General features: G+C 71.3%; 52 protein-coding genes and 2 pseudogenes (2 of these 54 running past the window's edge). 23 read left to right on the forward strand and 31 right to left on the reverse strand.

The window, feature by feature from the left end; all coding sequences use genetic code 11:
- The 4 genes in view from AB0M76_RS16265 to AB0M76_RS16280 are tightly spaced (each overlapping or abutting the next) and all read right to left on the reverse strand, a layout consistent with a single transcriptional unit that may run on beyond the window.
- A protein-coding gene (locus AB0M76_RS16265; protein WP_365953436.1) for a complex I subunit 1 family protein crosses the window boundary here: on the reverse strand, positions 1-521 show its 5' portion. It extends 439 nt beyond the left edge of the window; only the first 521 of its 960 coding nucleotides appear in the window; its start codon is at positions 519-521; the stop codon falls past the left edge of the window.
- The gene (locus AB0M76_RS16270; RefSeq protein ID WP_365953437.1) at positions 518-1822 is read right to left on the reverse strand and encodes an NADH-quinone oxidoreductase subunit C; all 1305 of its coding nucleotides are present in this window, start codon (positions 1820-1822) and stop codon (positions 518-520) included. The genes AB0M76_RS16265 and AB0M76_RS16270 overlap by 4 nt, the downstream gene beginning before the upstream one ends.
- Positions 1819-2421: an NADH-quinone oxidoreductase subunit B family protein gene (locus AB0M76_RS16275; protein ID WP_266664831.1), complete on the reverse strand. Its 603-nt coding sequence runs from the start codon at positions 2419-2421 to the stop codon at positions 1819-1821. Before AB0M76_RS16275 ends, AB0M76_RS16270 begins: the two co-directional genes overlap by 4 nt.
- Positions 2412-2819 (reverse strand): NADH-quinone oxidoreductase subunit A, encoded by a 408-nt coding sequence (locus tag AB0M76_RS16280; RefSeq protein ID WP_030163040.1) that lies wholly within the window; start codon positions 2817-2819, stop codon positions 2412-2414. The genes AB0M76_RS16275 and AB0M76_RS16280 overlap by 10 nt, the downstream gene beginning before the upstream one ends.
- A 147-nt stretch (positions 2820-2966) precedes the next feature.
- Here AB0M76_RS16280 and AB0M76_RS16285 point away from each other — a divergent pair, with 147 nt between their 5' ends.
- The 5 genes from AB0M76_RS16285 to AB0M76_RS16305 all read left to right on the forward strand — a co-directional run bounded on the left by AB0M76_RS16285 (position 2967) and on the right by AB0M76_RS16305 (position 10011).
- Positions 2967-4205: a sensor domain-containing protein gene (locus tag AB0M76_RS16285; protein ID WP_365953438.1), complete on the forward strand. Its 1239-nt coding sequence runs from the start codon at positions 2967-2969 to the stop codon at positions 4203-4205.
- 405 nt (positions 4206-4610) lie between these two features.
- Positions 4611-5894 (forward strand): sensor domain-containing protein, encoded by a 1284-nt coding sequence (locus AB0M76_RS16290; protein ID WP_365953439.1) that lies wholly within the window; start codon positions 4611-4613, stop codon positions 5892-5894.
- Positions 5895-6051: 157 nt separating this feature from the next.
- On the forward strand, positions 6052-6711 hold the full coding sequence (locus AB0M76_RS16295; protein WP_030161942.1) for a response regulator transcription factor: 660 nt from the start codon (positions 6052-6054) through the stop codon (positions 6709-6711).
- A gap of 296 nt (positions 6712-7007) precedes the next feature.
- Entirely contained in the window at positions 7008-8951 is a 1944-nt protein-coding gene (locus tag AB0M76_RS16300) for a 2-oxoacid:acceptor oxidoreductase subunit alpha (RefSeq protein WP_365953440.1), read from the forward strand.
- 1 nt (position 8952) lies between these two features.
- On the forward strand, positions 8953-10011 hold the full coding sequence (locus AB0M76_RS16305) for a 2-oxoacid:ferredoxin oxidoreductase subunit beta (protein ID WP_365953558.1): 1059 nt from the start codon (positions 8953-8955) through the stop codon (positions 10009-10011).
- An 87-nt stretch (positions 10012-10098) separates the two neighbouring features.
- Here the strand turns inward: AB0M76_RS16305 and AB0M76_RS16310 are convergent, their stop codons facing one another.
- On the reverse strand, positions 10099-10461 hold the full coding sequence (locus AB0M76_RS16310) for a helix-turn-helix domain-containing protein (RefSeq protein ID WP_030298092.1): 363 nt from the start codon (positions 10459-10461) through the stop codon (positions 10099-10101).
- A 108-nt stretch (positions 10462-10569) separates the two neighbouring features.
- Here AB0M76_RS16310 and AB0M76_RS16315 point away from each other — a divergent pair, with 108 nt between their 5' ends.
- From AB0M76_RS16315 to AB0M76_RS16325, 3 genes are all read left to right on the forward strand, one after another.
- Entirely contained in the window at positions 10570-11424 is an 855-nt protein-coding gene (locus AB0M76_RS16315) for an SDR family oxidoreductase (RefSeq protein ID WP_365953441.1), read from the forward strand.
- A 166-nt stretch (positions 11425-11590) separates the two neighbouring features.
- A complete protein-coding gene (gene rarD, locus AB0M76_RS16320) occupies positions 11591-12541 on the forward strand; it encodes an EamA family transporter RarD (protein ID WP_365953442.1) in 951 nt (316 codons plus the stop codon).
- Between the two features lie 222 nt (positions 12542-12763).
- Complete coding sequence (locus tag AB0M76_RS16325; protein ID WP_365953443.1) at positions 12764-14080, forward strand: M28 family metallopeptidase; 1317 nt, start codon at positions 12764-12766, stop codon at positions 14078-14080.
- Positions 14081-14115: 35 nt separating this feature from the next.
- Here AB0M76_RS16325 and AB0M76_RS16330 read toward each other — a convergent pair whose 3' ends face one another.
- The 4 genes from AB0M76_RS16330 to AB0M76_RS16345 form a co-directional block, all read right to left on the reverse strand.
- The gene (locus tag AB0M76_RS16330) at positions 14116-14535 is read right to left on the reverse strand and encodes a hypothetical protein (RefSeq protein WP_365953444.1); all 420 of its coding nucleotides are present in this window, start codon (positions 14533-14535) and stop codon (positions 14116-14118) included.
- Positions 14532-14735, reverse strand: coding sequence for a hypothetical protein (locus AB0M76_RS16335; RefSeq protein WP_365953445.1), 204 nt, complete (start codon positions 14733-14735; stop codon positions 14532-14534). Before AB0M76_RS16335 ends, AB0M76_RS16330 begins: the two co-directional genes overlap by 4 nt.
- 118 nt (positions 14736-14853) lie before the next feature.
- Entirely contained in the window at positions 14854-16098 is a 1245-nt protein-coding gene (locus AB0M76_RS16340; RefSeq protein WP_365953446.1) for a DUF2092 domain-containing protein, read from the reverse strand.
- Positions 16099-16279: 181 nt separating this feature from the next.
- Positions 16280-17290, reverse strand: coding sequence for a polyprenyl synthetase family protein (locus tag AB0M76_RS16345; RefSeq protein WP_365953447.1), 1011 nt, complete (start codon positions 17288-17290; stop codon positions 16280-16282).
- A gap of 190 nt (positions 17291-17480) precedes the next feature.
- On the opposite strand from AB0M76_RS16345, the pseudogene AB0M76_RS16350 reads away from it, so the two are divergent.
- Positions 17481-18044 (forward strand): annotated as a pseudogene (locus AB0M76_RS16350) (hypothetical protein); the annotation flags it as partial.
- 14 nt (positions 18045-18058) lie between these two features.
- Positions 18059-20059, forward strand: coding sequence for a CocE/NonD family hydrolase (locus AB0M76_RS16355; RefSeq protein WP_365953448.1), 2001 nt, complete (start codon positions 18059-18061; stop codon positions 20057-20059).
- 17 nt (positions 20060-20076) lie between these two features.
- Here AB0M76_RS16355 and AB0M76_RS16360 read toward each other — a convergent pair whose 3' ends face one another.
- Positions 20077-20898, reverse strand: coding sequence for an HAD family hydrolase (locus AB0M76_RS16360; protein ID WP_365953449.1), 822 nt, complete (start codon positions 20896-20898; stop codon positions 20077-20079).
- A 141-nt stretch (positions 20899-21039) separates the two neighbouring features.
- Between AB0M76_RS16360 and fahA the strand changes: the two genes are divergently transcribed.
- From fahA to AB0M76_RS16400, 8 genes are all read left to right on the forward strand, one after another.
- Complete coding sequence (gene fahA / locus AB0M76_RS16365; RefSeq protein ID WP_328620584.1) at positions 21040-22266, forward strand: fumarylacetoacetase; 1227 nt, start codon at positions 21040-21042, stop codon at positions 22264-22266.
- 151 nt (positions 22267-22417) lie between these two features.
- Complete coding sequence (locus AB0M76_RS16370; protein WP_266626555.1) at positions 22418-23188, forward strand: GntR family transcriptional regulator; 771 nt, start codon at positions 22418-22420, stop codon at positions 23186-23188.
- 37 nt (positions 23189-23225) lie between these two features.
- Positions 23226-23453, forward strand: coding sequence for a ferredoxin family protein (locus AB0M76_RS16375; RefSeq protein WP_030298062.1), 228 nt, complete (start codon positions 23226-23228; stop codon positions 23451-23453).
- Positions 23454-23467: 14 nt separating this feature from the next.
- Positions 23468-24805 (forward strand): ABC transporter substrate-binding protein, encoded by a 1338-nt coding sequence (locus AB0M76_RS16380; RefSeq protein WP_365953450.1) that lies wholly within the window; start codon positions 23468-23470, stop codon positions 24803-24805.
- Complete coding sequence (locus AB0M76_RS16385; protein WP_365953451.1) at positions 24802-25632, forward strand: ABC transporter permease; 831 nt, start codon at positions 24802-24804, stop codon at positions 25630-25632. The genes AB0M76_RS16380 and AB0M76_RS16385 overlap by 4 nt, the downstream gene beginning before the upstream one ends.
- Positions 25633-25812: 180 nt before the next feature.
- Positions 25813-26502: an ABC transporter ATP-binding protein gene (locus AB0M76_RS16390; RefSeq protein ID WP_365953559.1), complete on the forward strand. Its 690-nt coding sequence runs from the start codon at positions 25813-25815 to the stop codon at positions 26500-26502.
- Positions 26503-26564: 62 nt separating this feature from the next.
- Positions 26565-29390, forward strand: coding sequence for a fumarate reductase/succinate dehydrogenase flavoprotein subunit (locus AB0M76_RS16395; RefSeq protein ID WP_365953452.1), 2826 nt, complete (start codon positions 26565-26567; stop codon positions 29388-29390).
- 90 nt (positions 29391-29480) lie between these two features.
- Positions 29481-30062: a Uma2 family endonuclease gene (locus tag AB0M76_RS16400; RefSeq protein WP_365953453.1), complete on the forward strand. Its 582-nt coding sequence runs from the start codon at positions 29481-29483 to the stop codon at positions 30060-30062.
- 66 nt (positions 30063-30128) lie between these two features.
- Here AB0M76_RS16400 and nuoN read toward each other — a convergent pair whose 3' ends face one another.
- The 14 genes and pseudogenes from nuoN to AB0M76_RS16470 all read right to left on the reverse strand — a co-directional run bounded on the left by nuoN (position 30129) and on the right by AB0M76_RS16470 (position 46012).
- Complete coding sequence (gene nuoN / locus AB0M76_RS16405; protein ID WP_365953454.1) at positions 30129-31775, reverse strand: NADH-quinone oxidoreductase subunit NuoN; 1647 nt, start codon at positions 31773-31775, stop codon at positions 30129-30131.
- 5 nt (positions 31776-31780) lie between these two features.
- Complete coding sequence (locus tag AB0M76_RS16410) at positions 31781-33373, reverse strand: NADH-quinone oxidoreductase subunit M (RefSeq protein WP_365953455.1); 1593 nt, start codon at positions 33371-33373, stop codon at positions 31781-31783.
- 1 nt (position 33374) lies between these two features.
- Entirely contained in the window at positions 33375-35270 is a 1896-nt protein-coding gene (gene nuoL / locus AB0M76_RS16415) for an NADH-quinone oxidoreductase subunit L (RefSeq protein WP_365953456.1), read from the reverse strand.
- Positions 35271-35282: 12 nt separating this feature from the next.
- Complete coding sequence (gene nuoK / locus AB0M76_RS16420) at positions 35283-35582, reverse strand: NADH-quinone oxidoreductase subunit NuoK (protein WP_365953457.1); 300 nt, start codon at positions 35580-35582, stop codon at positions 35283-35285.
- Positions 35579-36388 (reverse strand): NADH-quinone oxidoreductase subunit J, encoded by an 810-nt coding sequence (locus AB0M76_RS16425; protein WP_266664878.1) that lies wholly within the window; start codon positions 36386-36388, stop codon positions 35579-35581. Before AB0M76_RS16425 ends, nuoK begins: the two co-directional genes overlap by 4 nt.
- Positions 36388-36993: pseudogene (gene nuoI / locus AB0M76_RS16430) on the reverse strand (NADH-quinone oxidoreductase subunit NuoI); the annotation flags it as partial. The gene AB0M76_RS16425 and the pseudogene nuoI, both read right to left, overlap by 1 nt.
- A complete protein-coding gene (nuoH, locus tag AB0M76_RS16435) occupies positions 36986-38356 on the reverse strand; it encodes an NADH-quinone oxidoreductase subunit NuoH (protein ID WP_365953458.1) in 1371 nt (456 codons plus the stop codon). The gene nuoH and the pseudogene nuoI, both read right to left, overlap by 8 nt.
- Complete coding sequence (locus AB0M76_RS16440; protein ID WP_365953459.1) at positions 38353-40860, reverse strand: NADH-quinone oxidoreductase subunit G; 2508 nt, start codon at positions 40858-40860, stop codon at positions 38353-38355. The genes nuoH and AB0M76_RS16440 overlap by 4 nt, the downstream gene beginning before the upstream one ends.
- Positions 40857-42221: an NADH-quinone oxidoreductase subunit NuoF gene (gene nuoF, locus AB0M76_RS16445; RefSeq protein WP_365953460.1), complete on the reverse strand. Its 1365-nt coding sequence runs from the start codon at positions 42219-42221 to the stop codon at positions 40857-40859. The genes AB0M76_RS16440 and nuoF overlap by 4 nt, the downstream gene beginning before the upstream one ends.
- On the reverse strand, positions 42221-43000 hold the full coding sequence (nuoE, locus tag AB0M76_RS16450) for an NADH-quinone oxidoreductase subunit NuoE (RefSeq protein WP_365953461.1): 780 nt from the start codon (positions 42998-43000) through the stop codon (positions 42221-42223). The genes nuoF and nuoE overlap by 1 nt, the downstream gene beginning before the upstream one ends.
- Positions 42997-44340, reverse strand: coding sequence for an NADH-quinone oxidoreductase subunit D (locus AB0M76_RS16455; RefSeq protein WP_365953462.1), 1344 nt, complete (start codon positions 44338-44340; stop codon positions 42997-42999). The genes nuoE and AB0M76_RS16455 overlap by 4 nt, the downstream gene beginning before the upstream one ends.
- On the reverse strand, positions 44340-45086 hold the full coding sequence (locus AB0M76_RS16460) for an NADH-quinone oxidoreductase subunit C (protein WP_365953463.1): 747 nt from the start codon (positions 45084-45086) through the stop codon (positions 44340-44342). Before AB0M76_RS16460 ends, AB0M76_RS16455 begins: the two co-directional genes overlap by 1 nt.
- Positions 45083-45637, reverse strand: a complete 555-nt coding sequence (locus tag AB0M76_RS16465) for an NADH-quinone oxidoreductase subunit B family protein (RefSeq protein WP_030298030.1) — start codon at positions 45635-45637, stop codon at positions 45083-45085. Before AB0M76_RS16465 ends, AB0M76_RS16460 begins: the two co-directional genes overlap by 4 nt.
- Positions 45638-45652: 15 nt before the next feature.
- A complete protein-coding gene (locus AB0M76_RS16470) occupies positions 45653-46012 on the reverse strand; it encodes an NADH-quinone oxidoreductase subunit A (protein WP_030028256.1) in 360 nt (119 codons plus the stop codon).
- 759 nt (positions 46013-46771) lie between these two features.
- Here AB0M76_RS16470 and AB0M76_RS16475 point away from each other — a divergent pair.
- On the forward strand, positions 46772-47605 hold the full coding sequence (locus AB0M76_RS16475) for a C40 family peptidase (RefSeq protein WP_365953464.1): 834 nt from the start codon (positions 46772-46774) through the stop codon (positions 47603-47605).
- A gap of 205 nt (positions 47606-47810) precedes the next feature.
- Positions 47811-48122, forward strand: coding sequence for a hypothetical protein (locus AB0M76_RS16480; RefSeq protein WP_365953465.1), 312 nt, complete (start codon positions 47811-47813; stop codon positions 48120-48122).
- Between the two features lie 15 nt (positions 48123-48137).
- Here AB0M76_RS16480 and AB0M76_RS16485 read toward each other — a convergent pair whose 3' ends face one another.
- Positions 48138-49421: a geranylgeranyl reductase family protein gene (locus AB0M76_RS16485; protein WP_365953466.1), complete on the reverse strand. Its 1284-nt coding sequence runs from the start codon at positions 49419-49421 to the stop codon at positions 48138-48140.
- A gap of 100 nt (positions 49422-49521) precedes the next feature.
- On the opposite strand from AB0M76_RS16485, the gene AB0M76_RS16490 reads away from it, so the two are divergent.
- Positions 49522-50052: a GNAT family N-acetyltransferase gene (locus AB0M76_RS16490; protein WP_365953467.1), complete on the forward strand. Its 531-nt coding sequence runs from the start codon at positions 49522-49524 to the stop codon at positions 50050-50052.
- A gap of 33 nt (positions 50053-50085) precedes the next feature.
- Here the strand turns inward: AB0M76_RS16490 and AB0M76_RS16495 are convergent, their stop codons facing one another.
- Both AB0M76_RS16495 and AB0M76_RS16500 read right to left on the reverse strand, forming a co-directional pair.
- Complete coding sequence (locus AB0M76_RS16495; protein ID WP_266996482.1) at positions 50086-50997, reverse strand: glutaminase; 912 nt, start codon at positions 50995-50997, stop codon at positions 50086-50088.
- 6 nt (positions 50998-51003) lie between these two features.
- The gene (locus AB0M76_RS16500) at positions 51004-51696 is read right to left on the reverse strand and encodes a demethylmenaquinone methyltransferase (protein WP_266664905.1); all 693 of its coding nucleotides are present in this window, start codon (positions 51694-51696) and stop codon (positions 51004-51006) included.
- A 242-nt stretch (positions 51697-51938) separates the two neighbouring features.
- On the opposite strand from AB0M76_RS16500, the gene AB0M76_RS16505 reads away from it, so the two are divergent.
- Both AB0M76_RS16505 and AB0M76_RS16510 read left to right on the forward strand, forming a co-directional pair.
- Positions 51939-52844, forward strand: a complete 906-nt coding sequence (locus AB0M76_RS16505; protein ID WP_365953468.1) for a DUF3152 domain-containing protein — start codon at positions 51939-51941, stop codon at positions 52842-52844.
- 62 nt (positions 52845-52906) lie between these two features.
- A complete protein-coding gene (locus AB0M76_RS16510; RefSeq protein ID WP_030298013.1) occupies positions 52907-53176 on the forward strand; it encodes a helix-turn-helix transcriptional regulator in 270 nt (89 codons plus the stop codon).
- 23 nt (positions 53177-53199) lie between these two features.
- Here AB0M76_RS16510 and AB0M76_RS16515 read toward each other — a convergent pair whose 3' ends face one another.
- The 4 genes from AB0M76_RS16515 to AB0M76_RS16530 form a co-directional block, all read right to left on the reverse strand.
- Positions 53200-53850: a hypothetical protein gene (locus AB0M76_RS16515; RefSeq protein ID WP_365953469.1), complete on the reverse strand. Its 651-nt coding sequence runs from the start codon at positions 53848-53850 to the stop codon at positions 53200-53202.
- A gap of 49 nt (positions 53851-53899) precedes the next feature.
- Positions 53900-55099 (reverse strand): cyclic dehypoxanthinyl futalosine synthase, encoded by a 1200-nt coding sequence (mqnC, locus tag AB0M76_RS16520; RefSeq protein WP_266664913.1) that lies wholly within the window; start codon positions 55097-55099, stop codon positions 53900-53902.
- Positions 55100-55186: 87 nt separating this feature from the next.
- Positions 55187-56998 carry a serine/threonine-protein kinase gene (locus tag AB0M76_RS16525; protein ID WP_365953470.1) on the reverse strand — a complete coding sequence of 604 codons (1812 nt, stop codon included), beginning with the start codon at positions 56996-56998 and terminating at the stop codon, positions 55187-55189.
- A gap of 49 nt (positions 56999-57047) precedes the next feature.
- Positions 57048-57099, reverse strand: the 3' end of a protein-coding gene (locus AB0M76_RS16530; protein ID WP_365953471.1) for an MBL fold metallo-hydrolase. 779 nt of this gene lie beyond the right edge of the window; 52 of the gene's 831 nt are visible here — the last part of the coding sequence; the start codon falls outside the window, past its right edge — the gene reads right to left on this strand; the stop codon is at positions 57048-57050.

Raw genomic sequence — 57099 nt, forward strand, 5'->3', positions numbered from 1 at the left:
CCGGGGAGGGACACGGTCCCGGCGGCCATCGCGACGGAGGCGGCGGCGAGCAGCATGGGGAGCTCGTACGCGAGGAGCTGCGCGGCGGTGCGCAGACCTCCGAGCAGGGAGAACTTGTTGGCGGAGGCCCAGCCGGCCATGAGGCTGCCGAGGACGCCGACGCCCATGACGGCGAGTACGAAGAACAGCCCGGCATCGATGGCCTGGCCGACCGCGCCTTCGCCCGGGCCGATGGGGATGGCGATGAGGACGAGGAGGTACGGGAGCAGGGCGACGGCGGGGGCGAGCTGGAAGATGCGGCGGTCGGCGTTGGCCGGGACGATGTCTTCCTTCTGCGCGAACTTCACACCGTCGGCGACGAGCTGGGCCCAGCCGTGGAAGCCGCCGGCGTACATGGGGCCGAGGCGGCCCTGCATGTGCGCCATCACCTTGTGCTCGGTCTGCCCGACGACGAGCGGGAGCACGAGGAAGACGGCGAAGACGACAATGAGTCGCAGGGCGACGTCGAGGACGTCGTTCACGCGTCGCCTCCGTTGTCGGATTCGGATTCAGGGGTGTGGCCGGTCCCGGCCTCGGGCTCCACGCCGGGGGCGGGTGCCTTCGGCTCGGCCTTCGGGCCCGGGTCGGCCGCGGGTGCGGAGCCGGGCTTCGGCTCCGGTTCCGGTGCCGGGTCCCGGTCCGCGAAGGCCGGCTGGGGGTTGTGCCAGGGGGCATCCGCGCTGCGGGGGGCCGGGCGCCTGCCCGGCGCCACCGTGCGCCCGGCGGCCGCCTGGCTCGCGGAGCCGTCGGCTGCCGAACGGGCACGTCGGGCCGGGCGCGGAGGGGCGTCGGCCTGCTGCGCGTTCTCGGATTCCGGCTGCCCCGGGGGGACGGCCTGGGACTCGGCCTCGGCCGGGGCGTCGGCTCCCGGCGCGTCGGCTCCCGGCGCGTCGGCTCCCGGCGCGTCGGCTCCCGGCGCGTCGGCTCCCGGGGCGGCCGGCGTCGCTCCGGCTTCCGCCGGCGGGACGGCCTGGCTCGCCGAGCCGTCCGATGCCGTGCGGGTACGGCGCGCCGGGCGCGGGGCCACGGGCTGCGACTCGGCCTCGGCCGGGGCGGCTGCTCCCGGCGCGGCCGGCGTCGCTCCGGCTTCCGCCGGCGCGGGCTCCTGGCCGGTCGGTGCGGCCGTTGCCGGGCGGGGGCGGCGGGTCGGGGCGCCCTCGCGGGGGGCGCGGGCGGTGCGGGCCGGGCGGGCGGGGGCCGGCGGGAGCTGGCCCTTGAGCGGGCCCCAGTCGTTGGGGTCCGGGACGCCCGGCGGGAGCATCTGGCGGCGCTTGGGGGCGTCGGGGTCGTGCGCCTCGCCCGGCTCCTTGGCGCCCGGCCAGGCCTTCGCGACGCGCGCGGCGAGGACGAAGTCCTTGCGCAGCGGGTGGCCCTCGAAGTTCTCCGGGAGGAGGAGGGGGACGAGGTGCGGGTGGTCGGTGAAGACGACCCCGAACATCTCGTACGTTTCGCGCTCGTGCCATTCCGCGCCCGCGTAGATCGCGACCGCGGAGGGGAGGGAGGGCGCCGAGTGCGGGACCGTCGTACGCAGGAGCAGGCGGCGTACGCGGTGGTTCTCGAGGGACACGACGTGGGCGCAGATCCGGAAGCCGGTGCCCGGCTCGTCCACCGCGCTCAGCCAGTCGAAGTACGTGCAGCCCAGCTTGTCCCGGGCGATCTCCAGCGACGGGATCCAGCTGCCGACCGGCACGTCGACGGTGAGGACGTCGTACGCGTACTCGGCCACCGCCTCCGCGCCGAAGATCGTCGCAGCCGCATCGGGGAGGGAGTCGTAGAGGTTCATGCGTCGGCCCCCGGTGCGGGCGGCGGCGTGATCAGGCCGCTGGTGAGCTGCGCGACCGACGGCCCCGCCGCATAGCGGTCCGCCAGCGATTCCCGAGCGATCTTCTCCTGGAGCTTGAGAATGCCCTGCAGCAGCGCCTCCGGGCGCGGCGGGCAGCCGGGGACGTAGACGTCGACGGGGATGATCTGGTCGACGCCCTTGGTCACCGAGTACGAGTCCCAGTACGGCCCGCCGCAGTTGGAGCAGGCGCCGAAGGAGATGACGTACTTCGGCTCCGGCATCTGCTCGTAGAGCCGCTTCACGGCCGGGGCCATCTTGTCCGTCACCGTGCCCGAGACGATCATCAGGTCCGCCTGGCGCGGGCCGGGCGCGAAGGGGATGACGCCGAGCCGGATGAAGTCGTGCCGGGCCATCGACGCGGCGATGAACTCGATCGCGCAGCAGGCGAGGCCGAAGTTGAAGACCCACAGGCTGTAGCGGCGGCCCCAGTTCAGGACCACCTTCATGGGTTCCGGGGCGAGGCGGGAGAGGACTCCCAGGCGCTTGGGCTCCGGGAGCAGCTGGGGCTCGGCCGGCGTCACGGCCGGTGTCACGTCCATTCGAGGACGCCCTTCTTGTACGCGTAGAGCAGGCCGACGGCCAGGAAGCCCAGGAAGATGAACATCTCCACGAGCGTCGTGGCGCCGTAACCGGCGGCGGCGAACACCGTCGCCCACGGGAAGAGGAAGATCGAGTCGACGGCGAAGATGACGTAGAGGAACGCGTAGACGTAGTAGCGGACCTGGGTGTGCGCCCAGCCCTCGCCGACGGGGTCCACACCGCACTCGTACGTCAGCAGCTTCTCGGGGGTCGGGACGACCGGTCTCAGCAGGCGGCCCGCGCCGAACGCGACGGCCACGAAGAGCACACCGAGGACGGCCAGCAGGCCGACGACCGAATAACTCCGGAAATAGTCTGCTGCGAGCACGGTTACGGTCGATACCGTTGGGTCGGGCACGTCCGTTCCTCGCTCCTTGGCCACTGTCGACGATCTGGTACGGACGGGAGTCTAGGGCCTGGTTCACACGGGGTGGGGTTATCCCCCGTTTACTGCGGCCCGGCTGCCCCATGGCACCCGCGGGGCGATATTGGCAGGCTGGGGCGCATGACCGCGCGCATTCAAGTCTCCCACCAGGATCCCGACAATGACCGGCCTCCTCCCGTACGCCCGGCCCTGGGGGCCGTGGCGTGGAAAGAGACCGTCCATCTGTTGAGCAATCTTCCGCTCGCACTCGTCGGGTTCGTCTACACCGTGACCATGGTGGCGACCGCGGGCGGCCTGTCCGTGACCGCGATCGGTCTCCCGCTGCTCGCAGGTGGTCTGCTCGCGTCCCGCCAGCTGGGACGGCTGGAGCGGGCGAGGGCGCGCGCGCTGCTCGGCGTACGGGTGGAGGAGCCGACTCCGCTGCCGGGGCCGCGGCGAGCCGGCGGGTTCTTCCCCTGGCTGTGGGCGGGCGTGAAGGACCCGGTGGCCTGGCGGACCGTGCTGTACGAGCTGGTGCGGCTGCCGTGGGGGGTGCTGACCTTCGCGGTGGCGCTGGTCGGGCTGCTGGTGCTGTGGCCGGTTATGCCGTACGTGGTGCGCTGGCTGTCGAACGTGGACCGGCTGATGGTCCGAGGGCTGCTCTCGCCCTCGGACGAGCTGGAGCGGCGGATCGCGGAGCTGGAGTCCGACCGGGGGGTGGTCGTCGACACGGCGGCGGCCGACCTGCGGCGCATCGAGCGGGACCTGCACGACGGCGCGCAGGCGCGGCTGGTGGCGCTGGCGATGGGGCTGGGCCTGGCCAAGGAGAAGCTGCTGGAGGATCCCGAGGGGGCGGCGGCGATGGTGGACGAGGCGCACGGGGAAGTGAAGCTGGCGCTGCAGGAGCTGCGGGACCTGGCGCGGGGGATCCACCCGGCGGTGCTGACGGACCGGGGGCTGGACGCGGCGCTGTCGTCGGTGGCTTCGCGGTGCGTGGTGCCGGTGAAGGTGGCGGTGGATCTGCCGGAGCGGCCTGCGGCCGCGATCGAGGGGATCGCGTACTTCACGGTGTCGGAGCTGCTGCAGAACGTGAGCAAGCATGCAGGGGCACGGGGCGCGAGCGTGGAGGTGTGGCGGGCGGCGGCAGCGGGCGGCCGGGCAGGGGCGGGGGTTGGGTCCGGGGCCGAGGCTGCGGCTGGGGCGCGGCTTTTGATACGGGTGTCGGACGACGGGCGGGGTGGGGCCGATGCGGTGGGGGGGTCGGGGTTGGCGGGGCTGGCGGAGCGGCTGCGGGCCGTGGACGGGGTGTTCGTCGTCGACTCCCCCGAGGGGGAGGGGACGGTGGTGACGGCGGAGTTGCCGTGGCGTGGGCGCGGCTGATTTCGCCGACCGCGGCCTTTTGATCGGGACTCCCGTCCAGGGTGTGGGCGGGGGTCCCGATCGTTTACGTTGCCCCCGCCGTCGGGGGTGGGCCCTGCGGGGCTGGTCCCCTACCCGCCCTTCCCCCGTTCCCCGGGGCTCCGCCCCGGGCCCCGCAAAGCCCGGGCGCTCCGCCCCCGGACCCTCCCCCTCGCTGCGCTGGGGGGACTCCCGGCGCCTCACACGCCCGGCGGGGCCGGGATTGGCCGGGGCGGCCGGGATCGGGGGGCCGGGTGCGGTGCCGCTGGACTGGGGGGTGGTGGGGTTATCCCCACCATGGGGACGCCTACCCGCCCGATGGTTCGGGGGGCTCCCGGGCGGGAGGGTAGGGGTGGTTGCGGGAAGTGTCGAGAGGGCGGGTGGGACATGGGTTTCGGGCGTGCGTTGCGGGCTCCCCTTCAGGGGCGGACCTGGCGGGAGTTCGGGTACCTGATGCTCGGGCTGCCGCTGAGCGTGCTGTACTTCTCGCTCGCGATCACCGGTGTCAGCCTCGGCGCCGGGCTGCTCGTCACCTTCCTCGGGGTCCCGGTGCTCGCCGGGGTGCTCGCCATGTGCCGCGGGTTCGGGAGGGTCGAGCGGGCCCGGGTGCGCAGCCTGCTCGGGGTCGACATCGCAGAGCCCGCGCCCGTCCGGGCCAGGAAGCGGGGTCCGCTCGCCGCCATGGGCGCGCTGCTCAAGAGCGGCAGCGCCTGGCGGCACGCGCTGTACTCGGTGATCCACCTCCCGTGGGCGATCTTCGCCTTCACCGTGGCACTGGTGTTCTGGGCGTACGGATGGGCCTTCCTGCTGTACCCGGTGTGGTTCTGGGTCTTCCCGGCCTACACCGACTGGCCGGGGCTGCAGCTGTTCCAGAACGGCGACTACACCATGTACCTGGACACGCCGCTCGACATCGCCCTCACCTGTCTGGTCGGGCTCGGGCTCACCCTGGTCACGCCGTGGGTGGTGCGGGCCCTCACCACCGTCGACCGCGTCCTCGTCGGCGGGCTGCTCGGGCCTTCGCGCCTCGACCACCGCGTCACGGAGCTGGAGTCGGACCGCGGGGTCGTGGTCGACGCCGCCGCCGCCGACCTGCGGCGCATCGAGCGGGACCTGCACGACGGCGCGCAGGCCCGCCTCGTGGCGCTGGCCATGGACCTGGGGCTGGCGAAGGAGAAGCTCGCCGAGGACCCCCGCGCCGCCGCCCGGATGGTGGACGAGGCACACGGGGAGGTGAAGATCGCGCTCCAGGAGCTGCGCGACCTGGCCCGCGGGATCCACCCGGCCGTGCTGACGGACCGCGGTCTGGACGCGGCGCTGTCCTCCGTGGCCTCCCGGTGCGCGGTGCCGGTGCGGGTGTCCGTGGACCTGCCGGGCCGGCCGGCCTCCGCCGTCGAGGGGATCGCGTACTTCACCGTCTCGGAGCTGCTGCAGAACATCAGCAAGCACTCCGGGGCCCGTACCGCGGGCGTGGACGTGTGGAAGTCCGGGGACCGGCTGCTGATCCAGGTCGCGGACGACGGGCGCGGCGGCGCGAGCACCGACGGCACGGGCACCGGGCTGGCGGGGCTCGCCGAGCGGCTGGACGCCGTGGACGGGGTGCTGGTCGTGGACTCGCCGGCCGGCAGCGGCACCGCCGTCACCGCCGAGCTCCCCTGGCGTACCAGGTAGATCGCGGACAAACCTCCTCGGCACCACGACTTCGGCTCCCGCGGCCACGCGTTGATCCGGTCTCGCCTACATCCGTCCTCGAGGCTGGGATGCTTGGCTGAGTCAGGGACATCGGGGAACGTGTGAACGCGGGAGCTGCTGGATCGTGGAAGACAGGGTGCGGGTGGTCATCGCCGAGGATTCAGTGCTGCTGCGTGAGGGCCTGACCCGGTTGCTGACCGACCGGGGGCATGACGTCGTAGCGGGCGTCGGGGACGCGGAAGCCCTGATCAAGACAGTGGCGGAACTGGCGGCCGAGGATGCGTTGCCGGATGTGGTGGTGGCCGACGTACGGATGCCGCCGACGCACACCGACGAAGGCGTACGGGCCGCGGTACGGCTGCGCCGGGAGCATCCCGGGATAGGCGTGCTCGTGCTGTCGCAGTACGTGGAGGAGCAGTACGCCACCGAACTGCTGGCCGGTTCCAGTACCGGAGTGGGGTACCTGCTCAAGGACCGCGTGGCCGACGTACGGGAATTCCTGGACGCCGTCGTACGCGTGGCGCGGGGCGGGACCGCCCTGGACCCCGAGGTGGTCGCCCAGTTGCTCGGGCGCAGCCGGAAGCAGGACGTGCTGGCGGGGCTGACCCCGCGCGAGCGCGAGGTGCTGGGCCTGATGGCCGAGGGCCGGACCAATTCGGCGGTGGCCAAGCAGCTCGTGGTCAGCGACGGAGCGGTGGAGAAGCACGTCAGCAACATCTTCATGAAGCTCGGGCTGTCCCCGAGCGACGGGGACCACCGGCGAGTCCTGGCCGTCCTCACCTACCTGCGGTCCTGATCGGAACACCTCTTGATCGAACTGATCAAAACACGGGGACATTGATCAAAATCTTGATCAACTGACACTCTGTCAGGTACGGCGGTAGCGCACCTGGCCGCAGGGAGCTCGCACTATTTCTGCACGGCACGCAATCTCGGAATCTCTCGGAATTCCGCGGAATCCCGCGGAATTCTCTCGACAGACCGCCGCAGACGACGGTCCAGAATACGAGCGTCCCCCGAGGAGGCCACTCCTACCGACGTAGGGTTGACCTTGGGAGCGGGAACGCCAAGCCTCGAAGGAGGTCCAGTTCAGTGACCAGCCAGGTCAGTAGCCCAGCCGAACAGGCCGACGGGGCCGAAGGGGCTGTAGTCGGCGAACAACGGACGCCCCCGGACCCGAGCGGCAAGGAAGTACGCCGCCTCGACCGGGTGATCATCCGGTTCGCAGGTGACTCGGGTGACGGCATGCAGCTCACCGGTGACCGGTTCACCTCGGAGACGGCTTCCTTCGGGAACGACCTCTCCACGCTGCCGAACTTCCCGGCCGAGATCCGCGCCCCTGCCGGCACCCTGCCGGGTGTCTCCTCGTTCCAGCTGCATTTCGCCGATCACGACATCCTGACGCCGGGCGACGCCCCGAACGTGCTGGTGGCGATGAATCCGGCGGCGCTGAAGGCGAACATCGGGGACGTCCCGCGCGGCGCCGAGATCATCATCAATACCGATGAATTCACGAAGCGCCCGATGGCCAAGGTGGGCTACGAGACCTCACCGCTGGAAGACGGCTCGCTGGGCGCCTACAACATCCACCCGGTGCCGCTGACGACCCTCACGGTCGAGGCGCTGAAGGACTTCGGGCTCTCCCGCAAGGAGGCCGAGCGCAGCAAGAACATGTTCGCGCTGGGCCTGCTGTCCTGGATGTACCACCGGCCCACCGAGGGCACGGAGAACTTCCTGCGGCAGAAGTTCGCGAAGAAGCCCCACATCGCCGAGGCGAACGTGGCCGCCTTCCGGGCCGGCTGGAACTTCGGGGAGACGACGGAGGACTTCGCGGTCTCCTACGAGGTGGCCCCGGCGACCCGGGCCTTCCCGACCGGCACGTACCGCAACATCTCGGGGAACCTGGCCCTCGCCTACGGGCTGATCGCGGCGGGCCGGCAGGCCGACCTGCCGCTCTACCTGGGCTCGTACCCGATCACCCCTGCCTCGGACATCCTGCACGAGCTGAGCAAGCACAAGAACTTCGGCGTGCGCACGTTCCAGGCCGAGGACGAGATCGCCGGCATCGGCGCGGCGCTCGGCGCGGCCTTCGGCGGCGCCCTCGGCGTGACCACCACCTCCGGCCCCGGAGTCGCGCTCAAGTCCGAGACGATCGGGCTCGCGGTCTCGCTCGAGCTGCCGCTGCTGATCGTGGACATCCAGCGCGGCGGCCCCTCCACGGGCCTGCCGACCAAGACCGAGCAGGCGGACCTGCTCCAGGCCATGTACGGGCGCAACGGCGAGGCCCCGGTGCCGATCGTGGCCCCGAGGACCCCGGCGGACTGCTTCGACGCGGCCCTGGACGCGGCGCGGATCGCGCTGACGTACCGGACGCCGGTGTTCCTGCTCTCCGACGGGTACCTCGCGAACGGCTCCGAGCCCTGGAAGATCCCGGACATCGCGGATCTCCCGGACCTGAAGACGCCCTTCGCGACGAGCCCCAACCAGCAGCTCGCGGACGGCACCGAGGTCTTCTGGCCGTACAAGCGCGACCCGCAGACGCTGGCCCGCCCGTGGGCGGTCCCCGGGACGCCCGGACTGGAGCACCGGATCGGCGGCATCGAGAAGCAGGACGGCACGGGCAACATCTCGTACGACCCGGCCAACCACGACTTCATGGTCCGCACCCGCCAGGCCAAGATCGACGGCATCGAGGTCCCCGACCTCGAGGTCGACGACCCCGACCAGGCCCGCACCCTCGTCATCGGCTGGGGCTCCACCTACGGCCCGATCACCGCCGCCGTCCGCCGGCTGCGGAACGCCGGGCTCCCGGTCGCACAAGCGCATCTGCGCCATGTCAACCCCTTCCCGAGGAATCTCGGGGAGGCCCTGAAGCGTTACGACAAGGTAGTGGTGCCGGAGATGAACCTCGGGCAGCTCGCCACCCTGATCCGGGCGAAGTACCTGGTCGACGCCCAGTCGTACACCCAGGTCAACGGAATGCCGTTCAAGGCTGAGCAGCTCGCGAAGGTTCTCGAGGAGGCCATCAATGACTGAGGTGACCGACGCCCCCCATCTGCTCTCGCTCGTCCCCAAGGCCGAGGCCAAGCAGTCCATGAAGGACTTCAAGTCGGACCAGGAGGTCCGCTGGTGCCCCGGCTGCGGCGACTACGCGGTGCTCGCGGCCGTCCAGGGCTTCATGCCCGAGCTCGGACTGGCGAAGGAGAACATCGTCTTCGTCTCCGGCATCGGCTGCTCCTCCCGCTTCCCGTACTACATGAACACGTACGGAATGCACTCCATCCACGGCCGCGCCCCGGCGATCGCCACCGGCCTGGCCACCTCGCGCCGCGACCTGTCGGTGTGGGTGGTCACCGGTGACGGCGACGCACTCTCCATCGGCGGAAACCACCTGATCCACGCGCTGCGCCGCAACGTCAACCTCAAGATCCTGCTCTTCAACAACCGGATCTACGGGCTGACCAAGGGCCAGTACTCGCCGACCTCCGAGGTCGGCAAGATCACCAAGTCCACGCCGATGGGCTCGCTGGACGCACCCTTCAACCCGGTGTCCCTGGCGCTCGGCGCCGAGGCCTCCTTCGTGGCCCGGACCGTCGACTCCGACCGCAAGCACCTCACCGAGGTGCTCCGGGCGGCCGCGGACCACCAGGGCACGGCGCTGGTGGAGATCTACCAGAACTGCAACATCTTCAACGACGGCGCCTTCGAGGTCCTGAAGGACAGCACGCAGGCGCAGGAGGCGGTGATCCGGCTGGAGCACGGGCAGCCGATCCGCTTCGGCGCCGACGGGCACAAGGGCGTCGTACGCAACCAGGCCACCGGGGAGCTGGAGGTCGTCGCGGTGACCCCGGAGAACGAGTCCCGGATCCTGGTCCACGACGCGCACAGCACCGGCCCGACCACCGCGTTCGCGCTGTCCCGGCTGGCCGACCCCGACACCCTGCACCAGACGCCCATCGGGGTGTTCCGCAGCGTGGAGCGGCCGGTCTACGACACGCTGATGGCCGAGCAGCTCGACACGGCCATCGACAACAAGGGCAAGGGCGACCTCAGTACCCTGCTGGCCGGCAACGACACGTGGACGGTCGTCGGCTGACGCCTGCGACCGGTACCCCTGTAACGCCCTGTACCCCTGTACCCCTGTACGCCCGCATCGGCGACGGCCCGGCCCGGAGCTCCAGCCTCAGGAGCTCCGGGCTTCGTCGTACGCGGCGCGGGCCGCCTGGACGTCGGCGGTGCGCCGCTCGGTCCACCGGGCGAGGGCCCACACCTGCTCGGCGGCCTCACGCCCCAGCTCGGTGAGCGAGTAGTCCACCCGCGGCGGGATCACGGGCTTGGCGTCGCGCAGCAGGAATCCGTCGCGCTCCAGCGTCTGCAGGGTCTGGGCCAGCATCTTCTCGCTGACGCCGCCCACCTCCCGGCGCAGTTCGCTGAACCGGTACGAGCGCTCGACGAGGGCGGCCAGGACCAGTACGCCCCAGCGGCTGGTGACGTGCTCCAGCACTCCGCGGGAGGGGCACATCGGGGCCTTCACACTTACCTTCATGCCAGTACCTTACTTTGAAGTGGGTACTTACGAAAGGTTAGCGCTTCCTTTTAGTGTGGTGCCGTACCGCGAAGCAAGACGCGGCCCCCAACGCAAGGAGCGCACCCCATGAGCATCGTCGTCACCGGAGCCACCGGAGCCCTCGGCCGCCTCGTCGTCGAGGACCTGCTGAACCGGGTCCCCGCCGAGCGCGTCGCCGTCGTCGTCCGCAGCAAGGAGAAGGCAGCCGACCTCGCCGAGCGCGGGGTCGAGGTGCGCGTCGCGGACTACGACGCCCCCGAGACCCTGGCCGCCGCCTTCCGATCCGGCGACCGCGTCCTGCTGATCTCCGGCAACGAGGTCGGCCGCCGGGTACCGCAGCACACCGCGGTGATCGAGGCCGCGCAGGCCGCCGGCGTGGCCCAGCTCGCGTACACCGGGATCCTCGGCGGCCCCGAGGCCGACTTCGACCTGGCCGCCGAGCACAAGGTCACCGAGCAGGCGATCCTCGACTCCGGTCTCCCGTACACCTTCCTGCGCAACGGCTGGTACCACGAGAACTACACGCACCACCTCCCCACCGTCCTGGAGCACGGCGCGGTCGTGGGCAGCGCGGGCGAGGGCCGGATCGCCTCCGCCGCACGGGCGGACTACGCGGCCGCGGCGGCCTCCGTACTGACCGGCGAGGGCCACCTGAACCAGGTGTACGAGCTCTCCGGCGACACCGCGTGGAGCCTGGCGGAGTACGCGGCCGAGATCGCGGCGCAGTCCGGCAAGGAGGTCGCGTACACCGAGGTCCCGGCCGACGCGCACCTGTCGATCCTGACCGGCGCCGGGGTCCCCGAGGGCTTCGCGGCGATCCTCGTCGACGTGGACGCGGCGATCTCCCGCGGCCGGCTGGCCCACACCGGCGGGGACCTGTCCCGGCTCATCGGCCGTCCGACGACCCCGGTGGCCCACGCGATCACCTCCGCCCTGGCCTGAGCCGGGCCGCCCATGGCCTGAGCCGGGCCGGCCACGGCCTGAGCCCGCGCCGCCCCGGTCACACAAGGCCTCGGAGGTGTCATGAGTATCTCCCCTCTACGGGCATGACATCCGGCTCGTCCGGCGCTACCTTCGTGAAGTTGGCTGGATTGTGACTGGAGGTCCCGTGAAGGCGGAGAACGAGCAGCGCACGGGTTTGCTCTACGGATTCGGCGCATACGGAATGTGGGGGCTGGTCCCCCTCTTCTGGCCGCTGCTCAAGCCCTCCGGGGCCGTCGAGATCCTCGCCCACCGCATGGTGTGGTCGCTGGGCGTGGTGGGGATCCTGCTGCTGGCCATGCGCCGCTGGGGCTGGATACGGGAGCTGCTCCGCCAGCCCCGCAAGCTCGCCCTGACCGCGCTCGCCGCCTCGGTGATCTCCGTGAACTGGGGCCTGTACATCTGGGCCGTGAACAACGGCGCGGTCGTCGAGGCCAGCCTGGGCTACTTCATCAACCCGCTCGTCACCATCGCGATCGGCGTGCTGGTACTCGGTGAGCGGCTGCGCCGGGCGCAGTGGGCGGCCGTAGGCATAGGCGTCGCCGCGGTGGTGGTGCTCGCCGTCGGGTACGGGCGGCCGCCGTGGATCTCGCTGGTGCTGGCCTTCTCGTTCGCGGCCTACGGGCTGATCAAGAAGAAGCTCAACATGGGCGGGGTCGAATCGCTCGCCGCCGAGACCGCGCTGCTGTTCCTGCCCGCCCTCGGCTATCTGCTGTGGCTGGGCGCGCAAGGCCGGTCGAGCTTCGCCACAGAGGGCCTCGGGCACGGGGCGCTGCTCGCCGCGACCGGGCTGGTCACCGCGATCCCGCTGGTCTGCTTCGGGGCGGCCGCGATCCGGGTCCCGCTGTCCACGCTCGGGCTGCTCCAGTACCTGGCTCCGGTGTTCCAGTTCGGGCTCGGCGTCGTGTACTTCCACGAGGCGATGCCGCCCGAGCGCTGGGCCGGGTTCTCCCTGGTCTGGGCCGCGCTCGCGCTGCTGACCTGGGATGCGCTGCGTACGGCGGCCAGGAACCGGGCCCGGCTCGAAGCGGCCCGGGCCGCTCGGCCGGCGACGGCCCCGGAGCCCGAGCCCGCGTAGCACCGCGTCACACCGGGCGCCCCGCCCCCATACCCCCACGATCCCCGCTACGGAACTCCCGTAGCGGGGATCGTCCGTTTTCCGAACCACCCTGACCGAATCCCGGTCTTGACGGACAGTCACACTTCCACTGACCATCAGGCTCGCACTGACGCACGATCGCTCACTTGCGCCACCCCGCACGTTCCGTTCAATCCCCAACGGAATCCCGGAGTCCCCCACATGAGCCTGTCCGTCTCCCGGCGTCTCGCCGCCGTGACCGCGATCGCGGTCGCCGGCCTGTTCGCCTCCACCGCCCCCGCCGCACTCGCCGCCCCCACGGTGGCGGCCGCGGCGCCGACACCGCCCGACATCCCGGTGGCCAACGTCAAGGCACACCTGGCGCAGCTCCAGTCCATAGCCAACGCCAACGGCGGCAACCGCGCCCACGGCAGGGCCGGGTACAAGGCCTCGATCGACTACGTGAAGGCCAAGCTCGACGCGGCCGGCTTCACGACCACCCTGCAGACCTTCACCAGCAGCGGCGCGACCGGCTACAACCTGATCGCCGACTGGCCGGGCGGCGACCCGAACTCGGTGCTGATGTCCGGCTCGCACCTGGACTCGGTGACCGCCGGTCCCGGCATCAACGACAACGGATCCGGCTCGGCCGCCATCCTGGAGACGGCCCTGGCCGTCTCGCGCGCACAGCTCCAGCCCACCAAGCACCTGCGGTTCGGCTGGTGGGGCGCGGAGGAGCTCGGCATGGTCGGGTCGAAGTACTACGTGAACAACCTGCCGAGCGCCGAGAAGGCGAAGATCTCCGGCTACCTGAACTTCGACATGATCGGCTCGCCGAACCCGGGCTACTTCGTCTACGACGACGACCCGACCATCGAGCAGACCTTCAAGAACTACTACGCGGGGATCGGCGTCGCGACGGAGATCGAGACCGAGGGCGACGGCCGCTCCGACCACGCCCCGTTCAAGAGCGCGGGCATCCCGGTCGGCGGCCTGTTCTCCGGCGCCGACTACACCAAGACGGCGGCGCAGGCGCAGAAGTGGGGCGGCACCTCCGGGCAGGCCTTCGACCGCTGCTACCACGCCTCGTGCGACACCTCGGCGAACATCAACGACACCGCCCTGGACCGCAACTCCGACGCCATCGCCTACGCGATCTGGAACCTCGGGGCGGCCACTCCGGTCCCGCCGGGCCAGTCCTTCGAGAACACTGCGGACGTGAACATCCCGGACTCCCCCGGCGCCGCGGTGACCTCGCCGGTCACGGTCTCCGGCGTCACGGGCAACGCCCCGGCCACCACCAAGGTCGACGTGAACATCGTCCACACCTACCGCGGTGACCTGGTGGTCGACCTGGTCGCCCCCGACGGCACCGTCTACAGCCTCCACAACCGCAGCGGCGGCAGCGCCGACAACCTCGTCCAGACGTACACCGTCAACGCCTCGAGCGAGGTCGCCAACGGCGTCTGGAAGCTCCAGGCCAAGGACGTGGCGGCGCAGGACGTCGGCTACATCAACAGCTGGAAGATCACCTTCTGATCATCTTCCAGCGCTCGCCGCGGGGGCGCGCCGACTCAGGGCGCGTCCTCCGTGCGGGCCTGCGGCGGGACCGTCAGCGGCTCCTGTATCAGCGCGCGGAGCTCCTCGGCCACCGCGCCGATGTCCGCGCGGCCCAGCTTCGCCGCCTCCACCAGATCGCCGAGGTCCTCCGGCGAGGGCAGCTGCTTGGCTCCCGCCACCCGCAGATACGAGCGGGTGGCGGCGGCCGCGTAGAACTCGTTCATCGGCGATTCCAGCGCGGGGCACACCGCGAGGGTGTGCAGAAACGCGGCGGCCCGCCACGCGGTGTCCGGGGCGGGCTGTTCGGGCACCAGGACGAGGTCGTTCTGGTGCCGGGCGACCGCGGCGGCCACCCCGGAGGGGTCCCACACGGCGGGATCCGACGGGAGATGGTGGGCCAGAGCGGTCCAGGCCCACTCCATGGTGATCTTCAATTGCCGAACCGCTCCTGGAAGTAGCTCCAGTGGTCGGCGAACTCCTCGATGCCGGAAAGGAAGTTCTTCCGGTCCTCGTCGAGTTCGCGCTCCGTCACCTCGGTGATCAGCGCGGTGACCGTCGTCCCCAGCGCCGCCGCGCGCGCTTTGAGGCGCTCGTGGAAATCTTCGTCCAGGCGGATGGTGACGTGTCTCGACATGCTTTTCACGGTACAGCGGGCCTGCTGTACACAGGGCCGGAACGGCCGAAGGGTGGGCAGGGACACAGTCCCCGCCCACCCTTCGGACAGTCCTACGCTCGCACCCGCCCTGCTGCGGCTACTTGTTGGCGTCGGCCGCCTTCACCAGCGCGTCCTTGGTGACCGCGCCGACGTAGACCTTGCCGTCGTCGGTGATCAGGGCGTTGACCAGGCGGGTCTTGAAGACCCGGCCCTCGCCGAACTTGCCGGTGACCTTGCCCCCGAGGGAGTCGAGGAACTGCTGGGCCTCCTTGGGCGCGTTCTTGTCCTTCGCTGCCTTCTCGACGTCCTGGAGGCCCTTGCCGGCGCCGGTTTCGATCCGGGCGATCGTCGACCAGCCCTCGCCGAGCACCTTCGTCTCGCCGCCCTTGCCGCCCGCGAGGTCCGCGCCGCCGGTCAGGGCGTCGAGGCCGGGGAAGGACTCCAGGCCCTTGAACTCCTTGCCGTGGCCGGCGCCGCCCTTGCCCGCCCCGGCCGCGCCCTCGGTCACCTTGGCGCCCTTGGGTGCGGTGAACGCGAAGGTGTCGGCGGACGGCTTGGCGAAGTCCACCTTGGTGAACCCGGCGTCGACGATCGGCTTGCCGCCCTCGGCCGCCAGCAGCTGCACCCGCAGCGGCACGCCGGTCTTGGCATCCACCGCGATCTTGACCGAGCCGACCGTGGATCCGCCGTGCTTGGGCTTCAGCACCAGCTGGTACGCCTCCCGGCCGGCCACCTGCGCGGTGTCGCCCACGCTGACGTCCGTGGTCGGGCCGGCGGCCGTCAGGATGTCCTGGGCCAGCTGCTGGGGCGAGGCGCCGCCCATCCGGTCGGCCGTCTTCTTGTGGTCCTTGCCCTGCCGGTCCTTGCCCTGCGCCGCGCCCTCGGTGTCCTTCTCGTGCCAGACCTCGTTGGCCTTGCTGTCGTACCCCCAGACGTCGGTGCCGTTGTGGATCAGGCTGTACTCGTCCTTGCCGTCCACGAACGTGAGCTTCTGGCGGTCCGGGCCGTCGGCCGCGACGCGCACGGTGTGCGTGCCGTTCGCCAGCTGCGCGATCTTGTCCTCGGGGTTGGCCGAGCCGCCCGTGACGCCCCCGCCGCCGAGCAGGCCGCTCGCCAGGGTCGGCAGGCCCAGGTCGGTGCTGATCTTCGCGCTGCCGGACAGCTGCTGCACGTCCGAGGCGGCGATCTTCTCGATGAGCTGCTGTGCCGTCACCTTCGGCAGGTCCGGGCTGCCGGAGTTCGCGAAGGCCGGGACCATCGCCACGGTCGCGGCGGCCACACCCGCCACCGCGACCGGTACGGCGTACCGGGCGGCCTTGCGGGTCTTTGCGTTCGTTGCCATGTCTGCCCTACCTCTTTGTCACCGTCACCCGTTCTGGTGTGTCTCCATCTGACCAAAGGGGTGGGGGTCGGGGCGTCACTCCCCGGGGCCAACTCCGCGTACGCCCCAGGGATGACAAGACGAGGGCCCGGCATCCCCCACCCGTAGGGGATGCCGGGCCCTCACCTCTGCCGAACGGCTCCTAGCCGGCGCGGTGCACCACCGCGTCGCACAGCTCCTCGAGCGCCGACTTGGCGAAGCACTCCGCCAGCGGGGCGAGCGTGGCCCGCGCGTCCTGCGCGTACCGGATGGTGTCGCGGCGGGCCTGCTCCAGCGCGGGGTGCACCCGCAGCCGGGCGAGCACCTCGGCGTGCAGCGCGTCGTCGGCCAGATCGCCGTCCAGGAGGCCCACGAGCTCCAGGTCGTCGGGGTCGCCACCCTGGGCCGCCATCTGGCGCAGCCGCAGCACGGGCAGCGTCGGGATCCCCTCGCGCAGGTCCGTCCCCGGGGTCTTGCCGGACTCGTGCGAGTCGGAGGCGATGTCGAGGACGTCGTCGGCGAGCTGGAAGGCGGTGCCGAGGCGCTCGCCGTACTGGGTCAGGATGTCGACGACCGACTCGTCGGCGCCGGACATCAGCGCGCCGAACCGGCCGGAGACCGCGATCAGGGAGCCGGTCTTGCCGGCGATGACGTCGAGGTAGTGGGCGACCGGGTCGCGGCCGTCGCGCGGGCCGGCCGTCTCCAGGATCTGGCCCGTCACCAGCCGCTCGAAGGCCTCGGCCTGGATGCGTACGGCCTCCGGCCCGAGGTCGGCCAGGATGTGCGAGGCGCGGGCGAACAGGAAGTCACCCGTCAGGACGGCCACCGAGTTGCCCCAGCGGGCGTTGGCGCTGGCCACACCGCGGCGCACGTCCGCCTCGTCCATGACGTCGTCGTGGTAGAGCGTCGCCAGGTGGGTGAGCTCGACGACCACCGCGGAGGGCACGATCCCGGGCGCGTAGGGATCGCCGAACCGCGAGGCGAGCATCACCAGCAGCGGCCGGAACCGCTTGCCCCCGGCCCGGACCAGATGCTGTGCGGCCTCGGTGATGAAGGGGACTTCGCTCTTGGTGGCTTCCAGCAGACCCGCCTCGACGGCGGCCAGTCCGGCCTGGACATCGGTCTCAAGAGCCTGGTCCCGCACGCTCAGTCCGAACGGCCCGACGACGGTCACGAGGGGTACTCCTGTCTGCTGACGATCACGCGGACGATCACCTGGATTGTCGATGTGTCGCTGCCATCACTCAAGCCAGCGTATCCGGTCTGTTTTCGATCACCGAGAGCGCCCGCCATGTCGCCACCCGCGCAGCGCCCTATGCGCACCGGTATGTTCGTCAGGAACCGAAACGACCGGAGAATGCATTTTGTCCAGAACTGCAACCGAAATAGGGGAACCTGCGGAACCGGTCGACCCGGAGGCGGACCAGCCGCCGCCCGCCGACGACCACGCCTTCCTCGGGCACCCCCGAGGCCTCGCCACGCTGTCCGGACCGGAGGTCTGGGAGCGCTTCTCGTTCCTCGGCATGCAGGCCATCCTCGTCCTCTGCTTCGCGGACGCGGTGGCGAACGGCGGCCTGGGGATGGACCCGGGCACCGCAGTCTCCGTCTCGGCGGCCTACGGGACCATGGTCCACCTCGTCTCCGTCGCCGGCGGATGGCTCGCCGACCGGATCCTCGGTTCGTACCGGGCCGTGCTCTGGGGCGGCGTCCTGATCGCCTGCGGCCACTACGTCATGACCGCGGGTCTGGTCCAGTACGTACTCGGCCGCCGCCATCTGGCCGGACGAAAGCACTCGGCCGAGTACGCCCTCGCGCCCGACGCGATGCGCCGCGCCGTGCGCCGCATCGTCACAGGGCTCCTCGCCGCGGGCGCGCCCGCCACCCTTCTGGCCGCCGCCGGGTGGCTGACCATGGGCCGCTGCGTCGACGAGGTGGTTTCCGCGTGATCATCCGTACCGAGTTCCCGTACGAGGCCACGCACGAGGACGTCCGGATCCCGATGGCCGACGGCGTGGAGCTGTACGCCCGGATCTGGCGCCCGGTGACGGACGAGCCGGTGCCGGCTCTGCTGGAGTACCTGCCGTACCGGCTGACGGACTGGACCGCCCCGCGGGACCGGCAGCGCCACCCCTGGTACGCGGGCCACGGCTATGCCTCCGTACGGGTGGACGTACGCGGCCACGGCTGCAGCGGCGGGAACCCGGGCGACGAGTACGACGCGCGGGAGCTGGCCGACGGGGTCACGGTGGTGGAGTGGCTGGCGGCGCAGCCGTGGTGCACGGGGTCGGTGGGGATGTTCGGGATCTCGTGGGGCGGGTCCAACTCCCTCCAGATCGCGGCACTGGCGCCGGAGGCCCTCAAGGCGGTCGTCACGGTCTGCTCGACGGACGACCGGTACGACAACGACGTCCACTACATGGGCGGCTCGGTGCTGGCCGTGGACATGCACGCATGGGCGGCGACCATGCTGGCCTTCGCGGCGCGCCCGCCGGACCCGCTGTTCGTCGGCGACGGCTGGCGCGAGCAGTGGCTGGCGCGGCTGGAATCCGTCGAACCTCTGATCCACACCTGGCTGGCCCACCAGACGCGGGACGGCTACTGGCGCCACGGCAGCGTCTGCGAGGACTACCCGGCGATCGGCGCGGCCGTCCTCGCGGTGGGCGGCTGGCACGACCCGTACCGGGACGCGGTGCTGCGGCTGGTCTCCCATCTGCCCGCCGAACGGGTGCGGGGGCTGATCGGCCCCTGGTCGCACCAGTACCCGGACCGGGGGCTGCCGCCCGGGCCGGCGATCGGGTTCCTCCAGGAGACCCTGCGGTGGTGGGACCACTGGCTGAAGGGCGCCGAAAACGGGGTGATGGACGAGCCCCTGCTGCGCTCCTGGATCTCGGAGTCCCATCCGCCGGCCACCACCTACGAGGTGCTGCCGGGCCGCTGGGTCGGGGACGCCGAGTGGCCCTCCCCCGCCGTCACCCCCGTCACGTACGCGCTCCAGGGCGCGCCGGTGGCCGTGGCCTCGCCGCAGCACACGGGGCTGGACGCGGGGCGGTTCTTCCCGTTCGGCAACGCCGCGGACCTGCCGCCGGACCAGCGCGAGGAGGACGCGAAGTCGGCCTGCTTCGAGTTCCCGGTGGGGCGCGAGCCGGTGGAGATCCTGGGCCGCGCGCAGGTGACGGCCCGGCTGCGGATGGACGTCCCGTACGGGCAGGTGGTGGCCCGGCTGTGCGACGTGGCGCCCGACGGCTCCTCGACGCTGGTCACCCGGGGCGCGCTGAACCTCTCGGCCCGGCTGGGCCGGGACAAGGCGGTGCCGTGGCCGGTGGGCGCGTACGAGGACGTGGTGTTCGAGCTGAACGGCATCGGGCACCGCTTCGCGGCGGGCCACCGGATCCGGCTCGCGCTGTCCTCGGCGTACTGGCCGTGGATCTGGCCGCGGGCCGGGTCGGAGGCGGGGTGGACGCTGGATCCGGCAGGCAGTGCGCTGGTCCTGCCGGTCCGTGCCGCCGCCGAACCGGATCCGCACATCGGCTTCGAGCCGCCGGAGCAGTCGGAGCCGCTGGGTGTCGTCGTCCCGGCCACGCTGGACGAGCCGCAGCCGGAGCGGCTGGTCGTACGGGACGTCGCGCGCGGGCGGTGGCGGCTGGAGGTGGACCCGCGGTACGGGGGGACGCGGGTGTATCCGGACGGGCTGGAGTACGGGGAGGACGCGCTGGAGGTGTACGAGATCGACTCGGCGGATCCGCTGTCGGCCCGGACCCGCTCGGACTGGCGGATCCGGTTGCACCGGCCGGAACTGGGCTGGGATGTACGGGTGGAGACCCGGTCGGAGGTCTCGTGCGACGAGGGTGGCTTCGTCACGTCGAACGAGGTGGTGTGCCGGGAGGGGGACGAAGTGGTCTTCCACCGGACGTGGGAGCGGCGGTTGCCGCGGGCGGCGGGTTGATGGCGCGCGGGGCCGGATCAGCCGGGGAAGAGGCGTTCCAGGACCACCGCGATGCCGTCCTGTTCGTTCGAGAGGGTCAGCTCGTCGGCCACGGCCATCAGTTCGCGGTGGGCGTTGGCCATCGCCACGCCGTGCGCCGCCCACGCGAACATCGGGATGTCGTTCGGCATGTCGCCGAAGGCGATCGTCGACGACGGGCCGACGCCCAGCACCTCCGCCGCCAGGGCCAGCCCGCTGGCCTTGCTGACGCCCGGCGGCTGGAGCTCCACCGTGTGCTCCCCCGCCATCGTCACGTTCACCAGGTCCCCGACCACCGAACGGGCGACCCGCGTCAGCTCGTCGTCGTCCAGCTCCGGGTGCTGGAGCAGCACCTTGTTGATCGGCGCGGCCCACAGGTCACCGCGCCTGTGCACCCGGACCGTCGGGAGGTGCGGGTGCCACATCCGGTAGCCCGGCCCTATCAGCATCTCGGCGTCCACCCCCTCCTGGTTGACCGCCGCGTACACCTCACCGATCTCCGCCTCGATCTTCCCGAGCGCCACGTCCGCCAGGTCCCGGTCCAGCGGAATGGAGTGCAACAGGCGTGCGCACGCCGTGTCGTACACCTGCGCGCCCTGCCCGCACACCGCGAGCCCTGTGTAGCCGAGGTCGTCCAGGACGTGCCGGACCTGTGGGACGGGGCGCCCGGTGACGATGATGTGCTGGGCGCCGGCGGCGCGCGCCGTCGCGAGCGCCGCGTACGACCGCGCGGAGACGGTGTCTCCGGCGCGCAGCAGGGTCCCGTCCAGGTCAGTGGCGATCAAGGCATAGGGGAGGGCCGAAAGCGGGGCGGAAGTCACGGCGCAAGGATACGGACCCCTTTGGACAAGTCCTACAAATAGAGCCCGTATCCGGCCTCCCGCAGGCCCCACTGGCCACGTAACGTATCAACCAGCCCACCGGGACACCCCCGGACCGCGTCGAAAGCGAGGCAGTACCCCATGCCCCAGCAGAGCCCCCTCGATGTGCCCGAGGGCGACCCGTTCGGGCCGCACAACCTCCCGTACGGCGTCTTCTCCACCTCCGCGGAGCCCGGGCGCCGTCGCATCGGTGTGCGCATCGGCGGACACGTGCTCGACGCGGGGGCGGCCGCGGTCGCACTCGGTTCCCCGTACGCCGCGCTGCTCGGGCAGTCCTCGCTCAACCCGCTGCTGGCCGCCGGCCGCACCGCCTGGCGCGATGTGCGCCGCGCGCTGACCGCCTGGGTGACCGACCCCGGCCACCGCGTGACGGTCGAGCCGCACCTCGTCCCGCTGGACGCCGTCACCCTGCACCTGCCGTACGAGGTCGCCGACTACGTCGACTTCTACGCGAGCGAGCACCACGCCACCAACGTCGGCCGGATGTTCCGCCCGGACGGGGACGCGCTCACCCCCAACTGGAAGCACCTGCCGATCGGTTACCACGGCCGCTCCGGCACGATCGTCGTCTCCGGCACCGATGTCGTCCGCCCCTCCGGGCAGCGCAAGGCGCCGGCCGACCCGGCGCCCGTCTTCGGCCCGTCCGTCAAGCTCGACATCGAGGCCGAGGTCGGCTTCGTCGTCGGCACCCCGTCCGAGCTGGGCAGCCCGGTGCCGCTGGGCGCCTTCGAGGACCACGTGTTCGGGCTGTTCCTGCTCAACGACTGGTCGGCGCGCGACATCCAGGCCTGGGAGTACGTGCCGCTGGGGCCCTTCCTCGGCAAGTCCTTCGCCACCTCCGTCTCCGCCTGGGTAACCCCGCTGGAGGCCCTGGAGGCGGCCCGGGTCGCCCCGCCGGCCCGCGACTTCCCCCTCCTGCCCTACCTCGAAGACGCCGACGCCGACCGGCCCGGCGGCTTCGACCTGCACATCACCGTGTCCATCAACGGGCAGGAGGTCGCGCAGCCGCCGTTCGCGACGATGTACTGGACCGCCGCCCAGCAGCTCGCGCACATGACCGTCAACGGCGCCTCCCTGCGCACCGGCGACGTCTTCGGCTCGGGCACGGTCAGCGGACCCGAGGTCGGACAGCGCGGCTCGCTGCTGGAGCTGACGTGGAACGGACGCGACGCCATCGAGCTCGCCGACGGCAAGCGCACCTTCCTCGAGGACGGCGACACCGTCACCATGACCGCCTGGGCCCCGGGCCCCGAGGGCACCCGCGTGGGCCTGGGCGAGGTCACCGGCCGCATTGTGGGATCCCGCTAGTCCGCCCATCGGGACGAACAGCCTCACCGGGGTGGCGGATCTTTCCGCCACCCCGGCGTCGTAGCAGGTCACAGCCCTGCGTCTGAGGCCTCGCGGTGGCGCAACACTGCGGCAACACCACCGGCCGGGGGCCGTCGGTATGTTCCGTGCCATGCCAGCCGAACGCACCCGTGAGCACACCGTCCCGGTCGCCGCCGCGCGCCGGCGGCGACTGCGCGCGGACCAGGCGCGGCAGCTCGCCGACCTGCTGCGCCACCAGATCCTGGCCGGCGGCTACCCCGGCGGGGTCCTCCCCCTGGAGGACGCCCTCGCCGCCGACTACGGAGCCGGCCGCAACACCGTCCGCCAGGCCCTCGACCTGCTGCGCGGCGAGCGGCTCGTCGAACGCCGGCCCGGGGTCGGGACCGTCGTCGTCTGCGAGAAGTACCCGCACGGCCTCGACCGCCTCCAGGGCCTGGCCGAAACCCTGCACGAGCACGGCCGGGTGACCAACGAGGTCCGTACCGTCGGCCCGGTGCGCGCCCCCGCCCCGGTCGCCGGCCGACTGCGGCTTCCCGAGCACGCGGACGTGCTCTACATCGAACGGCTGCGGCGCCTGAACGGGCTCCCGCTCTCCCTCGACCTCACGTACGTCCCCCTGGACATCGGCGCCGAACTGCTCGGCTGCGACCTGGAGAACACCGACGTCTTCCGGCTGCTGGAGTCCCTGACGGGACAGCCCCTCGGCCACGCCGAGATCACCCTCGAGGCCGTCAACGCCGACGCGCACTCCGCCGCCGTCCTCCAGGCCCCGCGCGGGGCCGCCGTGCTGATGCTGGAGCGGCTCACCCATCTGGGCGACGGCCGGCCCGTGGACCTGGAGTTCATCCGCTTCCGCGGCGACCGGATCACCATGAGCGGCCTGCTCCGCCGCTCCCTCTGAGCCCCGCCTTCCCCCACCTTCCTTCCTGGAGACAGCCATGCCTCTGGTCCCCCAGCGCGGCGACGTGCCCGTGACCATCGACGAGTCCCTGTGCATCGACGGCTGCACCCTCTGCGTCGACATGTGCCCGCTCGACTCCCTCGCGATCCACCAGGACAGCGGCAAGGCGTACATGCACGTGGACGAGTGCTGGTACTGCGGCCCGTGCGCCGCCCGCTGTCCCACGGGCGCGGTGACCGTCAACATGCCGTACCTGCTCCGGTGAAAGGCCCTCTTGCGATGCGCAGTTCGAAATCCCTCGCCCTGACCCTGCTCCTCGCCCTGCCGGCCACCGCGTGCAGCAGCGCGTCCGGGGCGGACGGCCCCAGGACCGTGACCGTGACCGTCGGCTACCAGTCCAAGACCATCAACACCGTCACCGCCGGCACCCTGCTGCGCTCCCTCGGCTACTTCGAGCAGGAGCTCGCGGCGCGCGGCAAGCAGGACGGCGTCACGTACAAGGTCGACTGGCAGGACTACGCCACGGGCGCGCCCATCACCGCCCAGATGACCGCCGGGAAGATCGACATCGGTTCGATGGGCGATTTCCCGCTCCTGATCAACGCGGCCCGCGGCAAGGAGCTGAAGCAGCCGACCCGCCTCGTCTCCGTGACCGGCTACAACCTGCGCGGCGGCCTCAACACCGTCGTCACCACGCCGAACGCGAAGTTCGAGTCGCTGGCCGACCTGCGCGGCAAGAAGGTGTCGACCTCGGTCGGCTCCGCCGCGGACGGGACCCTCGTACGGGCCCTGCAGCGCGCCGGGATCGATCCTTCGAGCGGTATCCAGAAGCTCAACCAGCAGCCCAGCGTGGGCGCTTCGGCCCTCCAGGCGGGCAGTGCGGACGCGCTGTCGCAGTTCGTGGCCTGGCCGGGGCAGCTCGCGTACGAGGGGAAGGCCAAGGCGCTCTACGACGGCGCCGAGCTGAACCTGCCGACCTTCCACGGGGTCACGGTGCGGCAGACGTTCGCGGCAGAACGGGCCGGCGTACTGGACGACTTCCTGCGGGCGCAGCGCAAGGCGACCGAGTACCTGCGGACGCAGCCGGTCGCGGCGGCCGAGTCGGTGGCGAAGGAGACCGGGCTGCCGGCGGAGGTCGTGTACCTGTACAACGGCGCGAACGGGATCGCGACCTTCGACCCGGCGCTGCGGCCGGAGCTGCTGGCGGCGCTGAAGGAGGACGTGCCGGTCCTCAAGGACGCGAAGCTGGTCGGCGACGTGGACGTCGACGCGTTCGTGGACCCGGCGCCGCTGAAGCGCGCCGTGCCGGACGCGGACTACCCGGCGGCGGCGCCCGCCCGCCCCGAGCTGTGGCTGAAGAACGAGCCCGCCACCCGGACCTTCGACACCCCGGCGGCCCTCCTGAAGGCCCTGAAGGGCGCGGACGTACGGGCGGCGTACGTGCCGGACGCGGTGACCGGGACCCTCTGGTTCGCCGACAAGGCGGTGTGGGTGGCGGAGGGCTCCGAACTGCGGGCGTTCGTCACGCCGGCGGGCGCCACGTCGTACGTCGACCGGCACAGGGGATCCGGGGCGCGGATCGTGAGCTTCGCCGAAGCCGGAGGCATCGCGTCATGACCCCGGGGCGCCGGCTGCTGCGCGTGGCTTCGCTGGGGGCGGCCCTGGTGGCGTGGCAGCTGCTGACTTCGCTGGATGTGGAACTCTGGCTCCGGTTCGGGCAGTTCCCGACGGTGGGGGAGGTCGCGGCGAAGCTCGCCGAGCGGGCGTCGACCGGTCCGTACTGGCAGGACCTCGTCTCCAGCCTGAGCCGGATCGTGTCGGGCTTCGCGCTGGCAGCGATGCTGGGGGTGGCGGTGGGCACGGCGATCGCCCGCTCGCGGGTGGCGGCGGACGTGCTGGGCCCGGTGCTGGAGGTACTGCGCCCGATCCCGGCCATCGCGCTCGTCCCGGTCGCGATCCTCCTCTTCCCCTCGAACGAGCAGGGGATCGTGTTCATCACGTGCACGGCGGCGTTCTTCCCGGTCCTGGTGTCGACACGGCACGCGGTGGCGGCGTTGTCCCCGGTCTGGGAGGAGGCGGTCCTGACGATGGGCGGGGGCCGGGGGCGGATCCTGATGTCGGTGATCGTCCCCGGCGCGCTGCCAGGCATCTTCGGGGGCCTCTCGGTCGGGATCGGGGTCGGGTGGATCTGCGTGATCTCGGCGGAGATGATCTCGGGCGAGTACGGGGTGGGCTACCGCACGTGGCAGGACTACACGGTGGTGGACTACCCGGGAGTCTTCGTCGGCATGGCCACGATCGGCGCACTGGGCTGGCTGACCTCGACGGCGGTGGAACGCCTGGGCCGCCGCCTGACCCACTGGCTCCCGACCCGCAGCACGGGCCTGGGCCCGGCACCAAGCCCCCGCCCCCGCCGACCGGCCCCGGAACCGGCCGTTCCGTGAGGCCGTGGCCTCGCCGGCCCGGGGTGCCCGGCCCTGCCCGGCGGGCCCGGAACCCACCGTTCCCTGATCCGGCGGGAGCCGCCGCGCCGCCGATCGGCAGTCAACGACTCACAGGAGGTCTCCGTGCCCGCAACCGCGGCCGTACTCAGCACCACCGCACCCCCAGGCGCCACCTTCCGGCTGGACGGGGTCCGGCTCGGCCGGGCGGGCGGCAGCGCCGTGCTCGACGGGCTCGGCCTCCGGATCCGGGCCGGGGAGGTACTGGCCGTCGTAGGGCCCTCCGGATGCGGGAAGTCCACGCTGCTGCGCACCCTGGCCGGGCTGCTGCCTCCGCTCTCCGGCACCGTCACGCAGGACGGAGCCCCGATCACCCGGCCCGACGCCGACCGGGCGCTCATCTTCCAGGACGACGCCCTGCTGCCTTGGCGCACCGTGCGGGGGAACGTCGAACTGCCCCTCGCCATCCGGCGCGTGCCCCGCGTCGAGCGGCGGCGGACCGCCGAGGACTGGCTGGCCCGCGTCGGCCTCGCGGAGCACGCGCACAAGCTCCCGCACCAGATCTCCGGCGGCCAGCGCCAGCGCGTCCAGCTGGCCCGCGCACTCGCCGCGCGCCCCCGCGCCGTCCTCATGGACGAGCCCTTCGGCGCGCTCGACGCCCAGACCCGCACCGGGATGCAGGACCTCCTGGTCGACGTCCTCGCCTGCACCGGGGCGACGGTCGTCTTCGTCACCCACGACGTGGACGAGGCCCTCTTCGTGGGCGACCGCATCGCGCTGCTCCACGCCGACACCGTGGTCGACGTACCGCTTCCGCGCGACCGGTCCGCCGATCGTTCGGCCCTCCGCCGCCGGATCCTCTCCTCCCTCTGACCGCCGGCCTCCGGCCCCTGGCCCCGACTCCCGACCCCCGACCCCCGAAGGGCAGCCCCACCATGGACATCCCCGCGATCGCCGACGCCGAGGAACTCTCCTGCGACGTCCTCGTCATCGGCGGCGGCACCGCCGGCACCATGGCGGCCCTGACCGCCGCCGGCCGCGGCGCCCGGGTCCTGCTGCTGGAGAAGGCGCACGTACGCCACTCCGGCGCCCTCGCCATGGGCATGGACGGGGTCAACAACGCGGTCGTCCCCGGCCGCGCCGAGCCCGACCACTACGTCGCCGAGATCACCCGCGCCAACGACGGCGTCGTCGACCAGTCCACCGTCCGCCAGACCGCCACCCGCGGCTTCGCGATGGTGCAGCGCCTGGAGTCGTACGGCGTGAAGTTCGAGAAGGACGAGCACGGCGAGTACGCGGTGCGCCGCGTCCACCGCTCCGGCTCGTACGTGCTGCCCATGCCCGAGGGCAAGGACGTCAAGAAGGTCCTCTACCGGCAGCTGCGCCGCCGCGAGATGCGCGAGCGGATCCGGATCGAGAACCGGGTGATGCCGGTCCGGGTCCTCACCTCGCCCGAGGACGGCCGGGCCATCGGCGCGGCCGCCTTCAACACCCGTACCGGCGCCTTCGTGACGGTCCGCGCGGGCGCGGTCATCCTCGCGACGGGCCCCTGCGGCCGGCTCGGACTCCCCGCCTCCGGATACCTCTACGGGACGTACGAGAACCCGACCAACGCGGGCGACGGCTACGCCATGGCCTACCACGCGGGCGCGGCCCTCACCGGCATCGAGTGCTTCCAGATCAACCCGCTGATCAAGGACTACAACGGGCCGGCGTGCGCGTACGTCGCGAACCCCTTCGGCGGCTACCAGGTCAACCGGCACGGCGAGCGGTTCGTCGACTCCGACTACTGGTCGGGGCAGATGATGTCCGAGTTCGCGGCCGAACTCGCCTCGGACCGGGGGCCGGTGTACCTGAAGCTCAGCCACCTTCCGGAGGAGACCGTCTCCGCCCTCGAATCGATCCTGCACACCACGGAGCGGCCGACCCGCGGCACCTTCCACGCGGGCCGCGGCCACGACTACCGCACGCACGACATCGAGATGCACATCTCGGAGATCGGACTGTGCGGGGGCCACTCGGCGTCGGGCGTGCGCGTCGACGACCACGCACGCACCACCGTGCCGCGGCTGTACGCGGCCGGGGACCTGGCCTCCGTGCCGCACAACTACATGATCGGGGCGTTCGTCTTCGGCGACCTGGCGGGCGAGGACGCGGCGCAGTACACGGCGTACGAGGGCCCGCTCCCGGCGGACCAGGTGGCGACGGCGCACGAGCTGGTCTACCGTCCGCTGCGCCGGCCGGACGGGCCGCCGCAGCCGCAGGTGGAGTACAAACTGCGGCGCTTCGTCAACGACTACGTGGCCCCGCCGAAGACGGGCGCGAAGCTCTCCCTCGCCGTGGAGGCCTTCACCCGGATGAGCGGCGAGATCGAGGAGATGGGGGCGCAGACCCCGCACGAGCTGATGCGGTGCGCGGAGGTGTCCTTCATCCGGGACTGCGCGGAGATGGCGGCCCGGGCGTCGCTGGCCCGGACGGAGTCCCGCTGGGGCCTGTACCACGAGCGGCTCGACCACCCGGAGCGCGACGACCCGGCCTGGCTGCACCACCTGGACCTGCGCAAGTCGGCCTCGGGGGCGATGGAGTTCACGGCCCGGCCGGTGGAGCCGTACGTGGTCCCCGTCCCCGAATTCACGCCGGCGGGCGGCCCCTCCCGCCACCTGGGCGAGGTCGAACTGGTCGGCGTGGCGACGGCGGGCCCCCGCGAGACCGCGCCCCGGCCGGGCGGAGCCGAGCCTTCCGCCGCAGCGGGGCTCGCGGCCGGCGCGGCCCCCGGCTCCGGCGCCCGGCCCGGGGCGGACACGCAGCCCGGGGCGCCCGCCGAGGCCCGCCCCTCCGGTGCCGCGACCGCCGCCGGTGCGGGGACCGCGCCCGGTACCGGCCCGGCCGCCGCCTCCCCGCAGCTTCTGGCCCTGCTCGCGGTCGCCGAGGAGTCACCCTCCTTGGACGCGCTCCGGCCCTATCTGACCGACCCCGACCCGGGCGTGCGCGCCGCCGCCGTCGGCGTCGTCACCGAAACCGTCCCGGCCGGCGCCGGCCCGGCCCTGGCCGCCGGCCTGGCCGACCCGGCGCCCACGGTCCGGGCGGCAGCCGCGGCCTCGCTGCGGGAGCTGCTGGAGGTCCTGCCAGCTGATCCGGACCTCGGGGCCGCCCTGCGCGCGGCACTCGCCGTACCGGACCCGGTGGTGCGCGCCGCCGCCCTGGAGGCCCTGCGCGCGCTGCGCCTCGGCGAGGCCGGCCTGTACGCGGAGTCCCTCGCGGACCCCGACCCGGAGGTCCGTATCCACGCGGTCCGGGCCCTGGTCTCGGTCGACGCCGTCCCGGCCCTCGCGCGGGCCGCCTCCGATCCGGCCCGCGAGGTCCGCGTGGCGGTGGCCAAGGGCCTCGCGGCGGTCCACGCCCCGGCCCCCGCCCCGCTGGACCCGCTCCTCTCGGACCCGGACCCACTGGTCCGCGCCGCGGCCCTGGCGGCCCTTGCGGCCACGGGCTGCCCGGCCGACTACACGGCCACCGCCATCACGGCCCTCACCGACCCGTCGTGGCAGGTCCGCGCGGGCGCCGCCACCGCCCTCTCGGCGGCCACCCCCGCCACGGCCGTCGACCCCCTGGGCCATGCCCTGAAGGACGACAACGCGGACGTCCGCAAGGCCGCCGTCCTCTCCCTCCGCACCCACCGCACCACCCCCCAGGCCCGCGCAGCCCTGGCCACGGCCACCTCCGACCCGGACGCGGATGTCCGCGCATATGCCAGCCGCCACTGACGGGGTCAACATCACAGCCCCGTTCACACGTGGGGACGGTCCCGGAAGGATCTCCGGCGATACGCCGACGAGCCCGGGAGACTCCCCGGCATGGAACCCGAGGACATCGAGCCGGCATATCGCTGGCCGATCCCCCCTACGGTCGGCTGGACGGCAGACGACCTCGACCTTCTCCCGGACTTGCCGCCGCACACCGAACTGATCGACGGAAGCCTGGTCTTCAGGAGTCCGCAGACCCTCTTCCACATGCGAACGGTCAGCTTCATCACCTACCGCCTCGAGGCGCTGATCCCACCGGGGCTGGAGGTCATACGCGAGTTCACCATCGACATCGACCGTCACAACCGGCCCGAGCCCGATGTCATCGTGGTCGACGAGGCCGCCCTCCAGAGCATGGAGCAGACCCGGCTCCCTGCCGAGTCCGTACAGCTCGCCGTCGAGGTCGTGTCCCCCGATTCCGTCCCGCGCGATCGGCACAGCAAGCCCCTCAAGTACGCCTGCGCCAAGATCCCGCACTTCTGGCGGGTGGAGAACAACGACGGCCGAGCCGTGGTCTACATCTACGAACTCGACCCGGCCACCAAGGCGTACGTGGCCACCGGCATCTTCCGCGACCGGCTCAAGGTTTCGGTGCCGTACGACATCGACCTCGATCTCACGGCCGGCCGGTGAGGAAACACACGGGGGCCCGGCTCCCCCCAAGGGAGCCGGGCCCCGGTACAGCCACGCGACAGCCGGTCACCGCACGAACGTGCTCGCCTGCCCCGCCAGGTCCAGGAAGTACTGCGGCGCCAGGCCCAGCACCAGCGTCACCGCCACGCCCACCGCGATGGTGGTCATCGTCAGCGGCGACGGGACGGCCACCGTCGGGCCGTCCGGCTTCGGCTCGCTGAAGAACATCAGGACGATCACCCGGATGTAGAAGAACGCGGCGATCGCGGACGAGATGACACCGACCACGACCAGCACACCCGCGCCGCCCTCCGCCGCCGCCTTGAACACGGCGAACTTGCCGGTGAAGCCGGACGTCAGCGGGATGCCGGCGAAGGCCAGCAGGAACACCGCGAAGACCGCCGCCGTCATCGGGGAACGGCGGCCCAGGCCCGCCCACTTGGACAGGTGCGTCGCCTCGCCGCCCGCATCGCGCACCAGCGTGACCACCGCGAAGGCGCCGATCGTCACGAAGGAGTACGCGAACAGGTAGAAGAGGACGGACTGGACGCCCTGCGCCGACGTCGCGATCACACCGGCCAGGATGAAGCCCGCGTGCGCGATCGAGGAGTACGCCAGCAGGCGCTTGACGTCGGTCTGGGTCACCGCGATCACCGCGCCGGCCAGCATCGTCACGATGGCCACGCCCCACATGACCGGCCGCCAGTCCCACCGCAGGCCCGGGAGGACCACGTACAGCAGGCGCAGCATCGCGCCGAAGGCGGCCACCTTCGTCGCCGCCGCCATGAAGCCCGTGACCGGGGTCGGGGCGCCCTGGTAGACGTCCGGGGTCCACATGTGGAACGGGACCGCGCCGACCTTGAAGAGCAGGCCCATCAGGATCAGCGCCCCGCCGATCAGCAGCAGCGCATCGTTGCCCATGGTGTCGGCCAGCGCCGGGTCGATCTTCGTGACCGTGCCGTCGACCACGTCGGCGATGGCCGCGTACGAGACCGAGCCCGCGTACCCGTAGACCAGCGCGATGCCGAAGAGGAGGAAGGCCGAGGAGAAGGCCCCGAGCAGGAAGTACTTGACCGCCGCCTCCTGCGACATCAGCCGCTGGCGGCGGGCGACGGCGCAGAGCAGGTACAGCGGGAGGGAGAAGACCTCCAGGGCCACGAACAGCGTCAGCAGGTCGTTGGCCGCCGGGAAGATCAGCATCCCGGAGATCGCGAACAGCACCAGCGGGAAGACCTCGGTGGTGGTGAAGCCCGCCTTGACGGCGGCCTTCTCGCTGTCGCTGCCCGGTACGGACGCCGCCTGCGCGGCGAACGAGTCCACCCGGTTGCCGTGCGCGGCCGGGTCCAGGCGCCGCTCGGCGAAGGTGAAGACCGCGACGATCGAGGCCAGCAGGATGGTCCCCTGCAGGAACAGCGCCGGGCCGTCCACGGCCACGGCGCCCATCGCCGCGATGTGCGCTTTGTCGCTCCCGTACCCGCCGGCGGCGAGGCCGACGACCGCCGCGAAGGCCGAGGCCAGCGCGGCGACGGCGAGGAACACCTGGACGTAGTAGCGGGACTTGCGCGGTACGAAGGCCTCGACGAGGACTCCGAGGACCGCCGCGCCCACCACGATCAGCGTGGGCGCGAGCTGCGCGTACTCGATGTGCGGGGCCGGGATCCGGTCGACCGGCTCCCCGGCCGCCAGCGTCAGCAGCCCTCGGGCAGCAGCCATGGTGCTCACTTCGCCGCCTCCCCGTTCTTGGCCTCGACGGCCACCTGTGGCTTCGGATCCTTCTCGTGTACGTCGGACAAGGTGTGCTCCACCGCCGGGTTGACGATCTGGGTGAGCGGCTTCGGGTACACGCCCAGCCCGATCAGCAGCACGATCAGCGGGGCGACCACCAGCACCTCCCGCAGGCGCAGGTCCGGCATGGTGCGGACCTCCTCCTTCACGGGGCCGGTCATCGTGCGCTGATAGAGCACCAGCGTGTACAGCGCGGCCAGCACGATGCCGATGGTGGCGATGATGCCGATGACCGGGTATCGGGCGAACGTGCCGACCAGGACCAGGAATTCACTGACGAAGGGCGCGAGGCCCGGCAGCGACAGGGTGGCGAGGCCGCCGACCAGGAAGGTGCCGGCCAGTACCGGGGCCACCTTCTGCACACCGCCGTAGTCGGCGATGAGCCGGGAGCCGCGCCGCGAGATCAGGAAGCCGGCCACCAGCATCAGCGCGGCCGTCGAGATCCCGTGGTTGACCATGTACAGCGTTGCGCCCGACTGCCCCTGGGAGGTCATCGCGAAGATGCCCATGATGATGAACCCGAAGTGCGAGATCGAGGCGTACGCGACCAGCCGCTTGATGTCCCGCTGCCCGACCGCGACCAGCGCGCCGTAGACGATGCTGATCAGGGCGAGGACGAGGATCACCGGGGTGGCCCACTTGCTGGCGTCGGGGAACAGCCCGAGGCAGAAGCGGAGCATCGCGAAGGTGCCGACCTTGTCGACGACCGCGGTGATCAGTACGGCGACCGGGGCGGTGGACTCGCCCATCGCGTTCGGCAGCCAGGTGTGCAGCGGCCACAGCGGGGCCTTCACCGCGAAGGCGAAGAAGAAGCCGAGGAACAGCAGCCGCTCGGTGTTGGTCGTCATGTCGAGCGTGCCCGCGGCTCGGGCGGCGGCGATCTCCTGGAGCGAGAAGTTCCCGGCGACCACGTACAGCCCGATGACCGCAGCCAGCATGATCAGGCCGCCGACCAGGTTGTAGAGGAGGAACTTGACCGCCGCGTACGAGCGCTGCGCGGCCGCGTTCTCATCGCTGCCGGCATGTGCCCGGTCCCCGAAGCCGCCGATGAGGAAGTACATCGGGATGAGCATGGCTTCGAAGAAGATGTAGAAGAGGAAGACGTCGGTGGCCTCGAAGGAGATGATCACCATCGCCTCGACCAGCAGGATCAGGGCGAAGAAGCCCTGCGTCGGCCGCCAGCGGGAGGAGTGCGTCTCCAGCGGGTCGGCGTCGTGCCAGCCGGCCCCGATGACGAAGGGGATCAGCAGGGCGGTGAGCGCGATCAGCGCCACCCCGATGCCGTCGACGCCCAGTTCGTAGCGGACGCCGAAGTCGGGGATCCAGGCATGTGATTCGGTGAGCTGGTAGCGGGCGCCACCGGGCTCGAAGCGGACCGCGACGAGCACGGCCAGGGCCAGCGTCGCCAGCGAGACCAGCAGCGCGAGCCACTTGGCGGCGGTCCTGCGGGCGGCCGGGACGGCCGCCGTCAGGACGGCGCCGACCGCGGGGACCACGGCCGTCACCGTCAGAAGCGGGAAACTCATCTCACACCGCCCTCATCAGCAGGGTCGCGGCGATGAGGATCGCCGTGCCCCCGAACATCGAGACCGCGTAGCTGCGGGCGTAGCCGTTCTGCAGCTTGCGCAGCCGGCCCGACAGTCCGCCGACCGAGGCGGCCGTCCCGTTGACCACCCCGTCGACCAGGCTGTGGTCGACGTACACGAGCGAGCGGGTCAGGTGCTCCCCACCGCGCACCAGCACGACGTGGTTGAAGTCGTCCTGGAGCAGGTCCCGCCGGGCCGCCCGGGTGAGGAGCGAGCCGCGCGGGGCGGCCACCGGGACAGGCCTGCGGCCGTACATCGACCAGGCGATGCCGACGCCGACGACCAGGACGACCATGGTGGACGCGGTCACCGTCATGGCGCTGACCGGCGAGTTACCGTGCTCGTAGCCGGTGACGGGCTCCAGCCACTTCAGGAAGCGCTCGCCGATTTCGAAGAACGCGCCGGCGAAGACCGACCCGAACGCCAGGATGATCATCGGGATGGTCATGGACTTCGGGGACTCGTGCGGGTGCGGTTCGTGGCCCTCAGCGTCCGGCTGCCAGCGCTTCTCGCCGAAGAAGGTGAGGAGCATGACCCGGGTCATGTAGAAGGCCGTGATGCCGGCGCCCAGCAGGGCGACCCCGCCGAGGATCCAGCCCTGGGTGCCGCCCTTGGCGAAGGCCGCCTCGATGATCATGTCCTTGGAGAAGAATCCGGACAGACCGGGGAAGCCGATGATCGCCAGGTAGCCGAGGCCGAAGGTGACGAAGGTGACCGGCATGAACTTCCGCAGGGCGCCGTACTTGCGCATGTCCACCTCGTCGTTCATCCCGTGCATGACGGAACCCGCGCCGAGGAAGAGGCCGGCCTTGAAGAAACCGTGCGTCACCAGGTGCATGATCGCGAAGACGTACCCGATGGGGCCGAGGCCCGCCGCCAGGATCATGTAGCCGATCTGGGACATCGTCGACCCGGCGAGGGCCTTCTTGATGTCGTCCTTCGCGCAACCGACGATCGCACCGAAGAGCAGCGTGACCGCGCCCACGATGGTGACCACCAGCTGGGCGTCCGGCGCCCCGTTGAAAACGGCGGCCGAGCGGACGATCAGGTACACGCCCGCCGTCACCATCGTCGCCGCGTGGATCAGGGCCGAGACCGGGGTCGGGCCCTCCATCGCGTCGCCGAGCCAGGACTGCAGCGGCACCTGGGCCGACTTGCCGCACGCGGCGAGCAGCAGCATCAGCGCGATCGCCGTCAGCTTGCCCTCGGTGGCGTTGCCCACGGAGGCGAACACCGGCCCGAAGGCGAAGGTCCCGAAGGTGGTGAACAGCAGCATGATCGCGATCGACAGGCCCATGTCGCCGACCCGGTTGACCAGGAAGGCCTTCTTCGCGGCGGTCGCCGCGCTGGGCTTGTGCTGCCAGAAGCCGATGAGCAGGTACGAGGCGAGGCCGACGCCCTCCCACCCGACGTACAGCAGCAGGTAGTTGTCGGCGAGGACCAGCAGCAGCATCGCCGCGAGGAACAGGTTGAGGTAGCCGAAGAAGCGGCGGCGGCGCTCGTCGTGCTCCATGTACCCGATCGAGTACACGTGGATGAGCGTGCCCACCCCGGTGATCAGCAGGACGAAGGTCATCGACAGCTGGTCGAGCTGGAAGGCGACGTCCGCCTGGAAGCTCTCCACCGGGATCCAGGTGTACAGCCTCTGGTACAGGGTCCGGTCGTCGGCGCTGCGTCCGAGCATGTCGGTGAACAGGGCCACGCCGATGCCGAACGAGGCGGCGGCGAGGAGGGTGCCGAGCCAGTGGCCGGCCTTGTCGAGGCGCCGGCCGCCGCACAGCAGCAACGCCGCTCCGAGCAAGGGCGCCGCGATCAGCAGCCCAATCAGATTCTCCACTGTGAGCGCCCCTTACAGCTTCATCAGGCTGGCGTCGTCGACCGAGGCCGAGTGGCGGGTACGGAACAGCGACACGATGATCGCGAGGCCCACCACGACCTCCGCGGCGGCGACGACCATCGTGAAGAAGGCGATGATCTGGCCGTCGAGGTTGCCGTGCATCCGGGAGAAGACGACGAAGGCGAGGTTGCAGGCGTTGAGCATCAGCTCGATGCACATGAACAGCACGATCGCGTTCTTCCGGGTCAGCACTCCGGCGGCGCCGATGGTGAACAGCAGCGCCGACAGGTACAGATAGTTGACCGGGTTCACTTCGAGGCCTCCTCACGGCCGAGCCGCTCGGCCGAAGCCTGCTCCAGCGCCTTCAGGTCGTTCAGCGCCTCGCTGGAGACGTCCCGGATCTGGCCGCGGGCGCGCAGCGTCTTGTTGACGGTCAGCTCGGACGGGGTGCCGTCCGGCAGCAGACCGGCGACGTCCACCGCGTTGTGCCGGGCGTAGACGCCGGGCGCGGGCAGCGGCGGGAGCTGCACGCCCTCGCGGACGCGGCGCTCGGCGAGCTCGCGCTGCGTGGCGGCCCGCTCGGTGCGCTCGCGGTGGGTGAGGACCATCGCGCCGACGGCGGCCGTGATCAGCAGCGCGCCGGTGATCTCGAACGCGAACACGTACTTGGTGAAGATCAGCGTGGCCAGCCCCTCCACGTGCCCGGCGGAGTTGACCCGGCCGAGCCCGTTGAAGTGGCTGAGCCCGGCGTTGGCGATGCCGGCGATCAGCAGGACGCCGAAGCCGAGCCCGCACAGGGCGGCCAGCCAGCGCTGCCCCTTGAGGGTCTCCTTCAGCGAGTCGGCGGCGGTGACGCCGACGAGCATGACCACGAAGAGGAAGAGCATCATGATCGCGCCGGTGTAGACGATGACCTGGACCACGCCCAGGAAGTACGCCCCGTTGGCGAGGTAGAAGACCGCCAGGATGATCATCGTCCCGGCCAGGCTCAGCGCGCTGTGCACGGCCTTCTTCATCAGGATCGTGGACAGCGCGCCGATGACGGCGACGGTGCCGAGGACCCAGAACTGGACCGCCTCGCCCGTGGAGGTCAGGGTGGCCGCGGCGATGGTGCTCACGCCCCCACCCCCTCGGAGGGCGCCGCCTGCTCGCCCTCCGAAACGGCCACCTGCCGCTGCGTCCCGGGAGCCGCCCCGGTCACCAGCCCGCGGTAGTAGTCCTGCTCGTCCATGCCCGGGAAGATCGAGTGCGGCGACTCCACCATGCCCTCGGTCAGGCCGGCGAGCAGCTGCTCCTTGGTGTAGATGAGCGACTCGCGGCTGGTGTCGGCCAGTTCGAACTCGTTCGTCATCGTCAGCGCCCGCGTCGGGCAGGCCTCGATGCACAGCCCGCACAGGATGCAGCGGGCGTAGTTGATCTGGTAGACCCGGCCGTACCGCTCACCCGGGGAGTACCGCTCCTCCTCGGTGTTGTCCGCGCCCTCCACGTAGATGGCGTCGGCGGGACAGGCCCAGGCGCACAGCTCGCACCCGATGCACTTCTCCAGACCGTCCGGGTGCCGGTTCAGCTGGTGCCGTCCGTGGAAGCGCGGAGCGGTCGTCTTCTGCTGCTCCGGGTACTGCTCGGTGAGGCGCTTCTTGAACATGGCCTTGAAGGTCACGCCGAAGCCGGCCACCGGGTTCTGCCACGTGTCGTTCTTCTCGTTCCGGTCCGCGTCAGGCATTCTCAGCACCCTCCTCTCGGTCACTGTCAGTATTCGTCCCGCCACTGACAATCAGCTCCCGCTCACTGCGAGGCCGCCTGCGCGGTACGGGTGCCAGGTGCTGGCCGGGCTTGGGCGGTACGGGGAACCCGCCTGCCAGCGGGTCGAACGGCTCGGCCGCGGAGGCCTCGTCGGCCTGCTCGGCGGCCGCCTTCTCCTTCCGGTCGCGGAAGAGGTCCGCGACGAAGGACAGCAGCAGGATCGCGACGACGGCGCCGCCGACGTACAGGACGATCTCCGAGAAGTCGTACTGCTCGTTGCGCAGCGCCCGGACGGTCGCCACCAGCATCAGCCAGACCACGGAGACCGGGATCAGGACCTTCCAGCCGAGCTTCATCAGCTGGTCGTAGCGCACGCGGGGCAGCGTGCCGCGCAGCCAGATGAAGAAGAACAGCAGCAGCTGGACCTTGATGACGAACCAGAGCATCGGCCACCAGCCGTGGTTCGCGCCCTCCCAGTACGTGGAGATCGGCGCGGGGGCGCGCCAGCCGCCGAGGAAGAGGGTGACCGAGACCGCCGAGACGGTGACCATGTTGACGTACTCCGCCAGCATGAACAGCGCGAACTTGATGGAGGAGTACTCGGTGTTGAAGCCGCCGACGAGGTCGCCCTCGGACTCCGGCATGTCGAACGGCGCGCGGTTCGTCTCGCCGACCATGGTGATGACGTAGATGATGAACGAGACCGGCAGCAGCACGATGTACCAGCGGTCGGCCTGCGCCTCCACGATCGCCGAGGTCGACATCGACCCGGAGTAGAGGAAGACGGAGGCGAAGGCCGCGCCCATCGCGATCTCGTACGAGATCATCTGCGCGCAGGAGCGGAGTCCGCCGAGCAGCGGGTACGTCGAGCCCGAGGACCAGCCGGCCAGGACGATGCCGTAGATGCCGACCGAGGCGACCGCGAGGATGTAGAGCATCGCGATCGGCAGGTCGGTCAGCTGCATCGTGGTCCGCTGGCCGAAGATCGAGACCTCGTCGCCGGGAGGCCCGAAGGGGATCACCGCGATGGCCATGAAGGCCGGGATCGCCGCGATGATCGGGGCCAGGACGTACACCACCTTGTCGGCCCGCTTGACGATGATGTCTTCCTTGAGCATCAGCTTCACGCCGTCGGCGAGCGACTGGAGCATGCCCCAGGGGCCGTGCCGGTTGGGGCCGATGCGCAGCTGCATCCAGGCGACGACCTTGCGCTCCCACACGATGGAGAAGAGCACGGTCACCATCAGGAAGGCGAAGCAGAACACCGCCTTGACGACGACCAGCCACCAGACGTCCCTGCCGAACAGGGAGAGGTCCTCGGCAGCGAGCTGTACCGCGTTCACGCGCCCACCTCCGCATCGGTGCCGCTGCTGTCGGCCGGGGTCGCCGGGCCGATCCGTACGAGGGTGCCCGAGTGGGCCCCGGTGTCGGCGAGGACGCCGTGGCCGGTGGAGTTCAGCGGGAGCCAGACCACTCGGTCGGGCATCTCGGTGATCCGCAGCGGCAGTTCCACGGATCCGGCCGGGCCGGTCACCGCGAGGACGTCGCCGTCCTTGACGCCCGTCTCGGCGGCCGTGGCGGCCGAGAGCCGGGCGCTCGCCTCGTGCCGGGTGCCGGCCAGGGCGTCGTCGCCCTCCTGGAGCCGGCCCTGGTCGAGGAGGAGCCGGTGGCCCGCAAGGACCGCCTCGCCCGCCCCGGGGCGGGGCAGCGGCGCGGTGTCCGCGGACTGTCCGGCGGCACGCTCCCCGGTCCACGGGCCGAGCGCGTCGAGCTCGCGGCGTACCGCGTGTACGTCGGGCAGCGCGATCGGCCGGTCGGCCGCGTCGGCCAGCATGTGCAGCACGCGGGCGTCGGCGGGGGCGAGCGGGCGGGTCATCTGGTCGGGCTTGAGCGCGGCCTCGAACGGCCGGACCCTGCCCTCCCAGTTGATGAACGCGCCGGCCTTCTCGGCGACGGCGGCGACCGGGAAGACCACGTCCGCGTGGTCGGTGACCTGCCCGGGCCGAAGTTCCAGCGAGACCACGAAGGCCTCCTGGAGGGCGACCAGCGCCCGGGCCGGATCCGGCAGGTCGGCGATCTCGACGCCCGCGATCAGCAGGGCGGAGAGCTCACCGCCCGCCGCGGCCTCGACGATCTGGCCGGTGTCGCGGCCGTAGCGGTGCGGGAGGTCGTCCAGCCCCCAGGCGGTGGCGACCTCGTCGCGGGCCCGCGGGTCGGTGGCCGGACGGGCCCCCGGCAGCAGGGACGGCAGCGCGCCCGCCTCGACGGCGGCCCGCTCCCCGGCCCGCCGCGGGATCCACACCAGCCGCGCGCCGGTGGCGGCTGCGGCCCGTACGGCGGCGGTCAGCGCACCGGGCACGCCGGCGAGTCGCTCCCCGACCACGACGACCGCGCCGGGCTGCCGCAGCGCATCGGCGGCCCCCGCCCCGCCGGCCTCCAGGCCGGTCCGGGTGGCAAGGGCGTCCAGCCACTCGGGCTCGGTGCCGGGGGCGGCGGCCAGCAGGGTGCCGCCCGCCTTCTCCAGGCCGCGGGTGGCGAACGGGGCGAGGGCGAAGGTCCGCTGCTTGTGCTTGCGGTGGGCCTTGCGCAGCCGCAGGAAGACGCCGGGGGCCTCCTCCTCGGACTCGATGCCGGCGAGCAGGACGGCGGGCGCCGCCTCCAGCTTCGCGTACGTCACACCGCGGCCGTCGAGGTCCTTGCCGGTGCCGGCGACGGTGGCGGCCAGGAACTCGGCCTCCTCCGCACTGTGGATCCGGGCCCGGAAGTCGATGTCGTTGGTGTCGAGGACGACCCGGGCGAACTTGGCGTACGCGTACGCGTCCTCGACGGTGAGCCGGCCGCCGGTCAGGACCCCGGCCCGGCCGCGCGCGGCGGCGAGCCCGGCGGCCGCGGCCTCCAGGGCCTCGGGCCAGCTGGCCGGGGCGAGGACCCCGTCCGTGCCGCGCACCAGCGGGGTGGTGAGGCGGTCCGGGCGCTGCGCGTAGCGGAACCCGAAGCGGCCCTTGTCGCAGATCCACTCCTCGTTGACCTCGGGGTCCTCGGCGGCCATCCGGCGCAGCACCTTGCCGCGGCGGTGGTCGGTCCGGGTCGCGCAGCCGCCCGCGCAGTGCTCGCACACGCTCGGGGAGGAGACGAGGTCGAACGGGCGGGAGCGGAACCGGTACGCGGCCGAGGTGAGGGCGCCGACGGGGCAGATCTGGATGGTGTTGCCGGAGAAGTAGGACTCGAAGGGGTCGCCCTCGCCGATGCCGACCTGCTGGAGCGCGCCGCGCTCGAGCAGCTCGATCATCGGGTCGCCGGCCACCTGGTTCGAGAACCGGGTGCAGCGCGCGCACAGCACGCACCGCTCGCGGTCGAGCAGAACCTGGGTGGAGATCGGGACCGGCTTCTCGTACGTGCGCTTCTTGCCCTCGAAACGCGAGTCGCTCTGCCCGTGGGACATCGCCTGGTTCTGCAGCGGGCACTCGCCGCCCTTGTCGCAGACCGGGCAGTCCAGCGGGTGGTTGATGAGCAGCAGCTCCATCACCCCGCGCTGGGACTTCTCGGCGACCGGGGAGGTCAGCTGCGTCTTGACGACCATGCCGTCGGTGCAGGTGATCGTGCAGGAGGCCATGGGCTTGCGCTGGCCCTCGACCTCGACGATGCACTGGCGGCAGGCGCCGACCGGGTCGAGGAGGGGGTGGTCGCAGAACCGGGGGATCTCGATGCCGATCTGCTCGGCGGCCCGGATGACCAGGGTCCCCTTGGGCACCGACAGTTCGATGCCGTCGATGGTCAGGGAGACCAGATTCTCCGGCGGCACCGCCGCCTCGCCGCCACCGGCGGGAGCGTTAGTGGTGACGGTCATGCGTTCACCTCCGTGTCAGCCCAGAGGGTCGACTTCCTGGGGTCGAAGGGGCAGCCCTTGCCCGTGATGTGCTGCTCGTACTCCTCGCGGAAGTACTTGAGCGAGGAGAAGATCGGGCTGGCGGCGCCGTCGCCGAGCGCGCAGAACGACTTGCCGTTGATGTTGTCGGCGATGTCGTTCAGCTTGTCGAGGTCGGACATGACGCCCTTGCCGGCCTCGATGTCGCGCAGCAACTGGACCAGCCAGTACGTGCCTTCGCGGCAGGGGGTGCATTTGCCGCAGGACTCGTGGGCGTAGAACTCGGTCCAGCGGGTGACGGCCCGCACCACGCAGGTCGTCTCGTCGAAGCACTGGAGCGCCTTGGTGCCGAGCATGGAGCCGGCCGCACCGACGCCCTCGTAGTCCAGCGGGACGTCCAGGTGCTCGTCCGTGAACATCGGGGTGGACGAGCCGCCCGGGGTCCAGAACTTCAGCCGGTGCCCGGGGCGCATCCCGCCGCTCATGTCGAGCAGCTGGCGCAGGGTGATGCCGAGCGGGGCCTCGTACTGGCCGGGTCCGGCGACGTGACCGGAGAGCGAGTACAGGGTGAAGCCGGGGGACTTCTCGGTCCCCATCGACTTGAACCAGTCCTTGCCCTTGTCCAGGATCGCGGGAACCGAGGCGATCGACTCCACGTTGTTGACGACAGTGGGGCAGGCGTAGAGCCCCTCGACGGCAGGGAAGGGGGGACGCAGCCGGGGCTGACCGCGCCGGCCTTCGAGGGAGTCGAGGAGTGCCGTCTCCTCACCGCAGATGTACGCGCCCGCCCCCGCGTGCACCGTGATGTCGAGCTTCAGTCCGCTCCCGAGACCACTCTTTTGACGATGTTCAGCCTCCCCGAGGTAGCCGGCCTCGTACGCCTCGCGCACCGCCTCGTGCAGGCGTCGCAGCACCGGCACGGTCTCGCCGCGCAGGTAGATGAAGGCGTGCTCCGACCGGATCGCGTAGCAGGCAATGATCATTCCCTCGATGAGGGAGTGCGGGTTGGCGAAGAGAAGGGGGATGTCCTTGCAGGTTCCCGGCTCCGACTCGTCCGCGTTCACGACGAGGTAGTGCGGCTTTCCGTCGCCCTGCGGGATGAACTGCCACTTCATTCCGGTGGGGAAGCCCGCACCGCCGCGCCCGCGCAGACCGGAGTCCTTGACGTAGGCGATGACCTCGTCGGGCGACATCGCAAGTGCCTTGCGAAGTCCCTCGTAGCCGCCGTGCCGCCGGTAGGTCTCCAGCGTCCACGACTGCGGCTCGTCCCAGAAGGCCGACAGCACGGGCGCCAGCAGCTTCTCCGGGGCGCCGTTCTCATGCATTTCGGCAGTCACCGTCATCACTCCCCCTCCTCGGTGGCAGCCGAAGCCTCACCACGCGGGTGCACGACTTTGCCGAGCTGCGTGCTCTCGCCGCGCGCGATGCGCAGGCCGATCAGGGAGGCGGGGCCGGCCCCGCCGCTCGCCTCGACCGCACCCTCGCGCTCGTCCGGGAAGCCGGCCAGGATCCGGGCGGTCTCCTTGTACGTGCACAGAGGCGCGCCCCGGGTCGGCGCGACGGGACGGCCGGCGAGCAGGTCGTCGACCATGGCCTTGGCGGACTCGGGGGTCTGGTTGTCGAAGAACTCCCAGTTGACCATCACCACGGGGGCGTAGTCGCAGGCCGCGTTGCACTCGATGTGCTCGAGGGTCACCTTGCCGTCGGGGGTGGTCTCGTTGTTGCCGACCCCGAGGTGCTGCTTGAGCTCGTCGAAGATGGCGTCGCCGCCCATGACCGCGCACAGGGTGTTCGTACAGACGCCGACCTGGTAGTCGCCGGAGGGCTTGCGCCGGTACATCGTGTAGAAGGTGGCCACGGCGGTGACCTCGGCGGTGGTCAGGCCCAGCACCTGGGCGCAGAACCGGATGCCGGTGCGCGAGACGAAGCCCTCCTCCGCCTGGGTCAGGTGCAGCAGCGGCAGCAGCGCGGAGCGGCTGTCGGGGTAGCGGGCGATGACGTCCTGCGCGTCCGCTTCGAGCCGGGCGCGTACGTCGGCCGGGAAGTCGGGTGCCGGCAGCTGGGGCATGCCCAGAGACAGGGGGGCCTGGGGGGTGTCCCCTCCAGAAAACGCAGTGGTCATCGGTCGACGCCTCCCATCACGGGGTCGATGGAGGCGACGGCGACGATGACGTCGGCGACCTGGCCGCCCTCGCACATCGCGGCCATGGCCTGCAGGTTGGTGAAGGACGGGTCGCGGAAGTGGACCCGGTAGGGGCGGGTGCCGCCGTCGGAGACGACGTGGACGCCGAGTTCGCCCTTGGGGGACTCGACGGCCGCGTACGCCTGCCCGGCCGGCACCCGGAAGCCCTCGGTCACCAGCTTGAAGTGGTGGATGAGGGCCTCCATGGAGGTGCCCATGATGTTCTTGATGTGGTCGAGCGAGTTGCCGAGGCCGTCCGGGCCCATCGCCAGCTGCGCCGGCCAGGCGATCTTCTTGTCGGCGACCATGACCGGGCCCGGCTCGAGCCGTTCCAGGCACTGCTCGACGATCCGCAGGGACTGGCGCATCTCCTCCAGGCGGACCAGGAACCGCCCGTACGAGTCGCAGGTCTCGGTGGTCGGCACGTCGAACTCGTAGGTCTCGTAGCCGCAGTACGGATCCGCCTTGCGCAGGTCGTGCGGCAGGCCGGCGGAGCGCAGGATCGGGCCGGTGGCGCCGAGCGCCATGCAGCCGGTGAGGTCGAGGTAGCCGACGTCCTGCATGCGGGCCTTGAAGATGGGGTTGCCGGTGGCGAGCTTGTCGTACTCCGGCAGGTTCTTCTTCATGGTCTTGAGGAAGTCGCGCAGCTGGTCGACGGCGCCCGGGGGCAGGTCCTGCGCGAGGCCGCCGGGGCGGACGAACGCGTGGTTCATGCGCAGGCCGGTGATCAGCTCGAAGATGTCGAGGATCAGCTCGCGGTCGCGGAAGCCGTAGATCATGATCGTGGTCGCGCCCAGTTCCATGCCGCCGGTGGCGATGCACACCAGGTGGGAGGAGAGCCGGTTGAGCTCCATCAGCAGGACGCGGATGACGGTGGCGCGGTCCGGGATCTGGTCGGTGATGCCGAGCAGCTTCTCGACGCCGAGGCAGTACGCCGTCTCGTTGAAGAACGGTGTCAGGTAGTCCATGCGCGTCACGAAGGTGGTGCCCTGCGTCCAGTTCCGGAATTCGAGGTTCTTCTCGATGCCGGTGTGCAGGTAGCCGATGCCGCAGCGGGCCTCGGTGACCGTTTCGCCGTCGATTTCCAGGATCAGCCGGAGCACTCCGTGGGTGGACGGGTGCTGCGGACCCATGTTGACGACGATCCGCTCGTCGTCGGCCTTGGCCGCCGACCGGACGATCTCGTCCCAGTCGCCGCCGGTGACGGTGTAGACGGTGCCCTCGGTGGTCTCGCGCGCGGAGGCGTGATCAGCGGAGGCGCTGTGATGGGAAGTGGACATCAGCTGTACGACCTCCGCTGGTCGGGAGCCGGGATCTGGGCGCCCTTGTACTCGATGGGGATGCCGCCGAGCGGGTAGTCCTTGCGCTGCGGGAAGCCCTGCCAGTCGTCCGGCATCATGATCCGCGTGAGCGCCGGGTGCCCGTCGAAGACCAGGCCGAAGAAGTCGTACGTCTCGCGCTCGTGCCAGTCGTTCGTCGGATAGACGGGGACGAGCGACGGGACGTGCGGGTCGGCGTCCGGGGCGCTCACCTCCAGGCGCACCACCCGGCCGTGGGTGATGGAGCGCAGGTGGTAGACGGCGTGCAGCTCGCGGTTCTTGTCGTCGGGGAAGTGCACCCCGCAGACGCCGGTGCAGAGCTCGAAGCGCAGGGCCGGGTCGTCGCGCAGGGTCTTCGCGACGCGGACGAGGTGCTCGCGGGCGATGTGGAGCGTCAGCTCGGCCCGGTCGACGACGACTTTCTCGATCGCGTTCTCCGGGAGCAGGTCCTGCTCCTCCAGCGCCCCTTCGAGCTCGTCGACGACCTCGTCGAAGTAGGAGCCGTACGGGCGGTGGCTCGCGCCGGGCATGGCCACGGTGCGGCGGAGGCCGCCGTAGCCGCTGGTGTCTCCGCCGCCCTGGGCCCCGAACATGCCCTTGCGGACGCCGATCACCTCGGGGCCGCCGGCGGAGCCCCTCGGGGCAGGAACGTTGTTCCCGTTGCCGTTGTCGTCGGTGCCCGGGGTGGTGTCGTTCGTGTCGCTCACCGGAGCAGCCCCTTCATCTCGATCGTGGGAAGGGCCTTGAGGGCCGCCGCCTCCGCCTCGCGGGCCGCCTCTTCCCTGTTCACGCCGAGCTTTCCGCCCTGGATCTTCTGGTGGAGCTTGAGGATCGCGTCGATCAGCATCTCGGGGCGGGGCGGGCAGCCGGGCAGATAGATGTCCACGGGGACGATGTGGTCGACGCCCTGGACAATCGCGTAGTTATTGAACATTCCGCCTGAAGATGCACAAACCCCCATGGAGATGACCCATTTGGGAGCGGGCATCTGGTCGTACACCTGCCGCAGCACCGGCGCCATCTTCTGGCTGACCCGGCCAGCCACGATCATCAGATCGGCCTGGCGCGGGGAGCCGCGGAAGACCTCCATGCCGAAGCGGGCGAGGTCGTACCGGCCCGCTCCGGTGGTCATCATCTCGATGGCGCAACAGGCCAGGCCGAAGGTCGCGGGGAAGACGGATGACTTGCGCACCCAGCCCGCGGCCTGTTCGACGGTGGTCAGCAGAAAGCCGCTCGGCAGCTTCTCTTCCAGTCCCATGGGAAATTCAGCCCCTCAGTCCCATTCCAGGCCGCCGCGGCGCCACACGTAGGCGTAGGCGACGAAGACGGTGAGCACGAAGAGCAGCATCTCGACGAGCCCGAAGATCCCCAGGGAGTCGAAGGTGACGGCCCAGGGGTAGAGGAAGACAACTTCGATGTCGAAGACGATGAAGAGCATCGCCGTCAGGTAGTACTTGATGGGGAAGCGACCGCCGCCGGCCGGCGTGGGCGTCGGCTCGATGCCGCACTCGTACGCCTCGAGCTTCGCCCGGTTGTACCGTTTTGGGCCGATCAGCGTGGCCATGACCACGGAGAAGATCGCAAACCCTGCGCCGAGGGCGCCGAGCACGAGGATGGGCGCGTACGCATTCACGCTCCTCGCTCCTTCCAGTCGTCCTTGACCGTTGGACCGCTGTGCCGGCGCCGAGCGAGCCGCCTCGCGAAGATCACGCTGTGATCGACCACTTGCATGTGAGGCAGTTCACAAGCCGGACTGCTGCGCATCTTATGCCCGCTGGTCTGTGATCTGCGACACGGGTAACAACAAGGAGTTTGTGATCTCCACCACCTGACGAACGATCATGAAGTCCGATGAGCCGTGATCTTCATACACGAAGCATCCACATGATCACCAAAGGTGACATCCGGCCCCGTTACCGCAGGTAGAAGGCGCCTGCCCCTATCAAACGATGTCCAGTGCAGGCAAATTTGCGCCATCAAGCCTTGCAGGGTAAAGGAAACCGCGTCGCCCGGTCGGGGGAGCCCCCGGGGACAGGGGTGGACGCGTGCACGCATTCACGAGCGCCGGGGTCCCACCGCACGGCAACTTCACGGCTGGGTCACGGACGGACCACAGCGCCCTCACAGTGAGACGTTCCTGTGACCTGCGCCACGTCGAATTCTTGGTTCCGAAAGAGGGCTTGGCCATCTGTGCGCAGGAATGGTAGGCCGCGGATCAATTCGGACTTATTACAGAAACCCCTTGATCACAGCCTTGTAAAGGCGTGTCCGATACGTCCGTTACGGCGTAAATAAGACGCGCGACGCGCCCGGTTAGCCCGCTTCGCGCACAACTGTGGCGCAGACCACGTTTCTTGAAGGGAACCCGGACGCCCTGATAGCGGTTGTCCTCATGTCCCACACCGCTCACATACCCAGCCACCGGAAGCCCCGTCGCAGCGCCTCGAAGCTCGCGGTCCGCGCCGGAGTTGCCGGTGGCGTCCTCAGCACCCTGGCGATGGCCGGCACGGCGAGCGCGTCCCCGTCCGAGCCCGTGACCGAGACGACGCTCGAAATGCCGGTCCTGAACCTGGACCTGGCCGCGGACGTCTCCTCCGCCGTCACCACCGCCGCCGAGAACACGGCCGCCGCCGCCGTCACCGGTGAGCTGCGCTCCCAGGAGGAGCAGGCGCGTACCGGCGCCGCCGCCGAGGCGAAGAAGGCCAAGGAAGACGCCCAGAAGGCCGACGCCGAGAAGAAGGCGAAGGAGGAGGCGGACCGCAAGGCCGCGGCCGAGCGCGCCACCCGCAGCTCCGACCGCACCTCGCTGCAGAGCACTTCCGCGTCCGACTCCGGCGAGCAGGGCTCGGGCACCGTCAGCGCCCCGGCGACCGGCTCCGCCGCCGCCATCGTGAACTTCGCCCGCGCGCAGGTCGGCAAGGCGTACGTCATGGGCGGCACCGGTCCGTCCTCGTTCGACTGCTCCGGCCTCGTCCAGGCCGCCTACCGCCAGGCCGGCATCTCCCTGCCGCGCATGTCGCAGGACCAGTCCTCGAAGGGCTCCTCGGTCTCCCTGAGCGCCCTCCAGCCGGGCGACATCCTGTACTGGGGCTCCCGCGGCAACGCCTACCACGTCGCCATCTACGTCGGCGGCGGCAAGTTCGTGGGCGCCCAGAACCCCAGCACGGGCATCGTCGAGCGCTCCCTGAGCTACGACAAGCCGACGGGCGCCGTCCGCGTCCTCTGAGGCCCCCTGACGTCCCTGAGGTTCCCCAGGGGCTCCTGAGCTCCTCTCAGCGCGTCTCGGCACGGCCCAGCACGTCTCAGCACGGCCCCGAGGGCCGGCACTCCCCCGTTCGGGGGCGGAGTGCCGGCCCTTTCCGCGTTCGCCGGCGCCCTGAGAGGATGGCGGTGCGCAGCGCCCGATTCAGTCCAGGAGGTGCCGGACCGAGATGACCGACGCGTACGAGCAACCCGGTTCCGGCGGGGAGACCGCCGACCCTGCGGCCGTACCTGCCGCCGCCGGGCTCTTCCTGCTCGCCGTCGGCGGCTGGCTGCTGAACACCACCCGCCCGTGGCACAAACCCGGACATCCCGTCATCCTGGGGCTCGGCTGGGCCGTTGCGTTCGCGCTGCTGCTGTGGGGCACGGTGCTGGTGGCCCGCTGCGTACGGACGGTCCACGGCCCACGGCAGCCGGCGTACGGGGACGGAACCGACGAAGCGGGCCGAACCGGTGGAACCCCGGCCCGACCCGCTCCGTAGCGGGCGCAGCGCAACTCAGGCCTTGGGGGCTACCTTCGAGAGGCCGTTGATGATGCGGTCCATCGCGTCGCCGCCCGCCGGGTCGGTCAGGTTGGCGAGCATCTTCAGCGTGAACTTCATCAGCACCGGGTGCGTCAGACCGCGCTGGGTGGCGACCTTCATGACCTTCGGGTTGCCGATCAGCTTCACGAAGGCGCGGCCGAGCGTGTAGTAGCCGCCGTACGTCTCCTTGAGCACCTTCGGGTAGCTGTGCAGCGTCAGTTCGCGCAGCGCGGGGGTGGCCCGGGAGTGCGCCTGGACGATGACGTCTGCGGCGATCTGGCCCGACTCCATCGCGTAGGCGATGCCCTCGCCGTTGAACGGGTTGACGAGCCCGCCCGCGTCACCGACCAGCAGCAGGCCCTTGGTGTAGTGCGGCTGCCGGTTGAAGGCCATCGGCAAGGCCGCGCCGCGGATCGGCTGCGTCATGTTCTCGGGGGTGTAGCCCCAGTCCTCCGGCATGGACGCGCACCAGGCCTTGAGGACCTCGCGCCAGTCCAGCTCCTTGAAGGCAGAGGAGGAGTTGAGGATGCCGAGGCCGACGTTGGACGTGCCGTCGCCCATGCCGAAGATCCAGCCGTAGCCGGGCAGCAGCCGGTCCTGCGCGCCGCGCCGGTCCCACAGCTCCAGCCAGGACTCCAGGTAGTCGTCGTCGTGCCGGGGCGAGGTGAAGTACGTACGGACCGCGACGCCCATCGGGCGGTCCTCGCGCCGGTGCAGGCCCATCGCCAGGGAGAGGCGGGAGGAGTTGCCGTCGGCGGCCACGACGAGCGGGGCGCTGAAGGTGACCGGGGTCTTCTCCTCGCCCAGCTTCGCGTGCACACCGGTGATGTGCCCGGTACGGGGGTCGCGGACGGGCTCGCCGACGGTGCAGCGCTCGTACAGGCGGGCGCCGGCCTTCTGGGCCTGGCGGGCCAGGGTCTCGTCGAAGTCGTCCCGCTTGCGGACGAGTCCGTAGTCCGGGAAGGAGGCGAGTTCCGGCCAGTCCAGCTGGAGCCGCTGGCCGCCGCCGATGATCCGCAGGCCCTTGTTGCGGAGCCAGCCGGCCTCTTCGGAGATGTCGATGCCCATCGCCACCAGCTGCTTGGTGGCACGCGGGGTCAGGCCGTCGCCGCAGACCTTCTCGCGCGGGAAGGCCGTCTTCTCCAGCAGCAGGACGTCCAGTCCGGCCTTGGCGAGGTAGTAGGCGGTGGTCGAGCCGGCGGGCCCGGCCCCGACGACGATCACATCCGCGGAGTGTTCGGAGAGGGGCTCGGTCACTGCGGGGTCTCCCGAAGGCTCGATAAGGGGTGCCCAACGGCACAGGACATGTGCAGTCTATGCAGCGAGAGAGATCACGAACCCGAAGGGCTGCCCCCCGATGACCACCTCGCCTGCTTCGCCCGCCTCGCTCCCCGTCGTACAGCTGCGCGTGCCCACCGATGAGGACGCGCGGGCCTGGCACGGGGTCTTCGACGACCCCGGTGTCATGGAGTTCCTCGGCGGTCCCGCCGAGCTGTCCTTGTACGAGGAGTTCACCGCGCGGCAGCGGATGCACGATGCACGGCTCGGCTACTGCCTGTGGACACTGCTGGACGCGGAGGGTGCGGTGATCGGCTTCACCGGTGCGCAGCCGTGGCCGCAGGAGGGGTGGGGGCCGGTCGGGGAGATCGAGATCGGCTGGCGGCTGGGGCGCTCCGCGTGGGGGAAGGGGTACGCGTACGCCGCCGCGCTGGCCACCCTCGACCGGCTCCGGGAGGCGGGGGTTCCGCACGTGGTCGCGATGATCCACGCCCGGAACGCGCGTTCGGTGGCGGTGGCGGAGCGGCTCGGCATGGACCTGGCCGAGGAGTTCATCACCCCGGGCGGCAACCCGGGCCGCCGCTACGAACTGTCCCTCGCCCCCGGGTAACACCCGCCGGCGCCGAGACGCGCGAGCTGCGCGTCAGAAAACGGAAAGGCCCGTCAGGGTCGTGAAGCGGTCGAGGGCGGCTGCCGCTGCGACGGAGTTGCCGTGGAGGTCGAGGCCCGGGCTCCACGCGGCCAGCGTGCAGCGGCCCGGGACGACCGCCACGATCCCGCCGCCCACGCCGCTCTTGCCCGGCAGGCCGACGCGGTACGCGAACTCCCCCGCCGCGTCGTACGTCCCACAGGTCAGCATCACCGCGTTGACCTGCTTCGCCTCGCTGCGCGTGAGGAGACGGGAGCCGTCCGCGCGCAGCCCGTGGCGGGCCAGGAAGCGGCCCGCCCGCGCCAGGTCCGCGCAGGACATCTCGATCGAACACTGCCAGAAGTAGTGGTCCAGCAACGCCGGTACGGGGTTGTCGATGTTCCCGTACGAGGCCATGAAGTGGGCCAGCGCGGCATTGCGGTCCCCGTGTTCCTGCTCCGAGGCCGCCACCTCCGCGTCGAAGCCGAGGTCCGGGTTCCCGCTCTCCTCCTGGAGGAACTTCAGGAGCTCGCTGCTCGCGTCGCCCGTCAGGGTCTGCAGCCGGTCGGTGACCACGAGCGCGCCCGCGTTGATGAACGGATTGCGCGGGATGCCGTTCTCGTACTCCAGCTGCACGAGGGAGTTGAACGGGTTGCCCGACGGCTCCCGGCCGACCCGCTCCCACAGGCTGTCGCCGCCCTCGGCCAGCGCCAGGGCCAGGGCGAAGACCTTGGTGATGGACTGGGTGGAGAACGGAACTTGCCAGTCCCCCACCCCGAAGACGTTGCCGTCGAGATCGGCGACGGCCATCCCGAACTGCCCGGGATCCACGGACGCGAGCGCCGGGATGTACTCGGCCGGTGTGCCGCTGCCCACCAAGGGGGCGACATCCGCCGCGATCTGCTCCAGGAGGGCCTGGTAGTCCACTGCGTCCTACGCCTTGAAACCGCGGTGCAGCGCGACGATCCCGCCGCTCAGGTTGCGCCAGGCGACCTTGGACCAGCCGGCCTTCTGCAGCAGCGCGGCCAGCGCCGGCTGGTCCGGCCACTCGCGGATCGACTCGGCGAGGTACACGTACGCGTCGGGGTTGGAGGACACGGCGCGGGCCACCGGCGGCAGGGCGCGCATCAGGTACTCCACGTACACCGTCCGCAACGGCGCCCACGTCGGCTGCGAGAACTCGCAGATGACGACCTGGCCGCCGGGCTTGGTCACCCGGTACAGCTCGCGCAGCGCGGCGTCGGTGTCCTGCACGTTGCGCAGCCCGAAAGAGATCGTCACGGTGTCGAAGACGTCGTCCTTGAACGGCAGCTTCGTCGCGTCGCCCGCGGTCAGCGGCAGCCAGGCGTGCCGCTTCTTGCCCTCGCGGAGCATGCCGAGGGAGAAATCGCACGGGACGACGTACGCGCCGGTCGCGGCGAACGGCAGCGAGGAGGTGGCGGTTCCGGCGGCCAGGTCCAGCACCTTATGCCCGGGGCGCGCACCGACCGCCTTGGCGACCTCCTTGCGCCACAGGCGGGCCTGCCCGAGGGAGAGGACGTCGTTGGTGAGATCGTAGTTCGCCGCCACACCGTCGAACATGGAGGCGACTTCGTGCGGCTGCTTGTCCAGGGAAGCGCGGGTCACTGGCGTTGGCCCCTCAGGTGCGGTGCGGTGCGGGTGGGCGGATACCGGGCCATTCTCGCAGGCGCCCCCACGCCCCACAGCCGGGGGCACAACTGGCCCGAAGGACAGTTACGCGGAGCCCGCGCGTCCGCGTTGACTGGCTGGTACGGCTCGACAAGGCCTACCGAAACACGACATTCACGAGCATTTTCACGAACACGTTCGTGAAGATCCCGAAGATATTGCCGAACAAAGGGTTCACGATGCCGGCAGGCCATTCCACCGGTCGACGCTCCGCCCTCGGCCCCCGCGCACAGCGCCGGGCCGAGCGTCGCAGGCGGCTGCGCCGTACGGTCCTCGGCTCGGCCGCGGTGGTCGCCGTCTCGGCGACCGCGTACGCGATCGTGCCGCTGGACGACGCCGCCTCCGTCTCCGACAGCGTGGCCGCGCCGGCTGCCGCATCGCCCGACCAGGATCCCGCCGCCGCTCCGTCCCCGTCGGCCTCGTCCGGCTCGCCCGCACCCGGGCAGCCCCCCGCCGCAGCACCCGGCCCGGGCGCCGCGTCGCAGAAGCCGGGCGGCGCCGGCTCGACCGCCCCGGTCCCACAGTCCGGGCCGGGGGTGTTCGCGGCCTCCTCCCACTCGGGGCAGCCGCAGGGCAAGGGACCCGCCCGCCGCTGGCGGATCGAGGTCGAGGAGGGCAGCGGGGTCGACCCCAACGCCGCCGCCCAGTCGGTGGAGGCGATCCTCGGGGACCCGCGCGGCTGGATCAAGGACCCGGCGTACGGCTTCCAGCTCGTCGGGGCCGGCCAGCCCGTGGACTTCACGGTGAAGATCGCGACGCCCTCGACCACCGACCGGCTGTGCGAGGTGGTCACCCCCGAGCTCGTCGGCGAGACCAACTGCCGGGCCGGCCATACGGTCGTGGTGAACCTCAAGCGCTGGCAGGAGGGATCTCCGCAGTTCAAGGGCCCTGTGGAGGAGTACCGGGCGTTGATCGTCAACCACGAGGTGGGCCACGAGATAGGCCGCGACCACGAGACCTGCCCGGGCCCCGGCAAGCCCGCTCCGGCGATGATGCAGCAGATCAAGGGGCTGCTCGGCTGCCAGGCAAATGCCTGGCCGTTCGACCAGAAGGGAACCTACCTGTCGGGCCCACACGTCCCTTAGAGCACAGGAAGAGCCGATGAGTTGACCGCAGGGGCATCGGCCGGGGGCGAGGAGTGGAAACCGTGCGCGTCGTCAGCTTCAGCGTCCCGGCCTGGTTTCCGCCCCGAACCGGTGAGGAGGTGCGACGGGAGGTCCAGCTCACCGAGCAGGAGTCGGCGGTGTTCCTCTGCCTGGCGACCGGCGCCTCCAACGCGGAACTCGCCGGTGAGCTGCAACTGTCCGTCAGCACGGTCAAGTTCCACGTCCACAACATACGGGCGAAGCTGGGCGGGATAAGCCGCCTCCAGGCCTGCCTCCTGGCCGCCCTGGCCCGCGAGGGCGTCAGAACCTAGTGCCGCGTCAGGCAGACGCGGCACTAGCGCCGGCGGTGCAGGAGGCGGCCGGTGATGACCGTGGCCACGCAGGTGGTGGCGCCCTGGGCGAGCAGCGCCTCGGCGTCGGGGGCCGCGAACACCGCGAAACGGGCCGGGTCACCCGGCTCCAGGATGCCGAAGAAGGCCTGCTCGGCCGTGTCCCGGCCGGCGAACGGGTCCAGCGACGGCAGGTCCGAGGACACCGCGGCGGCCGGCGGGAGAAGCGTCAGCCCCGAGCGGACCACCGCCGTCCGCACCGCCGGGATCGTGAGCCGCCCGGCCACCGCCACCACCCCGCGGGCCAGCAGCTTCTGCGTGGCCCGGCGGGCGCTGTTGCCCCAGCGGGACTCGGTCAGCTTCAGATCGGCCAGCGCCTCGGCGCCGGTGATCGGGTCGGCGCCGAGCTCGGTGACCTCGTACGGGTCGTCCGGGTAGTACGTACGCTCCAGCAGCACGTCCGCCCCGCGCACGAGCAGCCCCGGGGTCAGCACCCCGGGCCAGCGCCGGACCCGCGCGTGCGGGAACTCCGCGGCGAGCTCCGCGTACGGGCCCACGCGGGCGATCAGGTCGCCGTCGACGAGGACCGCCCCGCCGGGCAGCGCGGCGGAACCCGCCCCCGGGACGAGGAGTTCGGCGGTGTGGAGGGTCAGCACGGGTGCGTCAGTCCGTCGTCAGTTCGTCGAGTCGTCAGATCGCCGGTCGTCAGTTCGTCGAGATGAGCTTCAGCTCGGGGTGTGCCGTGCCGCCCTCGATCGCGGTGGACGAGATGTGCGAGACCACGCGGTCGTCGACCGGGTCGTTCGCCGGGTCGTCGTGCACCAGCAGGTGCTCGTACGTCGTCGCGCGCTGCGCGGGGACGCGACCCGCCTTGCGGATCAGGTCGATGATCTCCTGGCGGTTGGAGCGGTGCTTGGCTCCGGCCGAGGAGACCACGTTCTCCTCGAGCATGATCGAGCCGAGGTCGTCCGCGCCGTAGTGCAGCGAGAGCTGGCCCGCCTCCTTGCCCACGGTGAGCCAGGAGCCCTGGATGTGGGCGATGTTGTCGAGGAAGAGCCGCGCGATCGCGATCATGCGCAGGTACTCGAAGACGGTCGCCTGGGTCCGGCCCTTGAGGTGGTTGTTCTCGGGCTGGTACGTGTACGGGATGAAGGCGCGGAAGCCGCCCGTCCGGTCCTGCGTGTCGCGGATCATCGCGATGTGCTCGATGCGCTCGGCGTTGGTCTCGCCGGTGCCCATCAGCATGGTGGAGGTGGACTCCACGCCCAGCTTGTGGGCGATCTCCATGATCTCCAGCCAGCGCTCGCCGGACTCCTTCAGCGGGGCGATCGCCTTGCGTGGCCGCTCCGGCAGGAGTTCGGCGCCGGCGCCCGCGAACGAGTCGAGGCCGGCCGCGTGGATGCGACGGATGGCCTCCTCCGCGGAGACGCCGGAGATGCGGGCCATGTGGTCGACCTCGGACGCGCCGAGGGAGTGGATGACCAGCTGCGGGAACGCCTTCTTGATGGCGGAGAAGTGCTCCTCGTAGTACTCCACGCCGTAGTCCGGGTGGTGCCCGCCCTGGAACATCACCTGCGTGCCGCCGAGCTCCACGGTCTCCGCGCAGCGGCGCAGGATGTCGTCGAGGTCGCGGGACCAGCCCTTCTTGGTGTCCTTCGGGGCCGCGTAGAAGGCGCAGAACTTGCACGCCGTGACGCACACGTTGGTGTAGTTGATGTTGCGCTCGATGATGTACGTCGCGATGTGCTCGGTGCCGGCGTAGCGGCGGCGGCGCACCGCGTCGGCCGCCTGGCCGAGCGCGTGCAGCGGGGCGTGCCGGTAGAGGTCGAGCGCCTCTTCCTTGGTGATCCGGCCCCCTGCGGCGGCGCGGTCGAGGACAGACTGGAGAGCGGCCTGGTCGGTCACCGGTGCGTCACCTTTCGGCGGTGTGTCAGGGCGGTGTGTCAAGACGTACGGACCGATCCAGCCTACGCCAGGGGCCGTCCGCGGACTTCAGGGGATACGGGTCAGGTCGCCTTCGGGGTTTCCGGCCGGGCCGTCGCCCGACTTGTAGTGGAGCGTCCCGTTGGTGTTGAGGGTGAAGCGCTCGTCGGCGGACCCGTTCGAACAGATGCCGGGGGCCGGGTTGGGGCCGCCCGCGGTGTCCAGGACGAGGGAGCGGTCGGTGGCGGAGGCGAGCTTCCAGTCACCGCTGCAGTCGGTGCCGAAGACCGGGAGGATCGACTTGTCCCGGGCGACGACCTCGCCGACCTTGCCGCCCTTGATGGTGATCTCGAACTCGCTGGAGACCCCGGCGCGGGCGGTGGTGACCGTGCCCTTCCAGGTGCCGGTGAGCTCCTTGGGGACGTCGCCCCGGGTGCCGGTCGGCGTGGCCGCCGAGGGCGTGGCCGACGGCGTGGCCGAGCCCGTCGGGGTGGGGGTGCCGGATGCCGCCGTCGCCGGCGGGGGCGTGGCGGCGGAGTTGCCCGACGCGTGCTGGTCGGAGTCCCCTCCCGTGCCCGGCAGCAGCCCCAGCCCGTACAACCCGCCGCCGGACAGCACGGCCAGGACGGCCGTCGCCGCGAGGACCAGCGAGCAGCTGAACCGCCGCCCGGCCGCGCTGAAGGTGACCTGGCGCGCCTGGTCGGGTGCAGTCCGCGGCCGCGGCACGCCGCCGCCGGCGGTCTCGGTGGGACTCGCGTGGACGGCGCCCGGCGGCGGTCCGTAGGGGCCGTGCACCGCATCCGCGGGCGGACCGTACGGGCCGTACGAGCTGCCCGCCGAGCCGGCGCCGGACACGGCCGCGCTCCCGTACGAGGGATCCGGCGCCCCGAAACCGACCGCCGGTCCCCCGTACGAGGAGGCCGTGAACGGCACCGGCCCCGAAGCGGATTCGGAGACGGGTGCCGGTGCGGCCTCCGCGGCGGGGCCGGCCGGTGCGGCCTCCAGGTCCAGCAGGGCCACCGCCGCGCGGCTGGCCTCCTCCACCAGGGGCGCGGGAAGCCATCCGGGGGCGCGCAGGGCGCCGGCGAGCGCCTGCGCAATCGCCTCGGGCGCAGGCCGGTCGGCGGCGGCCTTGGCCAGGCAGGCGGCGATCAGCTCGCGCAGCCCGCCGGCCGGGACCGCGTCGAGGTCCGGCGGTTCGTGGACCACCTTGTAGAGCAGGGTCGCCGAGTTGTCCCCGGTGAACGGCGGTTGCCCGGTCGCCGCGAAGGCCAGCACGGCGCCGAGCGAGAACACGTCGGCCGCCCCGGTGATCCCCTTGCCGAGGATCTGTTCGGGGGACATGTAGCCGGGCGAGCCGATGGAGACGCCGGTGGAGGTGAGCGAGGCCGTGCCGTCCGTGGCGCGGGCGATCCCGAAGTCGATCAGCCGGGGGCCGTCGAGGGTCAGCATCACGTTCGACGGCTTCACGTCCCGGTGGACGAGCCCCAGCCCGTGGACGGCCACGAGAGCACGGGCCAGGCCTTCGCCGATGGCCCGTACGGAGGCCTCCGGAAGGGGACCGTGCGAGGCCACCGCGCCGCCCAGGGAAGGTCCCGCCACGTACCCGGTGGCCACCCACGGGACCGGCGCCTCCGGGTCCGCATCCAGGACGGGCGCGGTCCACTCGCCGCCGACCCGCCGGGCGGCCTCGACCTCGCGGCGGAACCGGGCGCGGAACTCCTCGTCGGAGGCGAAGTGCGGGTGCACGATCTTGACGGCCACCGTCCGGCCGCCCGTACTGCGCCCCAGGTAGACCCGCCCCATGCCACCCGAGCCGAGCCGGCCGAGCAGCCGGTACGCGCCGATGGTCCGCGGTTCGCCGGCTTCGAGCGGCTGCATCGCGTCCCCCTCCCCCGTCGGTCCCTGAGCGCTGATCGCCTAGAGCACCTTAGGGGGTGTCACCGGCCCGCCGGGCGGATCCCGCGGGCTCGAACCCGGCG

This window comes from Streptomyces sp. NPDC051364 (genome assembly GCF_040682115.1).
Lineage (GTDB): Bacteria > Actinomycetota > Actinomycetes > Streptomycetales > Streptomycetaceae > Streptomyces.

Excerpts from the sequence above, each read along its gene's own strand:
- AB0M76_RS16385 (WP_365953451.1), top strand. The coding sequence starts at position 24,802 with ATGACCCCGGGGCGCCGGCTGCTGCGCGTGGCTTCGCTGGGGGCGGCC.
- AB0M76_RS16285 (WP_365953438.1), top strand. The coding sequence starts at position 2,967 with ATGACCGCGCGCATTCAAGTCTCCCACCAGGATCCCGACAATGACCGG.
- nuoF (WP_365953460.1), bottom strand. The coding sequence starts at position 42,221 with ATGACGGTGACTGCCGAAATGCATGAGAACGGCGCCCCGGAGAAGCTG.
- AB0M76_RS16400 (WP_365953453.1), top strand. The coding sequence starts at position 29,481 with ATGGAACCCGAGGACATCGAGCCGGCATATCGCTGGCCGATCCCCCCT.
- AB0M76_RS16465 (WP_030298030.1), bottom strand. The coding sequence starts at position 45,637 with ATGGGACTGGAAGAGAAGCTGCCGAGCGGCTTTCTGCTGACCACCGTC.
- nuoN (WP_365953454.1), bottom strand. The coding sequence starts at position 31,775 with ATGGCTGCTGCCCGAGGGCTGCTGACGCTGGCGGCCGGGGAGCCGGTC.
- AB0M76_RS16505 (WP_365953468.1), top strand. The coding sequence starts at position 51,939 with ATGCCGGCAGGCCATTCCACCGGTCGACGCTCCGCCCTCGGCCCCCGC.
- AB0M76_RS16490 (WP_365953467.1), top strand. The coding sequence starts at position 49,522 with ATGACCACCTCGCCTGCTTCGCCCGCCTCGCTCCCCGTCGTACAGCTG.
- AB0M76_RS16410 (WP_365953455.1), bottom strand. The coding sequence starts at position 33,373 with ATGAGTTTCCCGCTTCTGACGGTGACGGCCGTGGTCCCCGCGGTCGGC.
- AB0M76_RS16395 (WP_365953452.1), top strand. The coding sequence starts at position 26,565 with ATGGACATCCCCGCGATCGCCGACGCCGAGGAACTCTCCTGCGACGTC.
- AB0M76_RS16375 (WP_030298062.1), top strand. The coding sequence starts at position 23,226 with ATGCCTCTGGTCCCCCAGCGCGGCGACGTGCCCGTGACCATCGACGAG.
- AB0M76_RS16440 (WP_365953459.1), bottom strand. The coding sequence starts at position 40,860 with ATGACCGTCACCACTAACGCTCCCGCCGGTGGCGGCGAGGCGGCGGTG.
- AB0M76_RS16275 (WP_266664831.1), bottom strand. The coding sequence starts at position 2,421 with ATGGACGTGACACCGGCCGTGACGCCGGCCGAGCCCCAGCTGCTCCCG.
- AB0M76_RS16370 (WP_266626555.1), top strand. The coding sequence starts at position 22,418 with ATGCCAGCCGAACGCACCCGTGAGCACACCGTCCCGGTCGCCGCCGCG.
- AB0M76_RS16335 (WP_365953445.1), bottom strand. The coding sequence starts at position 14,735 with ATGTCGAGACACGTCACCATCCGCCTGGACGAAGATTTCCACGAGCGC.
- AB0M76_RS16310 (WP_030298092.1), bottom strand. The coding sequence starts at position 10,461 with ATGAAGGTAAGTGTGAAGGCCCCGATGTGCCCCTCCCGCGGAGTGCTG.
- AB0M76_RS16325 (WP_365953443.1), top strand. The coding sequence starts at position 12,764 with ATGAGCCTGTCCGTCTCCCGGCGTCTCGCCGCCGTGACCGCGATCGCG.
- AB0M76_RS16380 (WP_365953450.1), top strand. The coding sequence starts at position 23,468 with ATGCGCAGTTCGAAATCCCTCGCCCTGACCCTGCTCCTCGCCCTGCCG.
- nuoE (WP_365953461.1), bottom strand. The coding sequence starts at position 43,000 with ATGACCACTGCGTTTTCTGGAGGGGACACCCCCCAGGCCCCCCTGTCT.
- AB0M76_RS16475 (WP_365953464.1), top strand. The coding sequence starts at position 46,772 with ATGTCCCACACCGCTCACATACCCAGCCACCGGAAGCCCCGTCGCAGC.
- AB0M76_RS16290 (WP_365953439.1), top strand. The coding sequence starts at position 4,611 with ATGGGTTTCGGGCGTGCGTTGCGGGCTCCCCTTCAGGGGCGGACCTGG.
- AB0M76_RS16270 (WP_365953437.1), bottom strand. The coding sequence starts at position 1,822 with ATGAACCTCTACGACTCCCTCCCCGATGCGGCTGCGACGATCTTCGGC.
- fahA (WP_328620584.1), top strand. The coding sequence starts at position 21,040 with ATGCCCCAGCAGAGCCCCCTCGATGTGCCCGAGGGCGACCCGTTCGGG.
- AB0M76_RS16480 (WP_365953465.1), top strand. The coding sequence starts at position 47,811 with ATGACCGACGCGTACGAGCAACCCGGTTCCGGCGGGGAGACCGCCGAC.
- AB0M76_RS16525 (WP_365953470.1), bottom strand. The coding sequence starts at position 56,998 with ATGCAGCCGCTCGAAGCCGGCGAACCGCGGACCATCGGCGCGTACCGG.
- AB0M76_RS16340 (WP_365953446.1), bottom strand. The coding sequence starts at position 16,098 with ATGGCAACGAACGCAAAGACCCGCAAGGCCGCCCGGTACGCCGTACCG.
- AB0M76_RS16455 (WP_365953462.1), bottom strand. The coding sequence starts at position 44,340 with ATGTCCACTTCCCATCACAGCGCCTCCGCTGATCACGCCTCCGCGCGC.
- AB0M76_RS16315 (WP_365953441.1), top strand. The coding sequence starts at position 10,570 with ATGAGCATCGTCGTCACCGGAGCCACCGGAGCCCTCGGCCGCCTCGTC.